We start from the raw sequence: 57,671 nt of genomic DNA, 5'->3' as shown, positions 1-57,671 counted from the left end.
CCGGAATTGTGCAAGCTCCGTTGAAGAGAATAGCGGCCGACGCGGCTAAGGGACAAAATGCCAGCTCGTCGATTTCGAGAGTGCAAACGCTTAGCGTCATTACTTTCATTATATTCATCGTCATTATTTGGATCATGCAAGATCCATGGACGAAGGTATAATCAACCCAACAACAAACTAAAGGAACCCTCGCTCACGGATAACGTGATCGAGGGTTTTTGCTTAGTTTTGTTACAAAATGGTGTGCTATAATTTGTTCTTTACTATTCTTTTTTCCGGATTGGACATGATGGATATGAACAAAATTCAAGCGTTAATCGCGAATTTGCTTGGCCGCTATGACAGCGGGATTTGGATTCGGGTGCTGGGCGCTGCGTTAACGACGATTACGGGTTTCATGATACGACCGTTTCTCGTCCTTTACCTGTACGATCAGATGGAAGGCTCGGTCATCCTGCCGATGATCATCGTCGGCCTTCAGCCCTTGTGCGGACTGTTCGTAAGCTGGTACGGAGGCGGATGGAGCGACAGGTACGGCCGCAAACCTTTAATCATAATGGCTTTGATTCTTCAAATGCTGTGCATGGTCGGGTACGTCTTCGCGGACCATGTCTGGCAATATGCCCTGATCTCGATCGTTAACGGAATTGGGTTCGCCTTGTATATGCCGGCGGCGAATGCCCAAATTACCGATATGGTAGCTCCGGAGAAAAGAGCGGAAGTGTTCGCCCTTATGCATACGGCGTTTAACGTCGGAGCGGCGGTTGGACCCGTACTTGGTCTACTGATGTTCAGTTGGAATCCTTCTGCCGTTTTCATGATATCAGCCGTGTCGTTCGTGTTATACGGTTTGATCGTCTGGTTTAAGTTGCCGGAGACGGCTCCGTTGATCTTGAATAAGGGAATAGCCGCGTCTACTGATAACCCGGCAAGCAAGAAACCGAAGTTTTCATGGACCCAGCATCGGACTTTGTTGTGGATGACGTTGCTTAGCTTACCCGTCGGATTGCTCTATGCGCAGGTCGAATCGACTTTTCCGCTGCATCTCCAAACGAACTTCGACAACTTCCGAACGGTGCTTGCGGCGATCCTTACTTTCAACGGAATAATGGTCATCACCTTGCAGATATGGATAGCCAAGCGCACGGAGCCGATGCCCTCGCATATCGTGATCGGCGTCTCGTATGTTCTGTTTGCAAGCGTTTCGCTAGGTTACGGCTTTTCCAGCATCGTGATATGGTTATTCGTTGCCGAGTTCGTATTCACCATTGGAGAGATGATCTTCGGTCCGCATATTCAGAAGGCCGTTTCCGTCATGGCTCCGGAAGACCAGCGAGGTTTTTATTTTTCAGTGTACGGAACTAGCCAACTGTTATCGAGAGGACTGGGTCCGATCTTAGGCGGGCTGATGCTCAGTTGGGCGAACGGACAAGCGTTGTTCGCAGCGATAGCCGTATTGCTTGTCGTTGCGGGCTACGCGCAATACCGAGTAATCAAGAAATACGCTCGGGACGAGCGCGTCGGAGTGTAGTATGATGGGATAAAAACGAATATTCAAAGGAGATAGCCATGTGCCGGAATATCAAAACCCTCTTTAATTTCGAGCCCCCAGCTACCGCGGAAGAAATACAAGCCGCCTCGTTGCAATTCGTAAGGAAGCTTTCCGGCTTCAACGAGCCTTCGAAAGCGAACGAAGCCGCGTTTAACCGCGCGATTCAAGAGGTAACGGAAGCTGCTCGCGTTTTACTGGAATCTCTTGTGACTAACGCCGATTCGCGCAATCGCGAAGTCGAGATTGCCAGAGCCCGCGCAAGATCGATCAAGAGATTCGGAACTAAAGATAGTCAAAGCGAGGTTTAAGCGGACCGCATCCTAGAATCCGAGTAAGTCTACGGGGAATACTGGCTCAGCAAGCATGGCGCAACATTGAATGGAATACTCCCTTCTATTTGGTTAAGAAGAGAAATAATGGGAGGTTCGATATGCGCTATATCATGATGATCATGATCGTCGGTATGGTCATGTTGGCGACAGGCTGCGGAAATATGCCTGGAAACGAGAATGGCCATGAAATCCTATTGAAGCGAAAAGGAGCATTTTCCGATGGAAAAGGGAAACGCGGCGCTGCTGCTCGTGGATGTCCAGAACGCGATGTTCTCATATGAAAGCAGCTTATATCGCGAGGATGAAGTAATGGATAACATTGTGGGTTTAGTGAGCAAAGCGAGGGCTTCTGAAGTTCCGGTCATCTATATTCAGCATACCGGTTACGACGACGGCGACGAGTTTCTGGAAGGCAGCCACACTTGGCAAATCGATCCGCGAATCCAACCGTTGGTAACGGAATCTGTCATTATGAAGACGACTTGCGATTCTTTTCATAAGACGGGACTTGAGGAAGAGCTACGCAAGAGAAACATCGAGAATCTTATCATTGCCGGGATGCAGACGGAGTTCTGCATCGATACGACAAGCAGACGGGCGTTCAGCATGGGGTATGGGGTTACCTTGGTCAAAGACGCCCATAGCACCTTCGATAGCGCGAATCTTACCGCGGCTCAAATCGTCGAGCATCATAACTATGTCCTGGGCGGGGCATTCGCCCGTCTGACGGCAACGAACGATATCGTTTTTTAAGAAAATAAGGGGTAGAAGATCAGAAGCGTTACTGATCTTCTACCCCTTATTTTAGGCTAACCATTCCTTCGATTGGCTTTCGACGTATCCTTTCATCCACAGACAAACCTCCCAAAGATCGGAAACGGGCTGGTTCGTGAACGGAAGAGTTTGAAGGTAGCCCGGAGGACCGAATTCCGGAACGATGATAAGAGATTTAGCGCCTTGATCGCGCCGGCTGCGGACAATGTCGCGCCACCACGCGGAGTGCGCGGCAAGAGCGGCGGCATGCTCGGGAGCGGCGGGATGATTGACTTGCGGGCCTTCCTGGTAACCGACGCGAGTATGTACGTGGATGGTTCTGTCGATAGCCAGCTTCATTCTCTCTCCTTGGTTTTCCAGCAAGGATTCGCAGACGACGCACCAATGGCTGAAATCCGCGCAAAGGCTTAAGCCCGGAATATCTTTAAGAAGCCGTTCAGTCGTCCAAGGCGTGTACATAGCACGCCCGCGGTGGGTTTCATGAGCGATGGGAATACCCGATGCCTGTTCGATATCCATGGAGAAACGGTAAAAGTCCAATTGGTCCTCGTAAGACATATCGTCTCGCGCGCTATGGGCGTTGATAAGCACGGGGGAGAAGGTAACGGCGCGTTCGACCTGCCGCTTGAACGATTCCTTGTGGTCGCCGTCGGTGAACACCATGGCCGAGAACTCTAAACCGTGCTTGGCAAGCAGTTGGCGGAATAATTGCTCGCTGGCTTGGTCGGGCATGCCGGATTCGATTCCCGAATATCCCGCATCGGAAATCATTTTGAATTGCTGCTCGAGCGGAAGATGTTCCATTCCCCAAAGGGCTTTGAATATTTTTAGCTTCAAGTCGGCCATTCTCCTCTTTGTTTTGAAGTTGATTATTCCTCTTCGGATAACTCGTCGATCGTTCTTTCGAAGCCGGGCGCCAGATGCTCAAGAAACCATTCCACCTCGGGCATATCTAGCTTTCTCAGCTTTTCTTCGCTTTGGCGGCGAGCGGTGGCGAACTCGCGATTGCCTGCCGACATTTCGGTAATGCATTTCAAGTAGGCGTCCAGCAAATCGGCAGCCTTCACTAATTTGTCGAGCTCGGGATTGGACGGCTTGCGTCCTAAGAGTGGCCGATAGCTTTCCTTCAGCTCTTCCGGCACGCTAGCTAACAATCGATCGGCGGCAAGCGATTCGATCTCGCGGAAATTCGCCAGAATTTGCGGGTTATGATGCTTGACGGGAGTAGGAATATCGCCGGTGAAAACCTCGGTGGCATCATGGAACAGCGCGTATGTGACCGCTTCGTCGGGATTGACGTCGCGCTTGAATATTTCCCGCGCAATACTGCCGAGCGAATGGGCGATCAAGGCTACGTGATAGGAATGTTCCGCTACGTTTTCCGGCGTCGTGCTTCTCATCAGACTCCAGCGTTCGATGTTTTGCAATCGGTATAAATAAGCCAAATAATGATTCGCCATGAACTTGACTCCTTTTTCCCACCTATTATCTATGTGCTATTATATAATGATTAAGGAACGACGAACAGAGAGGGGATTTTGCGATAATATGTCTATTTCTATCTTCGAACAAAGCATGTACCAACTTATCGTGGAAACGTCCACTAACCTTCCGGCCGACGTACGCCGTGCGATATCCGCTGCCCGCGAGGCGGAAGACCGCGCGACGCGCGCAGGCTTGTCTCTATCTACCATTGCCCAGAATATCGAGATGGCGGAAAGCAACGTTTCCCCCATCTGCCAAGATACCGGTATGCCGACATTCGTCGTACATACTCCCATAGGCGCCAATCAAATCGTCATGAAGCGAGAAATCAAGAACGCGATCGCCAGAGCGACCAAGGAAGGCAAGCTTCGCACGAATTCGGTAGATTCGCTGACCGGTTCGAATACGGGAGACAATCTCGGTCCTGGCACCCCGGTCATCCACTTCGAGCAATGGGAGCGCGACGAGGTCGACGTCCGCCTTATTCTGAAGGGCGGCGGCTGCGAGAATAAGAATATCCAGTATAGCCTGCCATGCGAAGTCGAAGGGTTAGGCAAAGCGGGACGCGACCTCGACGGCATTCGCAAATGCGTGCTTCACGCGGTGTATCAAGCGCAAGGGCAAGGCTGCAGCGCCGGCTTCATCGGCGTGGGCATCGGCGGCGACAGGACGACGGGGTACGAGCTTGCGAAGCAGCAATTGTTCCGTACGGTGGATGACGTGAACCCGATTCCCGAGCTTGCGCGGCTCGAAGAGTATATTCTGGACAAGTCGAACCAACTGGGAATCGGAACGATGGGCTTTGGCGGCAACGTAACGCTTCTCGGCTGCAAAGTCGGCGTCAACAATCGGTTGCCGGCGAGTTTCTTCGTTTCCGTCGCATACAATTGCTGGGCTTACAGACGTCAAGGCGTGCTGCTCGACGGATCCACTCACGAGATCAAGAGCTGGATTTACGAAGGCGGCTCATCGGTATCGATGACCGAACAGGATAACGCTGCGACTGACGAGGCAGCGGCAGCGGCGGAAGCTTCCAAACCTAAAGAAATCGTGCTGCAAATGCCCTTGTCGGAGGAAGACGTTCGCGGTTTGAAAGTAGGGGACGTCGTCATTCTGAACGGTGAAATGCATACGGGTAGAGACGCCTTGCACAAATATTTAATGGACCACGACGCGCCGATCGATTTAAACGGCGGGGTGATCTATCATTGCGGACCGGTTATGCTTAAAGACGACGAAGGATGGCACGTGAAAGGCGCCGGACCGACGACGAGCATCCGCGAGGAGCCGTATCAAGGCGATATCATGAAAAAATTCGGCTTGCGGGCCGTTATCGGGAAGGGCGGCATGGGACCGAAAACGCTGGCTGCCCTTCAAGAGCACGGAGGCGTTTATTTGAATGCCGTTGGCGGAGCCGCTCAATACTATGCCGAGTGCATTAAGCAAGTAAATGGAGTAGACTTCATGGAATTCGGCATACCCGAAGCGATGTGGCACCTGCAGGTCGAAGGCTTCGCGGCGATCGTCACGATGGATTCGAACGGGAATAGCTTGCACGCCGACGTGGACAAGGATTCCAAAGCCAAGCTCAGCCAGTTCAAAGATCCCGTATTCGTCTAACATCAAAGGAGCCTTAACCCGAACATGACTAAATTCCGTTTCAAATTGACCGGCTTATTCGTGATCATGATCGGCGTCTCGGTTTTGGCTGCCGGTTTATTGATGGGAAATTCCTATCAGAAAAATCATCAATCGGCTTTGCGCGATCATATGATTCGGGAATTGCACGTTCTGAACGCAGCGGTGCAATGGCCGGTCACGGGCAGCGAAGCGGAACGCAGCTCCTATTTGCAGGAGCAAGCTGCGCGTTTCAAGGAAATCGCGGGAATGCGGGTATCCTACATCCGCCTGGACGGGAAGGTCATGGGCGACTCCGACTCAGACCCGGCCACGATGGACAACCATCTCGGACGCAAAGAAGTCCGGCAAGCGCTGGCGGGAGGTACCGGGAGCAGCGTTCGTTACAGCGACACGCTGAAGCAGAATATGCTCTACGTGGCGATTCAGGTTAAAGACGAGAAGAACGGCATACCTCAGGGCATTATACGTCTTGCGATGAGTTTAGGAGACGTGGAGAAAAGTCTCAACAATATGTGGCTCGCGCTTATATTCGGGTTGCTGCTGCTGTTCGTCGTCGCCGGAATCGTGAGCTACCGCGTTGCGTTGAGCGTTACGCGTCCGATTGAACGAATGACGGCCGCGGCGCAACGAATGGCTAATATGGACTATGCGATACGCGTGCCCGAAGGCGGCCGGGACGAGGTCGGAGAGCTTGCTCGAGCGCTTAACGCGATGGCGGGAAGCCTTCAGGGTCAATTGGACGAAATCCGCCAGAACGGCTCGAGACTTCAGAGCGTGCTGGACAATATGACTAGCGGCGTCGTTATAGTCGCCCATGACGGGCGAATTACGCTATATAACCGCGAAGCCGAGGCGCTCCTCGGAAGTAACGTACGGGAGCGGGTAGGTCGCAGTTATACGGAGATCCGGCAACATTTTGAGCTGGTGGGTCTTATTCGCGAGAGTCTTAACAATCCGATGCCTTTACATGAAGAGTTGACTGTTTATTATCCGGAAGAGCGTTTGTTGGCAATAAATCTGGCTCCGATGACGATAAGCGGCGAAGAGGACCCGGGACTGCTGCTTGTGCTACAAGACGTTTCGGCGATTCGTCGCTTGGAGAGCATGCGCAGCGAATTCGTCGCCAACGTCTCCCACGAGCTGAAGACGCCGGTTGCCGCGGTGAAGGGATTCGCGGAGACGTTGCTTGCCGGCGCGATGAACGATCCGGAGACGGCGAGGTCGTTCCTTACGATCATTCAGGATGAGAGCGACAGGCTGAACCGATTAATCGGCGACATCCTGGAATTATCGAAGATCGAGTCGCGGCGCGCTCCTCTCCAGTTCTCGCCGATCGAATTGCCGGTCTTCCTGTCGAGAATGAACGAAATCCTAACCGCGGAAGCCGCCAAAAAGAATATCGTTCTGGACGTGCAAGCAGAGGAAGAACTGTTCTTGGAGGCGGACGAAGACAGATTAGGCCAAATCATAATGAATCTCATGCAGAACGGGATCAACTACACCCCGGAAGGCGGCAAAGTAAAGGTCAGGGCGGAGATCGTAGCCGCCGAGGACGGCGAAGAGGAGCGCGTACGGATTACCGTCTCGGATACGGGGATCGGAATTCCGAAGAAAGACATTCCGCGCATATTCGAAAGGTTCTACCGAGTGGATAAAGCCCGTTCGCGCAGTTCGGGCGGCACCGGATTAGGATTGTCCATCGTAAAACATTTAGCCGAGCTGCATCATGGGTCGATAAGGGTGGAAAGCACGGTGGGCGTGGGTTCGAAGTTTATTTTGGAGCTGCCGCTGTTACAGCCCTGATCTTCGTTTTACCTATTTTACTTTGCGATAACATTTGCATGATCTTGCGTTTACAGTGGTATGATAAAACTAACATGTAGAGCCAAATAGGCAGGATTGCCTGCTGGACCGGAGGAACGCATGTCGGACAAAGTGCTGATTATCGAAGATGAACCGACGCTTGCCCGTCTAGTGACTTATAACCTCTCTCAAGAGGGTTACGAAACGGAAGTCGTCGGCAACGGTGCAGAAGGTCTTCATAAAGCGATCCACGATCAATACGCGATTATTTTTCTCGATTTGATGCTTCCGGGCATGAACGGATTCGAAGTGCTTCAGAAGCTGCGTCAGAACGGCGTGAAGACGCCGGTCATTATTCTGACCGCGAGGAATGCGGAAGAAGAAGTCGTGCAGGGATTAAAGTTGGGCGCCGACGATTACATCACTAAGCCGTTCGGAGTGGCAGAGCTGCTGGCTCGAACATCGGCGGTGCTTAGGCGCTCCCGTAACGAGGAGAGCAAGCCATCTCAAGCGACCGGCGGGGACAAGGTGATCGCCTTAGGAGATCTGCAAATTTTCCCGGACAAGTACGAAGTATTCTCCAACGGTCAGTGGATCACGTTGCGTCCTAAGGAATTCGAGGTCTTGCTTTACCTAGCCGAGCGTCCGGGCATCGTCATCACGCGCGACGACCTCATGAACGTCGTTTGGGGCTTCGACTACATCGGCGGGCAGCGTACGGTCGACGTACACGTCAGCTCGCTTCGCAAGAAGCTGGAGTTAAATCAGCAAACCGTCCAGATCGACTCGATCCGCGGCGTTGGCTACAAACTATTCATCAACCGCAAAGCTTCCTCGTCCAGCCGTTAAGGCTGAGGGCGAGGATTTTTTTTGTCGGGAAAGCCGACAAAGAGTGTAGTCGAGCGCGGTCGTTGGCACGCCATAGTCGGAAAAACCGACTTTTGTAGGACTTGAGCGCAAACCTTGCCAAGGCACCCCCGCCATAGTCGGAGAAACCGACGATAAACGGAGCCAGCATGATCACCACACCGCCATAGTCGGAGGAACCGACGATGATCAGAACCGCTGTGAACACCACACCGCCATAGTCGGAGGAACCGACGATGATCAGAACCGCTGTGAACACCACACCGCCATAGTCGGAGAAACCGACGATAAACGGAACCGCGTATGATCACCACACCGCCATAGTCGGAGGAACCGACGATGATCAGAACCGCGGTGAACACCACACCGCCATCGTCGGAAAAACCGACGATAAACGGAGACGCGCATGATCACCACCCCGCCATAGTCGGAGAAACCGACGATAAACGGAGCCGCGCATGATCACCACCCCGCCATAGTCGGAAAAACCGACGATAAACGGAACCGCGTATGATCACTACCCCGCCATAGTCGGAAAAACCGACGATGATCAGAACCGCGATTGAAGACCACCCCGCCATAGTCTGAGAAACCGACTTTAGTTAATTTAACGGGTTATCCTAAAATCTAATAACAATGCTTTGTTTAACCTGTAGCTGCAGACGCGCTTGACGTTACTTCTCATGGGGAGTAGCAGTTCTTTTTCCACAAGGGATTTGATGTGTTTAAATACCGTAGTTCGATGTAAATTTAATGTTCGTGTAATGAAAATAGGCGTGATGGGGTCTGGCGTCGTTGATGCTAAATTGATGATAGCTTGTTCAGTCAGAGTAAGGTTGATTTGATTAATAGCTTGTTGAATGCCAAGCACTCCAAGTAGCTGGTGAATGATTTGCTGGCATACGCGAGGCTTCTCTAAGATATCGCGATATGAAAATCGGATAACGAACCAACCGTCGATAACCAGATGGTTTTGTCGCATTAAGTTGTCTGAAAACTTATCGTTATTAATATCACGCCAATGAGGACCAAAACCATCAATCTCTATACATATCTTGAAACCTTGAGTCACGTAAGTAAAGTCCAGGTATCTTCGACCGTCTTTGAAATCTTTGACTTCATGCTCCGCATGTAAGCATGTGAAGTGACCGAATGCAGGCCACCAAACTTGCGAGATAAACAACCTCTCCGCGTAATTATCCTCGCTTGATAACTTTCTCTTGCGCTCTCCTTTGCTTGCGGACCGAAGTCTCCCCATCCATTTTTCATAAGCATGCTCTAGTTCTTCCGACATTTGAATCGCATCGTTCAATCGTTCATCCCATTCGTTTAATAAAAAAACCGCCCACTCCGGAGTTCTCCGGATTGAGCGGCGTGTGCTTCACGACCGATATTTGTAGTGCCTACAGCGATTAAAATAACATGATTAATATCAAATTTCAACGTATATTTCGTCAATGCCGATACGTTGTGTGTAATTGTAAAATATGACGTGAAGCGAATTTCAAACTCCGATATTCGTCGCGTGGTTCCCCGTGCGAGTCGAGGCGTGACGGCCGGTGATGGCAGTCTACCTCAAGAGTTTCGACCCCAAGCAAGCATCTTACGTTGGAACTCCTTGGGCGAGCAGCCGTTGAACCGCTTGAACATTTTGTAGAAATGGGCCATGTTCGCCATGCCGATCTGGTCCCCGACCTCGCTGACGCTCATGTCTCGGGTGAGCAACAGCTGTTCGGCCCGTTTAATCTTGCGGAAGTTGACGTATTCGGTGAAGGAGAGGCCCATGTTCTTCTTGAAAAATTTCACGAAGTAATAATAACTCATATTAGCCAATCCGCAAGCGTCTTCGACGGAAATGCGATTGTCGATGTTCGCTTCGACGAAATCCAGAACCGGTTTAAGCCGAATGCGCTCGACGCGGTCTTGATCTGCTAACAGCCCCCGGCTGTCGTTGCGGATGAGGATGAGGAGCAGCTTCTTGATCAGCATATTGACGGCTAGCTCGTAACCGCTTTCTTTCCGGATGGCCTCTTGATGAATTTGTCGGATGCATTCCGCCGCGGCGTTGCGGGCTTCCGAATTCTCGCGGAAAATATAATTCATGGAGCTGAGCGGAACTTTAGTTTCATTAAAGTACTGCAAATAGGGAATCGTACTCTGATCGAAATAGGAATGAAGATCGAATTGAAGTACGATATATTCGACGACATCGCCGAGATTGCGATCGCGATGGAGCTGCGATTTGCCAAGGATCATGACGTCTCCCGCTAGTAACGAGCATGTTTCGTCGCTCAGATCGACCTCGAGACTTCCGCTTTGGATGAGAAACAGCTCGCATTCGGGGTGAAAATGCCAAGCGACGGATCCGACGTCATTGCGGGATGCTTGCCAGATTTTCAAGGAAAGCAACGGGTTCTCGTATTCAATGTTTTCTCGGTACGCTTGCACGGGTTCATCCCCTTATACGACAAAATCACATAAAATCCTCGCATCTGACCGGATAGGATTTCTAAGCATTTATGTTACACTAATTGTAGAATGAATACTGCAAACTCGCAAGGAGGACAAGCGTTTTGTCAAAAGTTAACGTTGGGATGATCGGATGCGGCGGAATCGCTATGGGGAAACATTTACCATCGCTCGCCAAAATCCCGGAAGCGCAAGTGGTTGCGTTCTTCGATGTCGCATGGGACAGGGCGAACGAAGCCAAGAACAAATTCGGTACTCACGACGCGCGGGTGTATAACGACGTGTACGAGCTACTGAGAGACAACGATGTTCACGTCGTGCACGTATGTACGCCGAACGACACGCATGCCGAAATTTCGATTGCGGCGCTCGAAGCGGGTAAACACGTCTTATGCGAGAAACCGATGGCCAAGACGGCGGACGATGCGAGGCGGATGCTGGAAACGTCGGAGCGTACGGGACGAAAGCTAAGCATCGCTTATCAGAACCGGTTCCGCGCGGATAGCCGCTGGTTGCATCAAGCTTGCCGTTCGGGAGACTTGGGCGAGATTTACGTTGCCAAAGCCCATGCGGTGCGTCGGCGCGCGGTTCCGACATGGGGCGTGTTCCTTGATTTGGAGAAGCAGGGCGGAGGCCCGTTGATCGATATCGGAACGCATGCTCTCGATTTGGCGCTCTGGATGATGGACAACTACGAGCCGAGGACGGTGTTAGGCTCCTCGTACCGCAAGCTTGCCGAGCAAGGAAGCCAAGCGAATATGTGGGGCAATTGGGATCCGTCCAAGTTTACGGTCGAAGATTCCGCGTTCGCGATGATTACGATGAAGAGCGGCGCTACGGTATGGCTGGAGTCCAGCTGGGCGCTGAACACGCTCGACGTGGACGAAGCGAAGGTGTCGCTCCACGGTACGAAAGCCGGAGCGGATATGAAGAAGGGCTTGCGCATTAACGGGGAACAACACGGGCGGCTATTCACGCAGGAAATTCAAATGTCCGGAGATTTCGGCGGGAATCCGCTTCCCGACGATGCGGCGGAACAGGAAGCGCGCGCATGGATCGATGCCATCATTCATGACAGGGAACCCGTGGTTACGGCCAAGCAAGCGCTGGTCGTTCAAGAAATTCTTGAAGCCGTATACGAATCCGCGAACAAAGGGCAAGCCGTCAGCTTCGTATAAGGATCCCATTCAAACCCAAAAACGTCACGATGCCATAATAAGCTTCGTGACGTTTTTAATTGCGTTTGCGGAATTTACCCGGAGAATTGCCGGCAAGCTTGCTGAACAGCAAGTTGAAATAGTTGGCGTTCGGATATCCGACTCGCATGGCGATATCCCGCACCGAATGATCCGTTTCCACGAGCAAGCGCTTTGCTTCGTCGATCCTGCACTTGATCAAATATTGGATGGGGGACATGCCGACTTCTTCTTTGAACACATGGGCCAGATGATAAGGACTTACGTACACGCGCTGGGCCAAGTCGCTTAAGGATAGCTCAAGGTGATAATTTTGTTCGATGTAACCCCTTACATTTTGCGCAAGGCTAATCATGGGCTCATTTGGCGCGAAGCGAACCGGTTCGGAAGAAGCGAGAGGCGTAAAAGCGGTATCGGGCTTACGCTGTTCGACGGATTCCATTTCCCTCAGGAAGTGAATGAGCAGCGATTGAAGCAGGGAAGAGATGACTTCCTGGCTCCCGAGCTGAGGATTGCGCGCTTCGAGCAGCAAATCTTCCAGCATCCGGCTGATGCGATGGTTGTCCGAGCCGATCGGAATGATGAAGGGGTGTTCGTGATGGGAAAGAAAACCTCTGGCGTAACCTTGTACTTGGAGGTTATTAACGTAGTACACGACGGCGCGTAACGGGAAATCGGCGTGCGGCCGAAGCGTCACCTCGGATCGAGGGGGGACGAACAGGCACGTTCCTTCCGTTACCGGTAGCCGGACATGAATGTCGCACGCGTCTCCGCTTCCGGATCTTAGCCATAGCACGCAAGACCGATCTCCCGCGATCAACGGCAACGGATCGATTCCGGTCCAATCGTACCAGCTTGCGAGTTGCGGTATTTCCAGAAGTAACGAGGGCTTGTTCATCGCAAAAAAACCTTCCCCCCTTTGAAACGAATTATGTATGATTAGGTAATAAAAAACAATACGGTACATCATACACCGCAAGAAAGTGAATCAATCCTTCCGATTACCGCAAGATCGTTCATTTTCCAGCGAACACCTATCTTCTACACTAAGAGTAGGGGCTTACCCGAAGGAGCGTGACTCCGTGCTGCTGCACATGCGAGGCATTTCTAAATCTTTCTACGGCGTTCAAGTGTTGGATAACATCGATTTCGAATTGCGTCCGGGAGAGGTTCACGCGTTGGTAGGAGAGAACGGCGCCGGAAAATCGACGCTTGCGAAGCTGATTTCCGGCGCGCATCGTCCGGATGACGGATATCTCGTCGTGAACGGGAAACCCGTGTCCTTGTATTCGCCGATAGAGTCGCAACGCATGGGCATTTCGATGATTTACCAGGAATCCTGCCTCGTTCCCGAAATGAGTATCGCGGAGAACGTCTTCCTCGGTACGGAGCCCAGATGGCTACGCATGTTCACGAATACGGTCAAGATGAAGCGCGAAACGAAGAGAATACTCCGGTCGCTGGGGATGCCGCTTCATCCGAATACGAAAGTCAAGGATCTTTCGATGAGCGAACGTCACGTCGTCGCGATCGCTAAGGCTTTGTCCCAGAAAGCGAACATTTTCGTCATGGACGAACCGACCGCTTCCTTGTCGGATGCGGAGCGTATCAGATTGTTCGCGATGATCCGGGGATTCAAAGCGGAAGGGTTTGGAATCGTTTACATTACACATCGGCTGAACGAAATTTTTGAAATATGCGACAGGGTGACAGTACTTCGGGACGGCAAGCGGGTAGTTACCTGCAAAGCAAACGAGCTTACCGAAAGGGAACTGGTCAGGCAGATGGTCGGCAGGGAGCTGACGCAGATTTTTCCGCCGCTATCATCGCCGACCGGCAACGAGCTTCTGAGAGTAGAGAACATGACGCGCAAGCCATGGTTCGAGAAAATCGATTTTCGGCTGCACGAAGGGGAGATTCTCGGTATAACCGGTTTGGTGGGCTCCGGAACGGAAGGGCTGGCCAAGGTGATCTTCGGCGAGATGAAGCCGGAATCCGGCAAAGTGTTCTGGCATAAGGAGCCGATCCAGTTCAAGACGCCGCGGCAAGCGATAGACCTTGGTTTCGGTTACGTCAACAGGGATCGCATCGAATCCGGGTTATTCATGGACATGAACGTTTATCGCAACCTTACGATAGCCAGCCTGAAGAAAATCCACCGTTTCCATATGGTTCAAGAATCTCAGGAGCACGACAAAGCTTTGGACGCGATTATTCAATTGGACATCAAGACCCGTGATCCCGAACAGGAAATCAAGTTTCTCAGCGGAGGCAATCAGCAGAAGGTCATGCTGGGAAAATGGCTGGTGGCGGAAAGCGACTTATATATTTTGGACGAGCCGACGCGGGGAATCGACGTCGCCTCCAAGAGCGAGCTGTACGTCCTATTGCACGAATTGGTCAACGAGGGAAAAGGGATGATCGTCATTTCCTCGGATATGTCGGAGCTTATCGGGCTGTGCAACCGGATATTGGTCATGCACGAGGGTCGTATCGTCGACGAGATGACGCACGGGGAGGCATCGCAGGAAAGGATATTGCAATCCGCTTCCGGAATCAGGGGATAATCGGGGGGAACCTATGCAGTTATCGAATATAAGGACCGAAAGGTTTCAAAGGTGGATTGCCGGCAACAAAATATTCATGACGTTGATCGTCCTCGTTTTCCTTGCTTCCGTCACGAGCGAGTATTTCTGGACTTGGAATAACATCATGAACGTGTTCCGCCAAGCATCCGTTATCGGCATGATCGCGTTGGGCGTTCATTTCGTGGTGTTGATCGGAATGCTCGATCTGTCCGTGGGCTCCATTCTCGTCTTCTCGGGAGCGGTCATCTTATGGGGACAGAACTTATTCGATCTGGATATTCCGGGTTCCTTTTTCCTGGGAGCGGCATCGGGCGTCGTGCTGGGCAGTCTGAACGGGTTGATCGTCACGTACGGAAGAGTTCCATCGTTCATTACGACGCTCGGCACGATGTTCATCTACCGCTACTTCATGATGTGGGTCGCCGACGCGGGCGCGGTGTCGGGGAATCGCATCAGCCACACGTTTCTCGGACACGGGTATTGGCTGGGCATTCCGGTAGTCGTATTCCCGCTCATCCTTGCCGCGGTTGCCGCCCACGTCGTGCTCTCCCGGACCTTGCTGGGGAGATACTTATACGCGGTCGGCCAGAATTCGCGTGCCGCGTTCAGCTCCGGCGCCAACGTCCGCGCCGTTACGATTGCCGCGTTCGCGATTAGCGGGATGGCTGCAGGCCTCGGCGCCGTGCTGGAGACGTCCAGGCTCAATTCGATATCGACGGCGAATTCGGGGGTTTATTACGAGTTGGACGCGATAGCCGCAGTCGTCTTAGGGGGAGCTTCTCTAAGGGGAGGCAAAGGAACGATTCTCGGCACGGTGTCGGGGGTACTCATGTTTTCCATTCTGAACAACTACATGAACTTGCAGAACGTGTCGACCTATTTGCAGGGCGTACTCAAGGGTTTGCTTATTTTCTTGGTGCTGTATCGCCAGAATCGCCTTCGGGAGGATTGATCTCCCGAAGGCTTTTTTGTAGCTTAACAGGTGTTCTGTTCGGACACTCCCGACATTACCTTTAGCAAGAAAGTGTAGTTTACATGCGCAAGTTAGTTGATTGTGGAAATTTCTAAATTTTTCTAGGATGGAATTGTAGAGCCGATTGGAATGGAGGTAGCGAATGATACTGGAGATGAAGGGAATCTCGAAAGCCTTTTACGGAGTGAAAGCGCTTCAGGACGTGGCGTTCGATTTGCGCAAAGGCGAAGTTCACGCGCTTGTCGGCGAGAACGGAGCGGGCAAGTCTACGCTCATGAAAATATTGGCGGGCATACACGCTCCGGATGAGGGGGAAATCGTCCTCGGAGGGAAACCGGTCGCGATCGGATCGCCGCACCAATCCCAAAAGCTCGGAATTTCGATTATCCATCAGGAACTGAATCTGATTCCCCATATGTCGGTCGCCGAGAATTTATTTCTGGGGCGGGAGCAAACGATCGCGGGACTATTCTCGAACAAGAAGGGAATGGTCAGCCAAACGAAGCATCTGTTGGACCAATTCGGCTTAAAGCTGAATCCCAACGAATTGATAGCTAGGCTGAGCATCGGAGAGAGGCAAATCGTCGAAATTGCGAAAGCGCTTTCCATGGATGCCGAAATTCTGATCATGGATGAGCCGACGGCGGTACTGGAGGAACGCGAGGCCAATCAGCTCTTCGAGCTGATCCGGCGCTTCAAGCGGCAAGGCGTATCTATCGTATATATCTCCCACAGGCTGCATGAACTGAAGGGAATATGCGATCGGATCACGATCCTGCGGGATGGCCGTCACGTAACGACGACGGAATTGGACGGACTGTCGGAAAGGGAAATCGCGAACTTGATGGTGGGCAGGGAATTGAAAGAAATGTACCCGGTACATAGCGGAGAGATCGGGGAGGAACTGCTTAAAGTAGAAGGGCTTACCCGTTCTCCCCATTTCGAGGATGTCGATTTTCACGTGAGACGGGGAGAGATCGTCGGTTTCGCCGGGCTGATCGGAGCGGGGAGAACGGAGCTCATGCGAACTTTATTCGGGGACTGGAAGGCGGAGAGAGGATCCGTGTACTGGAAAGGGGAAACCGTTCGCATTCGTAATCCCGAGGAAGCGGTGAAGCTCGGGTTGGGCTTCGCGACGGAAGACCGCAAAGGCACGGGATTGGTTATGGAAATGAATTTGACCCGCAACATGACGCTTGCCAATCCGGCCAAGATCAGCCGTTGGAACTTAATTAGAAGCCGTCACGAATCGCGAGTCGTGATGGAGAAAATTCAAGAAATGAACATCAAGGCGAGTTCTCCGGCCGCTCCGATCAAAAATCTGAGCGGGGGCAATCAGCAGAAGGTCGTCATCGCCAAATGGCTCGTTTCGGAAACGGAACTCTTCATTATGGATGAGCCTACCCGGGGAATCGACGTCGGCGCGAGAAGCGAGATTTACAATTTGATCGTTCGGTTCGCGGCGGAAGGAAAAGCGGTTATCGTCGTTTCCTCCGAGCTGCCGGAGCTGTTGGGACTCTGCGATCGGATCTACGTCATGCACCGCGGCCGGTTAAAGGGCGAGCTCAGCGGCGAGGAAGCGAACGAACAGAATATCATGGCCATGGCAACCGGCCTTTAAAAACAAAAGGGGGAAATACCCGATGTCCGCGGCAACGGAAACCGAATCGAAGAGCCCGTCAACCGGGATGCGTCTAGGCAAGGTTCTATGGGATCAGTATAGCGTCATCTTCGCTTTCGTCGTATTAGTGGCGCTAGCCGCCGTATTAAACGAACATTTTCTCGATATCGGCAATATCACCAACGTGCTTCGCCAAGTGTCCATCGTGGGCATCTTGTCTCTGGGAATGACCTTCGTCATCATTCTCGGGGGGATCGATCTATCGGTCGGCTCCGTGCTCGCTTTCTCGGGCACCGTGATCATGGCGGCGCAAGTGACATACGAGCTTCCGATCTGGTTATCTATCGTTCTAGGTCTAGTTGCGGGCGCATTGCTCGGAATCATCAATGGCTTCGTCATAACTTACGGCAAAATCACGGCATTCATCGCAACGCTTGCGATGATGACGATTGCAAGGTCGTTGGCGCTTTATTACGCGGACGCAGGAGCCATTTCCGGCTTCGACTCTTCCTATAGCAAGATAGGCAACGAATACATGGCTGGCATTCCGATACCGGTGCTTATTTTCGGGGGCATATTCATCCTGAGCTACGTCGTGCTCGAGAAAACGGTGTTCGGCCGTCATATTTACGCGGTTGGAGGAAATACGCAGGCGGCGAGATTGTCTGCGATCTCCGTGTTCAAAGTAACGATTTTGTCTTACGTCATTTGCGGGATAACCGCAGCGATCGGCGCCGTCATCGAAACGTCGCGACTGAATTCCATCAGTACGTCCAGCTCGGGCCATATGTACGAATTGGACGCGATCGCCGCTGTAATCATAGGTGGGACCAGCCTTTCCGGAGGGCGGGGTCGCATCGTCGGCACCTTGTTCGGGGTACTGATCCTCGGAGTACTGAGCAATATCATGAACCTGTTGAACATTTCACCATACTTGCAGGGGGTGGTCAAAGGCTTAATCATTATCGCGGCGGTATTGCTTCAGAAGCGCGATTAACGAGACAAAAGCCGTCGTAAGCAAACGCAATGAAACCAACAAATTTGGGAGGGTCATTCCGATATGAAGAGAAAGTCGTTTACGATGTTAGCAATCATAATGATATTGTCCGTCGCATTGGCAGCTTGTAACAGCAAGAACGAACAATCGAGTCCGAGCTCGAGCGAGCCCGCTACCGCTTCGGGGGAACAAGCGAATGCCGCCGGCGGCAACTACACCATCGGCATCTCGCTTCCCGCGGCGGATCATGGCTGGATGGGGGCTTTGATCAGCAATACAAAGACGGAAGCCGAGAAGCATAAGAACATCGAATCTATCGTCTATACGGCCAAGGATCCGGCCAAGCAAACTTCGGATATCGAGGACCTGATTACGAAGAAGGTAGACGCCATAGTGATGCTGCCGATCGAATCCGCGGCTTTGACGCCGGCGGCCGAGAAGGTGGCAAAGGCCGGCATTCCTCTTATCGTTATCGATCGCGCCGTCAACTCGGAGAGCTATCGCCTTTACATCGGCGGGGATAACTACGGCATCGGATACGGCGACGCCAAGTACCTGGTCGAAGATCTGATCAAGCGCAACGGCAAGGCGGAGGGTAAGGTCGTGGAAATTAGCGGCGTGCCTTCGTCCGTTACGGATCTGCGGTCCAAAGGATTCCGCGATTACATCAAGGATTATCCGGACGTTCAGATTATCGCGTCCCAGCCGGGAGATTTTACCCGCGAGAAAGCGTTAAAAGCGATGGAGAACATTTTGCAAGCGAACAAAGAAATCGATGCCGTGTATTCCCAAGACGACGATATGACCGTCGGGATCGTGCAAGCGATCAAGGACGCGAAGCGGGAAGACGAAATGTTCATCGTCAGCTCCGGCGGCATGCAGGAAATCTTCAAGATGATGAAGGAGAAAGCAAAGCCTGAGGTCGTCGTTTCCTTGACCTATTCGCCGACGATGGGCGGCTCGGCCGTAAGCCTGGCAACGTTGATCCTCGAAGGCAAAGGGATCCAAGGCTTATGGGAGAAGAGCGTCCCGCATCACATCGTGCTCGAGGCCACGCCGGTAACTCCCGACAACGTAGATAATTTCCTTGATCCCGATTCCAAATATTAATATAAAAAGAACAAAATCGGGAAGTGTAATAAAGGTTGAACTAAAGTAAACTGTATACGCCGGAAGTGGAGCTTCACGCGGCGAGTCGCTTTTTGCCGGCGGCTCGCTTTGCTTTTGCAAATTAAGGGTAGCGAACGGCAAGCGTTTTCAGGTAAAATATAGCTAGGCTTAGAATGAACACGCGTACATAGAATGTGCGAAGAATGACGATACGAACAAGAAAGGTTTGGTGGATAACCAGTGAAATCAGGAGTATTTATCGTACTTTTCGGCCAACAATCCTTCGAACAGGCGTTGGATACCGCTAAAGCCGCGGGGCTTCAATCCGTGGAAATCGGAACGGGAGCTTATCCCGGCACCTCTCACGTTAACGCGAAAGCTGTATTGAACGACGAAGCAGCCGTTCGCGCCATCCGCGATGCGGTCGATTCCCGCGGCCTGACGATCAGCGCTCTTAGCTGCCATGGCAATCCGCTGCACCCGGATGCCGCCATCGCCAAACCGCATCACGAAGATTTCGTAGCTACCGTCCAATTGGCGGAGAAGCTTGGCGTCGATACCGTAATCACGTTCTCGGGCTGCCCGGGCGATTCCGAAGGCTCCAAGTACCCGAACTGGGTTACGTGCCCTTGGCCGGAAGATTTCTTGACTATCCTTGAATGGCAATGGAAAGAGGTCGCCATTCCTTATTGGAAAGAACAATCGGAGTTGTGCCGCAAGCACGGCGTCAAAGTCGCGATCGAAGCGCATCCGGGCTTCCTCGTGTACAACACGGAGACGGCTCTTCGCCTTCGCCGCGAAGCAGGCGATAATATCGGAGTTAACTTCGATCCGTCGCACTTGTTCTGGCAAGGCATGGATCCGATCGAGTGCGTCAAGGCTCTCGGCGATTCCATTTACCACGTTCATGCCAAAGACACGAAAATCGACAAACGCAACGTCGCGCTTAACGGCGTTCTCGATACTAAGCATTACGGCGACATCCTGAATCGTTCCTTCGTGTTCCGCACGGTCGGGTACGGACACGACGACGAGTTCTGGAAAGACCTTGTCAGCGTGCTGCGCCTCGTCGGCTACGAAGGCACGATCAGCATCGAGCACGAAGACGGCATCATGAGCGTGAACGAAGGCTTCAACAAAGCCGCTAGCTTCCTCAACTCGCTTATTCTGAAAGAAAGCGCGGGTGAAATGTGGTGGGCGTAAACAAAAAGAAAATCAACGTAGGCATGGTGGGCTACAAGTTCATGGGCAAAGCCCACAGCCACGCTTACAAAGACGTAGGCATGTTCTTCGATACGGCGGCCGACGTCGTCATGAAAGCGATCTGCGGACGCGACGAGAACGGGGTTAAGGAAGCGGCCGACAAATTCGGCTGGGAATCCTACGAGACGGACTGGCGGAAAATGATTGCCCGCGAGGACATCGATTTCGTGGACATTAACGCCCCAAGCGACGCTCACAAGGAAATCACGCTTGCGGCCATCGCCGCCGGCAAGCACGTATTCTGCGAAAAGCCGCTTGCGCTTAACTTGGCCGACGGCCGCGAAATGCTGGCGGCGGCGGAGAAAGCGGGCGTGAAGCACGCAATCTGCTTCAACTACCGTTTTCTGCCCGCGGTTCAACTGGCGAAACAAATTATCGACGAAGGTCGCTTAGGCGAAATTCATCACTATCGCGCGACTTATCTACAGGATTGGCTCGTCGATCCTAATACGCCGTTGGCGTGGCGCTTGAAGAAGGAAGTCGCCGGCTCCGGAGCTCATGGCGACATCAACGCGCACAGCATCGATCTTGCTCGCTTCTTGATCGGCGAATTCGACCGCGTGGTCGGACATAACCGTACTTTCGTGAAAGAGCGTCCGCTCTTGACGGGTTCCGCCGGCGGTTTGTCCGGAGGCGGCGCTTCTACGGAGAAGGGCGAAGTCACGGTGGACGACGCTACCGGTTTCCTTGCGGACTTCAAGAACGGCGCGATGGGCATGTTCGTCGCTTCCCGCTTCGCGGCGGGCCGCAAAAATCATAATACGTTCGAAATCCACGGAAGCAAAGGAACGATCCGTTGGGATCTCGAGAAGCTGAACGAGCTGGAAGTGTACTTCCGCGAAGACGAGCCTAACCTGGCCGGTTTCCGCCGCATTCTGGCGACGGAGCCTTCGCACAAATACGCCGGCAACTGGTGGCCGACCGGTCACATTATCGGATACGAGCATGCATTCGTGCATATCGTCTATGAGTTCATCCAGCATATGACGACGGATTCTCCGTTCACTCCTACGTTCCTCGACGGCGTCAAATGCCAAGAGGTACTGGAAGCGGTAGATTTGTCGATCGAGCGCGGCGCTTGGGTAAGCGTCGACGAGGTGTAATCGACTAGTCGCATCATCGATAACGAATTTAGAACCGCCTTTCTCGTCTTAGACGCAGAGGCGGTTTTTTTCGCGATTATTTCATATGCGGTTTACATCCGCAAAACTTATTTTACATAAATATACATTTGTTCTCGATCTCCAATTACATTTTCCCTTTATGCTAATTTATGGATAATCTATTTTCTATTGAGGAGCGAGTTTATGGACAAGCAAATGGATCGTCGCACGTTTTTATCGTACCTGGGCACTGGCGCAACGGCGCTTGCGGCTGCAACGGCTGGATTAGGTTTGCTTGAAGGCAAAGCATCTGCGGCTTCCAAGACGGCCGATCACCTATTCGGATTCAATTCCAATAGGGTCAGCGGTCACTTCGATCCCATCGCTCCCTCGAACGAAGACAAGCTCGTTCTTCCTAAAGGCTACAGGTATGACGTAGTGGCCGCTTTCGACGACGTCATCAACCAAGCGGGCGACAAATTCGGCCAAGGATGCGATTACAACGCGTTCCTTCCCATCAATGGCGCAAACCATCGGGGACTTCTAGCGACCAATCACGAGTATACGAATATTTTTCTCCATGGTCCGTTGAAGGACGGCAAGATGAATGCGGATCAAATCAAGCAAGCCCTATATTATCAAGGCATGTCCGTCATCGAAGTATTCCGCGACACCGACGGCTCTTGGAAAATGGACAAGTCCTCCGCGAACGCCCGTCGCATTAACGGGTTCACGAAGTTCGAATTGACGGGTCCTGGGAAAGGCTCCGCGGCACTAGGCGGAAATACTTCCGTAACCGGTACGTTCGCCAATTGTTCGGGTGGGGTGACGTTGTGGAATACCGTTCTCTCCTGCGAAGAAAATTTCACGGATTTGGCTGCGGCGGCAAGCCTGCCATTAACCCATTACGGTTGGGTCGTGGAGATCGATCCGTTCGACGGTTCGTTCTTGCGCAAGCATACGGCGTTAGGCAGATTCAACCATGAGAACACGGCAATGGGACTTGCCAAGGATGGACGCGTCGTCGTGTACATGGGAGATGATAAGAAGGATGCTTGCATTTATAAGTTCGTAAGCAACGGCAAGTTCGACAAAGCGAAGGGCCGTAACAATTCCGAGCTGTTGGCGGATGGAACGCTTTATGTGGCAAGTTTAAAGAACGGATCATGGATCGCCCTTACGTACGATGCGGTGAAGAAAACGTTGGACAATCCAAGCTTCAAGACGCCGGCGGGACTTAAAGGAACGAAGGAGGACTTCCTTAAGCTGTTCCAGAACCAAGCGGATGTCGTGACGAACTGCCACGAGGCGGCTATTCTTCTCGGAGGCATGCCGACGGACCGTCCGGAGGATATCGAAATTTCGCCGTTCGACAACACCGTCTTTATCTGCCATACGAATAACGATCTGCACGGCAATATTCATGGTCACATCACCCGTATTTTCGAACAAGACGATGACCTGGGAGCGGCTTCGTTCGATTTCGAAATTTTCGCGGCGGGCGGCCGCCAATCCGGCTTTAGTTCCCCGGATAACCTGTCGTTCGACGGAAACGGCAATCTGTGGGTCGTGACGGATATCTCCTCGAGCAGCTTGAACAAAGGGATCTATTCTACATTCATGAACAATGGCCTGTTCGTCATTCCGACATCCGGTCCGAGCCAGGGAGACGCCTTCCAATTCGCTTCGGGGCCGAATGAATCCGAGATGACGGGGCCATACTTTACGCCAGATGAGAAAACGTTGTTCCTTTCCGTTCAACATCCGGGAGAGAATACGACGGATCTGAGTAAACCCACTAGCTTATGGCCGCATCGGTCGGGCGATAAAATTGCCCGTTGCGGCGTCGTTGCCATCAGCGGCTTCCAATTAGGTTGATTCAAGCTCGCGCAAGCGTATCTGACATGCATGACCACTATACTTAAGGAGATGAACCTATGCCATTCGGAAATATCGGTATCGGCGGCCTTATTCTAATTCTGATTATCGCGCTCATCATATTCGGTCCATCCAAGCTTCCCGAGCTTGGCCGTGCCTTCGGCCGAACGCTAAGCGAATTCAAGACGGCGACGCGCGAGATGGTCAACGGTTCCGACGACAAGGATAAGGACGCGAAAGATTCGGACAAGGGCGTTCTTCCGGCAAACGGAGAAGCCCCAGCCAAGTTATCCATCGTCGAGAAGTCGAACGGGTAAGGCGGGGTACGTATGGAAACCTCCACGTCTCTGCCGCAAGATAAGCTCGGCAAAAGCTTCGTAGGCCATTTGGACGAATTGCGAAGCAGGATTATCTTTACTCTTATCGCTTTCATCGTTTCCTTAAGCGGCGCGTTCGTGTATGTCAAAGACATGTATAGATGGCTTGTGAGGGATCTCGAGCAGAAGCTTGCGATACTTGCTCCTTCGGACGTGATATGGGTTTACTTCATGCTTGCGGGCGTCGTCGCGATCGCGGTGACGATACCAGTCGCCGGAATGCAGGTATGGCGTTTCGTTAAACCGGCATTGTCGGCGAAGGAACAGAAGACGACGCTTGCCTATATCCCGGCTCTTGCAATGCTGTTCATCCTCGGCCTATCGTTCGGTTACTTTATTATTTACCCCATGGTGATCGGATTCTTAGAGAAGATGGCGGATGATTTCGAAACGGTATATACGGCCCAGAAGTATTTCGCGTTTATGCTAAACATGACGGTACCGTTCGGTTTTATATTCGAAATGCCGGCGGTCGTCATGTTCCTTACTTCAATCGGGATTCTGAGTCCGAAGCGGCTAGCGAAAGCGAGGAAGCTTTCCTATTTCCTGCTTACGATCACCGCCGTTATGATTACGCCTCCGGATATCGTATCCGACTTACTTGTCGTTGCTCCGCTGTTGTTGCTTTACGAGATCAGCGTGACTCTCTCCAAGTGGGTTTTCCGTAAACGATTCAAGGATAGCGTTATGTAATCTTGCCCCCTTCCTACCGGAGGGGGTTTCTTCATTCCGCGTACATTGGAAAACTTTACCTTCTGTTAACAAAGTTCGAACAAACGCATGACATAAATTTGATAATTTTAATTCAAGGCAATATGGAAGGAAGCCGGATTCTCAATTGAAGAAACGAGGTGCTCGTTCACTTGATTAGTGCCCCAATGATGGCCAGAACAGGCGCCGAACCGCAGCAGGAGTCGAAAGCAACCGTTTCCGATTTTATGCGAAACGACGATCGCCTTACGGAAATCTTCCAACCGATCATCGTACGAGACTGGATGAAGGGATGTCCGGTCATATCGCCAAGCCAACAGAGCGATGCGCTAGTCAATATGTTCCGCAGGAAAAAGCAACTCGATTGCGTAGTCGTATGCGACGAAAGTCATCACCCGATAGGCTTGATCATGAGGGATCGGTTTTTTCGGCTGCTCGGTTCTTTATATGGAATGTCGTTGTTCGGGAATAGGCCGATCTCGGAGCTGATGGATCCGTTGCCGCTAGTCGCCGAATTGACCATAGAGCCGCAGGCGCTAATCGATCAGGCATTATCCCGGGACGAGGTCACCTTCTATGACGCGGTGTTATTAACGGACAAAGGTAAATTCGTCGGCATCCTAACGGTGAACGATTTGCTCAATCTGTCGCGCCTGCTTCAACGAGAAGCGGTCAGCAGGCAGATCCGAACGATTCGGGATTCGGAGTCCATGATCGCGAACATTTACGATTCGGTCGAGAACGTGACGGAAGCTGCGAACGATACCCAGGCGTGCAGCGATCGGATCGCGGAAATCACCGATCAAGGCAGAGACGAGCTGCACGGAATGCTTCAGCTGTTCAAGCTGTGGTCGAGCAATGCCGCCAAGCAGGAAAAGGCGGTAAATCTATTAACCGAAAGAACGAACGCAGCGGACGGAATCATCCGGCTTATCGCGGACCTGGCGGATCAATGCAATTTGCTTGCCGTGAACGCGACGATCGAAGCGGCGAGAGCGGGCGAGCATGGCAAAGGATTCGGAGTGGTGGCGAATGAAATCCGCACCTTGGCGGATCAAACCAAACGGTCGGCGGGTCAGATCACGACTTTGATCAAATCCATGTCCGAAGCGGTTCAAGGAGCGGCTAATTTGGTAGGAGAAGGCAAGAAAGGGGCGGATAACGGATTTGTCCAAGTGAAGAAGACGGAGGATACTTTCGCCCAGTTATGGAGCTCGTCAGAGCTCAATCACGAGGCAGCTTCCAAGCTTATGGTAGCCTCCCGCGAAGCGAAAGAAATATCTAACGAGGTTAGCAAGGAGTTCCACAAGCTCGTCGAGCAAATGAATTCATAAATTTAACAATTCGAATACGAATCCCGAACAGACGCTTTACAATTCGGGACTATACTCACACTAGTAAGTAAAATCTACCATAATCAGAAGGGTGATCAGAGTCGATGTTGCTAAAAAAAGCGTCAATTGTTTCTGTGTTAGCGTTAGCTGTAGGAGTATCCGCAGTGGGGGCGGCTTCAGCGGCAACCGTAACGAAAGCGAGCGCAGTGCAGGTTACGAATTCGACTTACACCGTAAACGGAATTGCGGTTAACCTTGCTACTTTCTTCGAAAAAGGTAGGACTTTGGTATCCCTTCGGGATCTGAGCACGAAACTCGGAGTTAAGCTTCAAGCGACCAAAGGCGTCATTACGGCTACGCTTAAAGGACATACGGTGGAACTGACGGCAAACAGCACCCTGATCAAAGTAGATGGAGCGGAGCAAAAGCTGACTGTACCCGTAAAAAGCGTTAAAGGCGTTACATACGTAGAATTGAAAACATTCGTTCAAGCATTGGGCGGACAATTCGCGAAGGATGCTTCCGGTACGATCTGGATCGATGCCGATTTGCTCGGAAACGTCGATCGTATCCAATGGGTAGATTCCGCTAAATTCATCGCTACGCAAGAAACGGAAACAGGTCGCCTCGATTACTTGGTCGACGCGCAAACGGCTAGTTACGAACAGCTTCGCATCCTGGAAGAAATTTCGGATTTCGTCATCGCGCCGAACGGAGCGAAAGCGGCTTACACGAACAACGCGGGCGAAGTATTCGTTATCGATTTCGCGACGAAGTTGTCGACCAAAGTGAGCGAAGACACTTCCATTAAACCGGAATTGGTCTGGTCCTCCGACAGCTCGATCATCTACTTCCTGCAAGGGGACAAAGGAAGCGTAGTCGCGAAGCTGGATCCGGCGACGGGCACGATTTCTAAAGTTCTCGAAGACAAAGTGGATTATAAAGCGAACCTGGACGTATCCGCAGACGGCAAAACGGTAACTTATACGGTAACGAAGCCGGGTGCCGTAGTCGCTGACGCCAATCTGCCCGTAGAGAGCGACGATGTCGCGATCGACATGAAAGGCACGGAGCCGCAAATCTTCGCATACACGGTCGACCCGTCCATCAAGGACAACAAACCCGCGCAATTGTCGACAACGGCCGATGACAAAGTGTTCATCCATGCTGCCGCAGACGGTTCAAGCGTAGGTTACGTAAGCGTAAGCAGCGAAGATGAAGTTAAATCGACGCTCGTAATCGTTAGCAATGATAAAACGTCAAAAACGTTGTTTACCGAAAAAGACGTGTACCAAGCGGTCGTATCCGGCGGTAAATGGTACTTGTTGACAGAAGGTAACGGATCGAATCAATTCGTTTACGAAGTCGACCCTGCTACCGGCGCAGCGAAGCAACTGTACACCCTGTCCGATACAGTAAGCGAGATCATCGTTAAATCCGGATCGCCGTTCGCCGTAGTGAATGAAGGACGCGTATTCCTGGATATCAACGGACAATGGAAACCAACAACTAAATAATCTATGAGTTAATCAAAGGAGAAATTATCAATGAAATTGTTCAAATCCTTATCCGTCGCCGCTATGGCGATCGCGCTTGTCGCTTCTTCCATCTCTTCTGTAGGCGCAGCAAGCTCCCTGAAAGGCAAAATCGTAATCAACGGCTCTTCCGCTCTTCTGCCGCTAACGCTGCAAGCAGCTAACGAGTTCAAGAAGCTGAACCCGAAGGTCAAAATCTCGGCTTCCGCTGCCGGCTCCATCACGGGTCCGCAATCCGTACGTAAAGGCATCGCGGACATCGGCGCGGTAGATTGGGACGCTTCCACCGACGTTCCCGGCTTCAAGAAGTTCGATGGACAAGTCGCGAACAAAGTAGCCGTTATCCCTTTCGCGGCGGTAGCGAACAAGAATGTCGGAGTCAGCAACCTGACTACGAAACAATTGCAAGACATTTTCTCCGGTAAAGTCACGAACTGGAAAGACGTCGGCGGTTCTGACGCCAGCATCATCGTCGTAAACCGCGCTTTCGGTTCCGGTACTCGCGTTAACTTCCAAATGAAAGCTTTGGCAGGCTCCGAGTTCCTGAGTAAGGGCAGTAACTATAAAGAAGTAAAATCAAGCGGAGACATGAAAACGGCTATCGAAACGACGCCGAACGCGATCGGTTATATCGATCTCGTATACGTAACGAGCAACATGAAAGCTCTGCAAATCAACGGAGTTGCTCCATCCGAAGCAAATGTCATCAACGGAACCTATAAAGTATGGGGCTTCGGATACTTCATGACTAAAGGCAAGCCGGAGGGTGCGGTTAAAGCATTCATCGAATACATTCAAAGCGTTAAGTTCCAAAACGGTTCCCTGAAAAAGCTTAAATTCATCCCGATCTCCGCGATTAAATAATTAAGCACTCCATAGCGATACAAATGGAAGAGGCCAGCATAGCGGACTTCACGCGACGCTGGTTTCTTCCCATTTCAGAGGAGGATATCATTCGTCATGCAACTGGATACTTCGGCTCCAAATCCGGTCATAAGCACGAACTCAAGCGAGCTCGGAGGCAGCATCAAAACCGGTTCCGGTAAATTATTTGATCGGAAAAACAGGCTTTTGTTCTACAACCGCGCATTCAAGATCGCCTGCATCGCAAGCGCGGCTTTCGTTTGTTTGATTTTGTTCAGCATCCTGTTCTTCATGTTCCGCACAGGGGTATTAACCTTCCGGGACGTTTCCCCGATGACCTTCTTTTTCTCCTCCGATTGGTCGCCGGAAAACGAAAGTTACGGGGCGTTCATCTTTATTTTCGGCACGTTCGCGCTTACGATTCTTACGTTGCTGATCTCGGTTCCGTTGTCCATCGTTATCGCGGTATTTTTAGCGGAGGTCGCACCGGGATGGATGAGAAATTTTCTTCGTCCGATTCTGGACTTGCTTGTCGGAATTCCATCGGTCGTGTACGGTTTCCTCGGATTAACGATCTTGATTCCATTGTTAAGGGATATCACGGGTACGAACATGGGTGACGGAATCTTGGCGGCGGCTATCGTGTTAACGATAATGGTGCTTCCGACCATCAGCCGGATAAGCGACGATGCGATTAGCGTTGTTCCAAAGAAATACAGAGACGCTTCGTATGCGCTGGGAGCGACAAGGTTCCAGACGATATTCAAAGTGACGATTCCCGCGGCTAGAAGCGGAATCATGTACGGTGTCATCCTAGGAATGGCTCGAGCAATCGGGGAAACGATGGCAGTCGTCATGGTCATCGGAAATACGCCGCAATTGGCGGATGCTTTATTCAAGCCGACTTCGGTCTTAACAAGCAATATCGTCATGCAAATCGCCAACGTGCCGTTCGATTCCACTTGGAATAACGCGCTGTATATGATGGGCTTCCTATTGCTCGTCATTTCCCTTCTGATGATCGTACTGGTTCGTTTGCTGCAGAGGAAAGGGGCGCACCAATGAAAACGGCAACTTCGGGAACGCGCGGAGCGTTCAGTTCCAACAGAGGGATCAACGATTTCAAAAATCGCATGTTTACCGTATTCGTATGGGGAATATCAGCCTGCATCGTTTTGTTCATCTTGGCTTTGTTGTATTTGATCTTGCAAAAAGGCCTTCCTAATTTGACTTGGGGGTTCATTATGGGCTTGCCAAGCGAAATGGAGGAGGGTGGGGGAATCGGACCGGCTTTGTTCAATTCTTTCTACATGCTGTTCATTTCATTGCTCATTGCCGTTCCTCTAGGCATGTCTGCTGGTATTTACTTGGCGGAATTCGCCCCTAACAATAAGTGGATCGGCTTCGTGAGAATTTGCGTCGAAGGTTTGGCGTCCGTGCCATCGATCATCTTCGGATTGTTCGGAATCGCCCTGTTCGTGGAGATGTTCCAAATCGGTCTTACCATTATCGGGGGAGCGATCAGTCTGGCGTTCCTTAACCTGCCCGTGATGACCCGGGTAACGGAAGAAGCGATCAGATCCGTTCCGAAGGAATTAAAGCAAGCATCCTTTGCCTTGGGTGCGACGCATCTGCAAACGATTCGCCGCGTATTGGTTCCGACTGCGATTAGCGGCATCGTAACCGGAATATGCTTAGTTGCCGGACGAGCGTTCGGGGAAAGCGCGGTTATCATTCTGACGGCCGGCGTAACGACCTCCGGCGAGATGTGGGATTTCAATCTTCTGTCACCGGGCGAGACACTCGCGGTTCACTTGTGGTACGTCCAGTCGGAGGCGATCGTCCCCGATGCGGTTTCGATCTCGGACAAAGCGGCGGCGGTTCTCGTGTTCGTCATTCTTATGTTCAATATCTTGTTCCGGATTCCGCTGTGGATCAAAGATCGTAGAAACAAGCATTAATCGGCGATCGCCTCAAGATTATTGAAATGCCGTTTCCACGATCCGTCTCAGAAGGGCGGGATTCCAGTAGTTGCCCTTCCAGCTTGCATGTATGCTCCATTCCGAGGATTGACCGGGTAGGTCCAAGGATGCTACTCGGTTGGCAGGGTCAGGAAGAACGCTTTTCGGCAAAATAGCGAGTCCAAGTCCGGCGTGAACGGCGCCGAATATCATTTCCACGGAATCGAATATCGCATCGACTTTCATCGTCCAATGCAACTGAGTCCTCCAGAAAGAGACCAGTTGGTGAATCGAGTGCTCCGTATGATCGACGAAGACGTATTTATAGAGATCGTGCGGAGCAAGATCCATCTTGCGGGTAAGATCGTCGTCGACGGGAACAATTAATTGAAGAGGAGATGTCGCAATCTTCTCGTGGAAGAACTCGGAAGAATCTGCAGGCGGTTGTCCGCAGAGAATCAGATCGAGCATTCCGGCTTGCAAGCGTTCAAAGAGCGATTGTTCGCTCCCAGATTCAATGGAAACTCGAATTTCATGTTGGAGTCCCAAGTTCCTTAACCAATTAGATCGAACAAGCGCCGTCATGGCGCAGTCGGTGCATCCGATCCGAAGAAGAGCTCGTTCGTTCTCCCGTAATTCCGTTATCGTCGATTCGGCTTCCGCATAAAGCGAGCTGATACGCGAAGCGTAGGGCAAGAGCATTTTACCCGCCGACGTCAGAAATATTTTCCCTACTTTGGCTTCAAACAACTTAACGCCCCATTCGGCCTCCATCTTTTTCATATGAAAGCTTATCGTTGGCTGTTTCATATGGAGCGCGTTAGCTACAGCGGTCACTTGTTTGTGCCGATCGATTAGGACTAACAGCTTCATTTTTAATAAACTGATGATAAAAACCTCATTTCGGAGAATCGATATACACTTTGTCTATAATATTACCACCATCATAGAAAAAATATATACATTTTTTTCACTGCGTTAACAAAACGAAAACATTAGACTAATGCCTACCTTCTACAATATGAACTGTAAGCAAAAACATATGAGTTGGAAGGGGAACTACAAGTAAATGAAGAAAACGGTAATGTTATTGATGTTGTTGACAGTGATGGTAGCCCTGGCTGCTTGCGGCCAAAATAATAATGGGAACAATGCAGCAAGCAGCAATGCAGGCAGCAGCGAGCCTGCTAGCAGCGAACCCGCAAGCAGCGAGCCAGCAACAAGCGATCTATCCGGATCCTTTCTAGCATCAGGATCTTCTGCTTTGCAACCTCTGGTCGATCAAGTTTCTAAGAAGTTCATGGATGCTAACAAAGGGGTTTCCATTCAAGTACAAGCCGGCGGAAGCGGCACGGGTTTAACTCAAGTGTCCGAAGGCCAATCCCAAATCGGTAACTCCGACGTATTCGCGGAAGAGAAGCTTGATGCGGACAAAGCGGCAGAATTGGTGGATCACCAAGTCGCGATCGTAGGTATGGCTGCGGTTGTAAATCCGGAAGTTACGGTTGACAACTTGACTAAACAACAACTAATCGATATTTTCACGGGTAAAGTAACGAACTGGAAAGACGTAGGCGGCAACGATCAAAAAATTCAAATCGTTAACCGTCCATCGAGCTCCGGTACTCGTGCAACATTCGAAAAATACGCATTGGGTCAAAAATCGGAAGATCTTCAAGGTTCGATCCAAGAAGACGCTTCGGGTACAGTTAAGAAGTTAGTCGGCGAAACGCCGGGCGCAATCGGCTACTTGGCGCTTTCCTACCTGGATGATTCCATTAAAACAGTGAAATACGAAGGTATTGAAGCAACAGTCGATAACATTGCTAACGGTACGTATCCAGTATGGGCTTACGAGCACATGTATACAAAAGGCGAGCCTGATGCGGCAGTTAAAGCTTTCCTTGATTACATGGTGAGCGACGAAGTTCAAAACGCCGACGTAGTAGAACTTGGCTACATTCCTGCAAGCAAAATGCAAGTTAAACGCGATGCAGCGGGTAACATCACGAAGTAATCGAAGTTCCATATCATGAGCCAATCAAGAGGCGAATATTATTTGCCTCTTGATTGTTCTATGTAAAGGGAGAGATTTATGGCTCAGTCGTTCGATCGACAAAAAGCGAAGCCGCATATCGCAGAGGAATGGGTTGGAAAAATAGTTACCCTACTTTGCATTGCGTTACTTATTATCACAATCTTTTCCATTGTCTATTTTGTCGCTTCAAAAGGATTAAGCACGTTCTTCAAAAATAATGTCAATCCGATCGACTTACTTACCGGACTTAAGTGGTCTCCCGAAGGAGAACCGCCATTTTTTGGAGCTCTACCTTTTATTTTCGGTTCATTCAGTACATCAATTCTTGCAGCGTTAATCGCAGCCCCGCTTGGTTTTTGCGCTTCGGTATTCATGGTTGAAATTTCTCCCAAATTCGGACGACGTTACTTACAACCGGTCATAGAATTGCTCGCGGGTATTCCCTCGGTCGTCTATGGTTTTGTCGGATTAAGCGTCATCGTTCCGTTTTTCCGCGACGTATTTCCCGGACAAGGGATCGGGATCGCGGCAGGAGCCCTCGTACTTTCGATAATGATTCTTCCTACAATAACAACGATAGCAACCGACGCGTTGGCCGCGCTGCCCAAAGGGCTGAAAGAAGGCTCCTATGCGCTTGGCTCGACGCGTTGGCAAACCATATATAGAATCGTTCTTCCTACTACGCTTCCGTCTTTGATGACGGGTATCGTTCTCGGCATCGCCAGAGCCTTCGGTGAAGCGCTCGCCGTGCAGATGGTTATCGGGAACGCGCCGCATATTCCACGTTCCTTGTTCGAGTCCGCTTCTACATTAACAAGCGCGATTACGCTTAGCATGGGCAATACGGCAATGGGATCGCTAGCCAATAATGCTCTATGGTCATTAGCTCTCATCTTGATGCTCATGACGTTCGTCTTCGTCTTCATCGTCCGCTTCCTGGAAGGGAGATCGAAATTATGAAAGCAAAAACAGCAGATAAAATCGCGACCGCAGTTATTATAGCCGTCTCGGGATTGATCGTCCTAGTGTTGGCCGGCTTGCTCGGTTACATTCTCATCCGGGGCGTCGGGCATATCAGCTTCGATTTCCTGACTTCGCCGCCCGAAACGATTCGCATAGGCGGAGGTATCGGACCTCAATTGTTCAACTCGATCTTCCTGCTTGTCCTGACTATGATCATAACGATACCGATCGGTTTAGGCGCGGGAATCTACATGAGCGAGTATGCTCCGGCTAATCGGATTACCAACTTTATTCGATTAATCGTAGAAGTACTTTCATCCGTGCCTTCCATTATCGTCGGTCTGTTCGGGCTTCTGGTTTTGGTCAATATGTTTAATTTCGGGTTTTCCTTGTTTTCCGGCGCGTTAGCGTTGACCGTCTTTAATCTTCCTCTGATGGTCCGGATTACGGAGCAAGGACTCAAGGGCGTTCCTCGCGAACAGAAGGAAGCAAGTCTTGCGCTGGGATTGACCAAGTGGAAAACGATTACCTCCGTTATGCTTCCGATCTCGATGCCCGTTGTTCTTACGGGTACGATTCTGGCGGCAGGCCGGGTGTTCGGAGAAGCGGCGGCGTTGCTATTCACTGCGGGCATGAGCTCGCCGCGCTTGGACTTCACGAATTGGAATCCGCTGAGTCCGTTCTCGCCGCTTAATCCTTTTAGACCGGCCGAAACGTTGGCGGTTCATATTTGGAAAATCAATTCCGAGGGCTTGGCGCCGGACGCGTCCCAAATTGCGGCAGGAGCTTCCGCCGTTCTAGTCATTACCGTCCTGTTGTTCAATTTCGGCGCACGTTGGCTTGGGCGCTATATGTACCGCAAATTTACCGCGATCAAATAAGGGGGTACCAGCGTGGAACATATCGGATTGACCGCTAAAGACTTAAGCGTTCATTACGGGGATAGGCCGGCAGTCAAGAAAGTCTCGCTCGATTTCGCCGCCAAGCAGGTCACGGCGCTTATCGGACCTTCCGGTTGCGGGAAATCGACGTTCCTGAGAAGCTTGAACCGGATGAACGACTTAATTCCTAACTGTAAGGTCACGGGAGAAATATGGATACGGGACAAGAATATCAACAGCCCGTCGACGGACGTCGTTTCTTTGCGGCAGAAAATCGGCATGGTCTGGCAGCGCCCGAACCCTTTTCATAAATCGATCTACGAGAACATCGCTTTCGGTCCGCGCTATCACGGCATTAAGAACAAGAAAGCGTTGGATGAAATCGTCGAGCAATCGCTGAAGAAAGCCGCTCTATGGGAAGAGACCAAAGACAGGCTCAACAACTCGGCGCTTGCGTTGTCAGGCGGTCAACAGCAACGGTTGTGTATTGCACGCTCGATAGCGGTCAAGCCGGACATCATTCTGATGGATGAGCCAGCATCGGCTTTGGATCCCGTCTCGACCTCTAAGATCGAGGAGCTCATCGCGGATCTGAAGCGCGATTATTGCATCGTTATCGTTACTCATAACATGCAACAAGCCGCCCGCGTATCCGACAAAACGGCGTTTTTCTTAACCGGAGAAGTGATGGAGTACGACTTGACCCAAAACATATTTACCAATCCGCAGCGACAAGAGACCAGCGATTACATCACGGGGCGGTTCGGATAAATAACACAAGCATTCCATCTGAAAAAGGAGATTGGCTATGAACTCCATTATCGAAATCAACGATTTGGACTTGTTTTATGGAGATTTTCACGCTTTGAAGCATGTCAACATGGAAATTCCGGAGAAGGCCATTACCGCGTTCATCGGACCTTCCGGTTGCGGAAAGTCCACGTTGCTGAGGACGTTCAACCGGATGAACGACATGATCGCCGGTACGCGGATCGAGGGTAAGGTCGAAATCGCGGGGACTGACATCTACTCCAACGAGGTCGACGTGGAGACGCTTCGCAAGCGCGTCGGTATGGTGTTTCAACAGCCGAATCCTTTTCCGAAGTCGATCTACGATAATGTCGCTTACGGCCCTCGATTGCACGGAATCTCCGATCGCAAGAAGTTGGACGAAATCGTGGAAACGAGCTTGCGCTCGGCCGCCTTATGGAATGAAGTGAAAGACCACCTGAAGCGCTCCGCGTACAGTATTTCCGGAGGTCAGCAGCAACGTCTGTGCATCGCCCGCGCTTTGGCCGTCGAGCCGGATATTTTACTTATGGACGAGGCCACATCGGCTTTGGATCCGATCTCCACGCTTAAGATCGAGGAATTGGCGCAGGAGCTTAAGGATCGCTATACAATCGTCATGGTCACGCATAACATGCACCAAGCCGCTCGCGTATCGCAACAAACCGTCTTCTTCCTTAACGGGGAAGTCGTAGAATATTCGGAGACGGAGCAATTGTTCTCCAATCCGACTGACCAGCGCACGGAAGATTATATTAGCGGACGGTTCGGTTGATCACGAGAGAGGATGGTTAAGGACGATGGTTAAACGGATGGAATTGGATCATGGATTGCAGGAAATGACGCAATTGTTGATCGATATGGGAAATCGCGTGGAGAAAGCGTTAGTCGAATCCATGGAAGCATTGAAGAACGGCGATGTCGAAACGAGCAAAAGAATCGTGAAATCCGATTCCGAGTTGAACCAGATCGAAGAGAAGATCAGCGAAATCGGCGCGAAATTGATCGCGACGCAGCAACCGGTCGCCAAGGACCTTCGCCGCATTCTGATCGCATTCAAAATTTCCTCCGACTTGGAACGGATGGGGGATCTATCCGTGGACGTTGCCAAGGTCGTCATTCGTCTCGACGGACAAACCTTGATCAAACCGTTGATCGACCTTCCTAGAATGGCCGAGCTTGTCGCTATCATGATTCAAGAATCCTTGCAATCCTACGTGGACGAGAACGTCGATCTTGCCTATAAGAGCGCGAAGGACGACGATCAGGTCGATGCGCTGTATTCGCAGATCATTCGCGAGCTGTTCGCTCTCATGGTCGAGAATCCGAAGACGGTCGGGCAAGCGATGCTGCTCAGCTTCGTCGGCCGCTACATCGAGCGGATCGCCGATCACGCGACCAACATCGCGGAAAGCGTCGTTTACTTGATGACGGGCAAACGCCCCGATTTGAATCAGTAACTAGTGGTTGAGAAGTATTGATTTATCTATTACAATATTTTCAAATAGCATAACGTTCAGCGAGTGAAGCACACCGCGTTTTTCCCGAGAGGGGAGAGCGCGGTGTTTTGTTTTCCGCGGCGGTATGGAGCATTCACAACGCTATTTGTACCACCTACGAGAGTTTCCGGGACTTTATCGGTAGATATAGGGTTCGGTAGCGTGAAGTCGGAAGAACCGACTATGGCGAGGTGCCGCGGAAGTTTGTGCCTGTAATGGTCGGAAAAACCGACTATGGCGAGGTGCCGCGGAAGTTTGTGCTCGATATGGTCGGGAAAGCCGACTATGGCGAGGTGCCGCGGAAGTTTGTGTTCGATATGGTCGGAAAAACCGACTATGGCGAGGTGCCGCGGAAGTTTGTGCCTGTAATGGTCGGAAAAACCGACTATGGCGAGGTGCCCAAGGTGATTCGATAACGTTATTCCGACGTTATGAAACGCTATTCGGAATTTTGTGAAGATGAGAAGATAACGTGCGGCGTTCGAAGAGGCGCATTTTTACAATGCGTTAACCAAATGCGTCAATAGCGATGACTCAACAGCGATACAGTGTAGAAAGCGGTATATACTTATCCGGATATCGATCCGGAATCAGCGGTCGGGGGCAACGATATATGACGAAGGCCAACGGATGGTTGAATCCTAACCTCATCTCCCAATGGATCGGCGAAAGGGAAGTAGGCAAGACTGCCACTTGTCACAAGAGCGGGTTGTTAATGATTCGATGGGAAGGCGGGCAACCGGCACAGCAGCAAGGTTTCGACATGGCGCCAATTCGCATTCGGAGACTGCTGCGGGTGATCGCTTTGCGTTTCGCGAAGCTGTCGGATTCCGTGAGAGGCTGGTCGTTGACCGGCACAGGTCTTATTGTGACCGCGTTCTTCGGGCCGGAAGATAACGAAGACGGCGCGAATGGAGAGATCGAGGCGGGCAGGCTGGCATTTATGTTACGAGACCTGGCCATTCGGGCGTTTACGGAGTTCCGATACGATCATCATTTGGAGCACGGGAGCAGTATACGTTACGGCTTTAGTTGGATTAACGTCAATGATGACCTAACAGGTTCGGTGAACTCCCCCTCCGATTGGGAGAATGCTCTTCTGCTAGCCTACGATACTGCGTGGCAGCGAATGTTTTTCTCCACAAGTCCGATTATCCGATTCCCGTTGCCCGACTATCCGGTCATCCCGAGCGAGTTCGATTTCAAAGTCAAATATTTACCGATCGTATCCCTATTGGATGGTTCGCTGTACGGGTTCGAAGCGATTCCCGTCAAAGAGCACAACAACTCCAGAATCAATCTTACCGATTTCTATCATAACGCGGATCAAGCAGGTTCGTTGTTCGAAGCCGACCGTCGGTTTCGCGAAGCGGCCATACGGGGATTTCCATCCCGCAACGGGGACGTGAAGCTGTTCCTTCCCGTGCCGGCGAAAATCATTTTCGACCCGAGATTATACCCGGGCAGCACATTGCGCCGAATAGAAGCGGCTAACTTAAGGGCGGAGCATGTCGTGCTCGTCATTATAGGGGGCGAGGAAGAGCCGGCTACCACGATCAAAGCCGCGCTTAGCCATTATCGGAATCAAGGATTCCGAATCGCTCTGAACGGCATATTGCCCAGCTTCACCTCTTTGCGGCGGATGGTGGACATGCACCCCGATTACGCGCAGATGAACGTGGGCTGGGTGAACGGCAAAGTGATGGATCCGGTTGAGGAGAGCTTCCTGCAGGGATTGATCTCCCTGACCCGCAAGGAACAAATCGTGTTGATAGCCAACGGACTAGACCAGGAAGGACTGCTCCCCGCTCTGGTCGCCAGCGGAATGAACTATGCTCAAGGCGAATGGTTGGATAGCGGAGTGAACGATTCCAATGTCTTGGTGCCGAGCATCTCGGCCACGATTCGAGCAGAAGTAAACAAACGCTATATGGGCGCGACCGGAACGTTATCCGAATTGGTCGTTCCCGTGAAGATGTTCAACCGAGATACGTTCGTATCGGAAATATCCCGTCACTTCGAGCTTCACCGGGAAAGCCAGGGAATCGTCATTGCGGACTCAGACAACAGGCCGATCGGTTTACTTATGAAAGAGAAGCTTCACCAGATGCTTTCCGGACAATTCGGGTTGCCGCTCTATTGGAATCGGGCCGTAGGCAAGATCATGGATACTCACCCCATGATAGTCGAGGAGTCCGTAACGGTAGATCAGGCTTCGCAGATGGCTATGGCACGCGAGCCGGACAAGCTGTACGATGCGGTTATCGTAACTCGCGGAGGGACGGTAACGGGAATCACTTTCGTACGTTCGATGCTCGAATGGGTAACCCAATCCCGGATGAACGATGCCCAGTGGGCAAATCCGTTGTCGGGATTGCCAGGCAACGAGCCGATCCGCCGCGAACTCGTGCGAAGGCTTGCGGAAGGACATCCGTTCGCGGTTCTGTACGCGGACTTGGATCATTTCAAATGGTTCAACGATCAATACGGCTTCCATAAGGGAGACGACGTCATCCGATATACCGGCGAGACGCTTCTCGCCGCGGTGAGAGCCCAGTCGAAGTGCGATTGCTTCGTAGGACACATCGGCGGCGACGACTTTATTGCGATATCTTCGGGATCGGATCCGGTTGAGCTAGCCCAGGATATCATCGCAAGGTTCGAACTGGGAATCGGAGCGTACGCGGGCAAGTTCGAAGGACCGATAATAGACCGCTCGGGCAGCCCCGTCGAAGCGACGGGCATAGCGATATCCTTGTCCTTGTTGAGTTTTCAAGCTACGGCGGGGTGGTCTCCGGAGACGATATCGGAAAGAGCCGCGCGTCTGAAGAAGCAAGCTAAGCAGGTGAGCGGGAACTCTTTGGTCTGGGAATCCATAGCGGAAAATGTCGAAAAAAGCGCTCTGACGGCGGATTTAACGGCTAATTAACAAAATTCAGGCATTGGGTTTACATTGTACTGGTAAATTTAGAGTCATCGAAGAATCTTTGGAAGATGGTGTTCAATCGAATGATGACGTCTTGGTTTGGCGTGGAGCGAATGCTCGAGCGGATCGAACATCATAACCATATCGGCTTGATCGGGATCGACCTATCGGAATGGAAAAGCGGCCTATTGTCGGAACTCCGTGAAGAAAGCTTCAATTGGACGGAATGGTTGATGCTTTCCATGGGAAGAGGCGATATTTGGTTCGGAGACGTCGTTTCCAACCATCTCTGGGTATACGCGGCGATGCCGGATGACCTGGGGGAAGAAGAAAGCGAGCATTTCCTGCGCGGATTGGCGAAACGCCTGAGGGAAGCGATGATCGCCGAAGCCGGGATGACCTCCAACGAGAGTCATCATTCTTCCCGCTTTCGGGAAAAAGGGATCGGATACGCCAGATTGCATAGTTGCAGCGAAGGAACGGCACGGGATATCGTCTATGAAGGCGTATTGAAGGCGACCGGACAAATCCGCGAGTCGATGGTCGAACAGAACGACTGGGAGCTGCGCCACGAGTTGGAGAGATTGCTCTCCGAGTGCAGCATCAAAAGCGTATATCAACCGATCATGCGGCTCGGGGACGGAAGAGTATTCGGCTACGAAGCGCTCACTAGGTGCCCCGAAGGGAGTTTGTTCGACGGTCCTTTGTCCCTTTTCCAATTCGCGGAGAAACATAACCATGCTTTCGCTTTGGACAGAATGGCAAGGGAGAAGGCGATACGCCATTGTCCTCCGCTGGGCGAAATGCAGAAAATATTCATTAACGTCACGATGGGAATCATTAACGACCCCCATTTCGTATCGGGTCAGACCGTCCATTGGTTGTCGGAGCAGGGATTATTTCCCGGACAGGTCGTATTCGAGCTGACGGAGCGAAGCTCGATCGACGACTTCGACGCCGCGAAGAAAATACTGGCGCATTACCGAAGCCAGGGTTACGAGATCGCCATCGACGATGCTGGCGCGGGATATTCTTCCTTGCAGTCGATCGTTGAATTAAGTCCGGATTACATTAAAGTAGATCGTTCGCTCGTGCGTATGGCGGATAAGGACGAGATGAAAAAACACATGCTTCGCACGTTCGTCAGATTCGCCAAAAAGATGAATATCCGCACCGTCGCGGAGGGAATAGAGAGACCGGAGGAGCTTCGTCTGCTCAGGTCTATGGGATTCGATTTCGCGCAAGGCTATTTGTTGGGCAGACCGCAAGAATACGTGCCTCTAGAGGTCGCAACGGCATCGAAGAGCGGGTTACCATCTTAAAGAACTTTTCATTTGTTGCGAATAACCGCAAAGAAGCGAAGGAAAGTATTTCCTAGCTTCTTTGCGGTTTTTTATCGATCCGTCGGTATCATGCGAGCGCTTGCACGGGGTGCGGCGATGACGCCTCTATGTTATGATTGGGAGAAGAAGAAATCAGGGTAAGACGATGAAGCGACGAGGTGGACGCGGGCGATGAGCAATCAAATGGACAAGTTGGTCTTAATCGACGGCAATAGCATTATTTTTCGGGCATTTTACGCGATACCGCCTTTGACGAGCAGCAGCGGCTTGCATACGAATGCCGTGCTTGGTTTTACGACGATGCTGCTAAGGGTGCTGGAGGAAGAGAAGCCCACCCATATACTCGTCGCTTTCGATGCAGGCAAAATGACCTTCCGCCATGAAGGATATGCCGAATACAAAGGCGGACGCCAGAAAACGCCTCCCGAGCTGTCGGAACAATTTCCGCTGCTGAAGGAACTGCTCAAGGCATTTTCGATTCCGCAATTCGAATTACCGGGTTACGAAGCGGACGATATTATCGGAACGATGGCGAAGCTTGCGGAAGAGCAAGGGAAGTCAGCGATCGTCGTTTCCGGAGACAAAGATATGCTGCAGTTGGCGACCGATCGCGTAAGCGTTCTAATTACCCGCAAAGGGGTAAGCGAGGTCGAGCGCTATACGCCCGAAGCCATAGGCGAGAAGTATGGCATCACTCCCGCTCAGATCATAGATTTGAAAGGTCTTATGGGAGATGCGAGCGATAATATTCCCGGCGTTCCGGGAGTCGGCGAGAAGACTGCGTTAAAGCTGTTGCAGGAATTCGGAACGGTAGAGAACGTACTGGAGAAAATCGAAGAGATCAAAGGCAAGCTACGCGAAAATATTGAGTCCCATATGGACGATGCCAGAATGAGCAAGAAGCTCGCGACAATCTTCCGCGAAGTGCCGCTCGATTATTCCCTAGAGGACGTCGTATGGAAGGGGTACGATTCCGCCGCTCTCGGAGTCGCTATGCGGAAGCTAGAGTTCAAGACTCTCGCGGAACGCTTGAATTTGGGGGCTGCCGACGAAGCGACGAAGGCGGAAAGCGCGGAATCTGCCACCCGATACGAGGTCGTCAGAGTCGAAACGTCGGGATGGGCGGGACTGAACGAAGTGCTTGCCGAAGCGGAGGCGGTATTGGTCGAATCGTACGGAGACAATCCGCATCAAGCGCAAGGAATAGGCATTGCCGTCGTATCCGGCGACAAGTGCCATGTCGTTGAGTATAAGCTATTGTCGTCGCCCGAAGCCTCCGTGCTTCGCGAATGGTTGGAAAACGGGGATAAGCCGAAGGTGAGCTACGATCTGCATCGCGTAGAGCTCGTGCTTGCGCGCTCCGGCATCAACTTGAAAGGTCAAGCTTTCGACGTGCAATTAGCCGCGTATTTGCTAGATCCTACGGAAGCGGACCCGTCGCTTAACGGATTGCTTCAGCGGTACAAGCTATCGTCGATACTCCCGGATGAAGCCGTATACGGCAAAGGGGCGAAATATCTCGTTCCCGAGGGCGAACAATTGGCCAAGCATCTCGCGGCGAAAGCGGACGCCGTTCGCAGGATGAAGCCGCTTCTTGCCGAACAAGTCGAGCAGCTCGGGATGAATCGGCTCTACTATGAGCTGGAACAGCCGCTGTCGAGCGTTCTCGCAGGCATGGAAAAGCAAGGGATCGCGGTAAACGGGGATGCTTTGAAGGATCTCGGGACGGAATTCCAGCGTCGCATCGAGGAGATTACGAAAGGCATCTACGAGTCCGCGGGGTTTGAATTCAATATCGGTTCGCCCAAGCAATTAGGCGAAGTGCTGTTCGATCGACTTGGACTTCCCGTGTACAAAAAAACGAAGACCGGATATTCGACCGACGCGGAAGTGCTGGAAAGACTGGAGCCTCATCACGAGATCGTCCGATTAATCTTGCATTATCGCCAGCTTACGAAGCTGCAATCGACCTATATCGAAGGCTTGCTTAAGGAAATACGGTCCGATTCCGGCAAAATCCATACGTTCTATCGCCAGACGATCGCGGCAACAGGCAGGTTGTCGAGCCAATTTCCGAACCTTCAGAATATCCCTATCCGTATGGAAGAGGGCCGTCAAATCCGCAAAGCTTTCGTGCCTTCGGAGCCGGGCTGGACGATTCTCGCTGCCGATTATTCCCAGATCGAATTGCGCGTGCTAGCTCATATTTCCGGCGACGAAGGGCTTAAGGAAGCGTTCCTTAACGATATGGACATTCATACGAAAACGGCGATGGACGTATTCGGCGTGCAAGCCGATCAAGTGGACGGCAATATGCGCCGTCAAGCGAAGGCGGTCAACTTCGGAATCGTCTACGGCATCAGCAGCTACGGTTTATCGCAGAACTTGGATATCTCTCGGGATCAGGCTACCGCGTTCATTGAGCAATATTTTCAAGCGTTCCCCGGCGTTCGTCGCTATATGGACACTATCGTAGAGCAAGCGAAAAGGGACGGTTACGTGACCACGTTGCTGGAACGTCGCCGCTACCTGCCGGAAATCCGCCACTCCAACTTCAATCTGCGCTCGTTCGCGGAACGGACGGCCATGAATACGCCGATACAAGGGACTGCCGCGGACATTATCAAGCTTGCGATGATGCGGATGAACGAAGCGCTTCTCGAACGCGGTCTGCGGAGCAGAATGCTGCTTCAAGTACACGATGAGCTCGTATTCGAAGTGCCGGAAGAGGAATTGGAACTGATGAGGAAACTCGTCCCGGAAGTCATGAGCAACGCACTGAAGCTAGACGTGCCGTTGCTGGCCGAGGTTAGCGACGGGAACAACTGGTACGAGGCGAAGTAAGGCATCATGAGAAAGGAGGATCGGCATGCCGGAATTACCGGAAGTGGAAACGGTCCGCCGGACCTTGAATCAACTGATAACGGGCAAGACGATAAGCCGCGTATCGGTCAATTTGCCGCGAATCCTGCAGAAGCCGGATGATCCGCCTTTGTTCGCAGCCATGCTGGAAGGCAGAACTTTCAGATCCGTTGAACGGCGCGGCAAATTTCTAAGATTAGTATTGGACGAATTAGTGCTGGTTTCCCATCTAAGGATGGAGGGACGTTACGGCTTATATAACGAGGACGATCCGACCGAGATTCACACTCACGTCATCTTTCATTTTACGGATGGAACGGAATTGCGGTATAAGGATGTGCGTCAATTCGGGACGATGCATTTGTTTTTCCCCGGAGAAGAATTACAAGCCCCTCCCCTGAATAAACTGGGGTTGGAGCCTTTGGAAGAGGGGTTCACGTTGGAAACTTTCCGGCGTGCGCTCGGCAAACGGCCGACGAAGATCAAGCCCTTGTTGCTCAATCAGGAAGTGATCGTCGGATTGGGCAACATCTACGTGGACGAAGCTTTGCATACCGCGGGCATTCACCCGGAGACGCCGGCCAACGAGCTGAAGCCGAAGGAGCAGGAGCTTCTTCATTCCGCGATCGTAGAGACGTTGTCGGCTGCTGTGGAAGCCGGAGGCTCCTCCATCAAATCCTACGTGAACGGGCAAGGCGAGATGGGATTGTTCCAGCATAGCTTGAAGGCTTACGGAAGAACGGGAGAACCGTGCCTTAATTGCGCGACACTAATCGAGAAATCGGTTGTCGGAGGACGGGGTACCCACATTTGTCCCAAATGCCAGAGGTTGCCTCGAAGCCGGCGATCCGCTCAAGGTTCAACGACCGTCAAGCAAAACCGCAATGCCGTCAAAAGAAGGTTGGACGGATCGTCCGACTAGGCATTCGCGTATAAAAGTTCGGCTGAACGGGGCATTCAAAGCCTTAACTGCATAGGATGAACAGAACCCGACGTCCGGCAACGGAAAATCGGGTAAGCATCCATGCAGGGGGAAATACGCTATGATGGCACCTGTCGCATCGCTCGTTTTGTTGTCTTTCGCCGTTAGCCTCGATGGGTTTGGAGTCGGCATTACTTACGGAGTCAGGAAAATAAAAATTCCGGTATCCTCGATTCTCATTATTTCGGCTTGTTCGGGACTCATTATCCTGTTATCGATGATGGTCGGCGTTACCTTGACGAATTGGATGTCGCCTCGCGGCGCGTCCACGGTAGGGGCAATTATTCTTATCGGAATCGGCTTGATGGCTCTTCTTCAATTCGTTAGAAGCGGGGAACGGGAAGCCGAGGCCGGGCGGCGAGTAAACGAAGACGGAAGCGGGACACTAGAAGGGAACGGGCAAGCGTTCCTCGACGCGCCTGTCCTTAAGATGGAACTCAAGGTGTTCGGCTTTATTATTCAAATTCTTCGCACCCCTTCGGCGGCCGATATGGACCGTTCGGGATCGATCAGCCCGGGAGAAGCGTTTCTTCTAGGGACGGCATTGTCTTTGGACGCGTTCGGCGCGGGCATCGGAGCCGCTTTGGTCGGTTTCCCGCCATTGCTCACTGCTGTTCTCATTGCAGCGGCTAGCGGACTGTTTCTCTGGTCAGGCACGAGGGTCGGCTTCTGGGCATCGGGCTGGCGATGGGTTAGGCAGCTATCCATGCTGCCGGGGATCATACTCATAGCAATGGGAATATTCAAGCTGTTCCTGTAAGGTAGATCAAAAGTCGACTTTTGATCACGAAGCAGAAGCGGGAAGCGGATTCGACGTCGAATCTTGAATTCAGCCGGGCCTTCCGGTGCCCACGTAGGTTTTGCCTACGCTCCGCTCCTCTGTCCCTAGCTTCATCCAACCTTCTCGGTGCTGAAAAGCCGACTTTTGAACTTGATTTTGATGAGGTAGTTCAAAAGTCGACTTTTGATCACGAAGCAGAAGCGGGAAGCGGATTCGGCATCGAATCTTGAATTCAGCCGGACGGAATATTGAACTTTTAATGTTAAGGAAGAGGTAATAATGAACATCGGTTTAACGGGTGGCATCGCCACAGGCAAAAGCACGGTCGCCAAGCTGCTCACGGAACGCGGCGCGATATTGATCGATCTGGACGGAATTGCCCGGGAAATCGTCGAACCCGGGCAACCTTCTTTAGTTGCGGTCTCCGAACGCTTCGGACAAGCCGTCATCCAAGAGGACGGAAGGCTCGATCGTAAGAAGCTGGGCTCGCTCGTGTTCGCGGATCCGGCCGAACGCAAAGCATTGGAAGCGATCCTTCATCCGGCCATCCGCGCGGTTATGAAGGAAAGAATGGCTTATCATGAGAAGAACTCTCCGGATCGGCTCGTCGTCGTGGACGTTCCTCTTCTCTTCGAGTCGGGGCTGGAGTCTTATTTTCAACGAATCATGGTCGTATACGTTTCTCGCGAGGAACAACTGAATCGTTTGATTGAACGGGACAAGATGACCGCACCGGAAGCGCTGAAGCGGCTTGAAGCCCAGATGGACATCGAAGATAAGAAACGGAAGGCCGATATTCTTATCGACAACGGCGGTAGCCTTGCGCGGACGGAAGAACAGATCGAACGCTTCTGGCGGGAAAAGGGGTTGGGATGAGAAAACGGTTAAAACGAAAAAGAGTGATCCTTCCCATCGTTCTTATCATTCTGGGGGCTTTATTCGTGCAATCGGATTGGCTCGGACGATGGATATATCCGATCTCGTTCACGGATGAAATCAAGCAAAGCGCTACCGAGTATCAATTGGATCCTTTGCTGATAGCGGCGATTATCCGAGTGGAATCGAATTACAAGCTGAATGCGGTATCGCCTAAAGGTGCCGTTGGAATCATGCAGATTATGCCGGAAACGGCTTCATGGATTCTGAAGCAGGACGAGTTCGGGAGTTTGTCGGTTAAAAAAGCGGGGAACGAAGCCTATGCGGGAATCACGCTCGGGTCTTGGTACGTGAAAGAGCTTAACCGGCAGTTCGATGGAAATTTAATCTTATCCTTGGCGGCATACAACGCGGGACCGGGAAAAGTACGGCAGTGGTTGGATACAGGGGTCTGGGATGGCGAAGAATCGACGATTCGGGATATTCCTTACGGAGAGACTAGACATTACGTGCAACGTGTGATGTATTATTATAAGAAGTATCAGAAAATATACGAAACGTTGTAATATTAAGTTGAATCGCAGGCAAAGAATCGGCTGAACGGGGAAGAGGAAGCCCTGAAGCCTATAACTCGCTTCAAAGCTTCCTCGGTATTAAGTGCCTTCAGTAGTTATTCATTATTTGCCGGCAAGTTGTTGCTCGGCGATTTGTACCAGGTGGCGAGTGATGTATCCACCGATAGAACCGTTGTCTTTAGTAGTCATGTTGCCTTGGTATCCATCTTGTGGAATGGCGATACCAAGCTCTTGTGCTACTTCGTACTTCAGTTGATTCAATCCCGCAGTTGCTTGGGGAACGAGCAATGTATTGCTGCTGCCGCTGTTGCTTTGTGCCATGTATGTTCACCTCCTTGCGGTTGGTAACTGTATTATGTGCTTTATTTTTCTGTTCATGTAAGGGAAGGTCTGGAAATCGAAATAAATTGGACAAGGGAGCGAAATCGACGCCATGAAGTGCCCATATTGCGACTATAGCGGAACTAAAGTATTGGATTCTCGGCCTGCCAACGACAATAAATCGATCCGCCGCCGCAGAGAGTGCGAGAAGTGTAGCCGTCGGTTTACCACGTTCGAGACGGTCGAGGAAACGCCGTTAATCGTCGTCAAAAAGGATGGAAGCCGCGAGGAGTTCAGTCGGGACAAGGTGTTGAGAGGATTGCTGAGAGCGTGCGAGAAGCGCCCCGTATCCGTCGGGCAGCTTGAAGTCATCGTCTCGGACGTCGAGAGGGAAATTCGCAATACCGCGCATGCGGAAGTCGAGAGCCGGATCATCGGCGAATTATTGATGGAACACATCTATTCGGTAGACGAAGTCGCTTATGTTCGCTTCGCTTCGGTATATCGCCAGTTCAAGGACATCAATATGTTCCTCAAAGAACTGAATACTTTGATGAGCAAGCACGGGATATAACCGGGAGTGGTCTACGAACGGAGATTGTAGGTCGTTTTTCGCGATAAGGTGATGCGTGATCGTTATTTGGCGTTTACGCGGTTAGTGGACGTGAATAAGGTGATGCGATAGCGCTATTCATTGGAATGTCGGCCAAAAACCACTTCGAGTAAGTTAATAAGGTGATGGGGCAACGTTAAAGCGATGGACATGCAATTATAATGGGAAATAAGATGATCCCGTAACCTTATTCATTAGAGGGGTTCGGCAGAATAAAAACTTGCCATAACCCGTTGACATCCCTTTGCCACCTGTGATAAACTCATTTTTGTCGCCAAATCACGGGCCCTTAGCTCAGCTGGGAGAGCGCTTCGCTGGCAGCGAAGAGGTCAGCGGTTCGATCCCGCTAGGGTCCACCAATAAATAATATGTACGCAGTCCAACTGGACTGCGTTTTTTAATTTATTGGGGACCTTTACGGAGATCGAACCAAACTGGGGCGTTCCGCACGGACGAAGCGAAGCGGAGGAGTACGGCATTGAAATTCACCGCTAAGATCGTCATCGTCGAAATTTCTTCGGTAGCAAGTTTAATCAGAATTTCAATATCCCGCTAGTGTCCACCATAACTTATCAAGAATACCCTCCGCTTGGAGGTTTTTTTTTATTTTTGGCGTGCCCAGAAGGACGCATCTTCTAGTCGGTGAAAGTCTGGTCGCGGGAGGGGCCAAGCCCCCGCGTAGCTAGGGTACTTACGTGTGGCGAAATCTGTGCGTAAAAGCGTATCGACAAAAGTACTTCTCAGAGACAAGGCGAGCAATCTGCCAGGTCAACGCTGCTGGCAGAGATGTAACTTACACTGGAAGTACTCTACGATACGATACATGCCAACCACGCCAATCCGGCGTGGTTTTTCGTTTTTCGTATGGCGGAAATCCAAGGGTGCAAGCTCATCGTCTGCGTACGTTATACGTTTAGAATGTGGTCGAGTCAATTTGCGTACGATATGTACAATTTCACATATAGTTTACCTAGCATTGTAAGGCATTTAACTATTAACTTGTAAAATAATTAAATGAGCCATTATTTTCATTTGATAATGAATCAATCCAAGGTGCGTTCACATGAAGAGAGGATACCTGAGTGAATGAAAAAGTATAAGTTTTGGGCACTATATATCATTTTATTTATTGCGGCAGCGATAATTGTAGGCTTTCTAACGACTACAAATAAGAATAACAACGCCGAAACCCTATTATATCCGGTCGAAGTAGATGGGGAATGGGGCTATATCGATAAAACGGGGAAGGTCGTCATTGACCCGTCCTACGCTTGGGCAGATGAATTTCATGATGGTGTTGCCATAGTTGAAATGATGGATAGCTCGGATGGAGGCAATGATAGGGAGAGCGCAGCCAGTGTAAGGTACGGTGCTATCGATCGTACCGGGAAAATGGTCGTCAGTCCGGATTATTCATATATAACCAAGTATAACGAAGGTGTATCCGGAGCGATTCAAGTAGATGAGATGACGTATGATCTTACCTATTTCATCTTGGATAGAAAGGGCAAGATTTTATACACGTTACCTTCCGAGAAGCAGATCGTTTCTATGCTGTTCAATGGAACGGGTTTGCAGACGCAAAGTGAAGGACTGATCTTAGTACAAGATGATAAATCCGAAATGTATGGGTATATGGATCGGTTTGGAAAAATGATTATTCCATATCAATATTATGAAGCTAGTAGCTTTTCGGATGGCTTAGCTTTAGTAAAGAATGACAAGCACTACCAGTATATCGACAAAACAGGAAAAGTGCAGATTGACGCTAGTCCATATATTTCCGGCAGTAGCTTCTCGGAAGGATTAGCAGCCGTAGCCGTGCAGGATAAGGAGCGGTCCACGGTTGCATACGGATATATCGATACAAAAGGCAATATGAAGATAGAACCTAAATATACGAGGGCCTATCGTTTTTCAGAAGGGCTTGCAAAGGTAGCGACAGGCGAAAGCATCAACGAATATTCGATCGGTTACATAGATGAATCCGGCGCCTATAAAATTGGCCCTACTTTGGATGACGGCTATGAGGAGACGCTGATTTCAGAAGGCTTAGTTCCAATTGCTGATGGGGCAGGCGGGTATATGAATACGGAAGGGAAACTCAGTATTGCTCCGGTTGTTGCGAAAGATGAGGACAATTATTTAATACACAATATGGCCGGAGAATTTAGAGATGGAATTGCAAAAGTAAGCTTGTCCGATGGAAGGATCGGATATATCGATAGAACCGGAAAATATATCTGGGACCTTCGTAAATAACTGGACATTAAAAAATTCTCATAGAAAATTTATTTCTGCAGAACTAGAAGCAGAAACAGAAACAGAAAAGGATGGGAATTATGGCGGGTTTTCGATGGCGTTTCTTTTTTTCGATTTTCATGATGCTGTTAATTCTGCTGTCATTTCAACACCGAGCGGATGCTCATGCCTACAGCGCGATCTATTCGACATTGGAATTTTATAAAACCAAGACGGAGCTTACCTATACACTCGATGACTTATCGGTCATAGAGCTTGTGGGGGGCGATATTAATGATGACGGAACGCTCGATTCAGAGGAATTCGCTGCAGTGGAGCAGAAGCTGCTGGCGATTCTGCAGAGCAACCTTGTTTTGAAAATGAACGGAGAAAGCACGGCGTGGCCCCCAAATGAGAGTCTCAGTATGCACGGCAAAAGGGCGATTCTGAAGGCCTCATTCCCGGCGGTAGCGGCATCCCAGTCGATCCTTCTGACCGATCAAATGTATTTGAATGACAAAGCGACCAATTACGTAAATCTGATGACGATTTATTCCGGATCACAGAGAAGCACGGCGGCAATCGCGGGCAACAACCGGACCTGGGAGCTGCAAATGACGGAAAATGACTTCGCCGGATTGCAGCCGGGCGATGCGTTGCCTGAGCAACAACAGCAACAGCCCGAGGAGGCAGCTACAACAAGCTCGACGGACGGTTGGCTGTCTTTTTTCGTGTTGGGGATGAATCATATTTTATCGGGATACGACCACCTTTTGTTCTTATTCTCCCTGCTCATCGCAAGGCAAACCTTCAAGCAGTATGCGGGGACGATCACAGCGTTCACGATTGCCCATAGTATTACCTTGGCCTTAACAGTCACGGGTGTGATCCATATCTCCTCCCGTTTTGTGGAGCCGGCCATTGCGCTGAGCATTTGTTACGTCGCTTTGGACAATTTGATTCGCAAGAAAGTCAGCTACCGGTGGGTATTGACCTTCTTCTTCGGGTTGATCCATGGGATGGGTTTTGCGGAAGTCTTGGCGGGAATGAACATTCCGAAGAGCGAATTGGCGGTGGATCTGATCAGTTTTAATGTCGGCATTGAAACCGTTCAGGTGATCATCGTTGCCCTGTTGTTACCCGTGTTAGCTCTTCTTTATCGCTGGAAGCACTCGAGACGCGTGGTTATTGCCTGCTCCGCCGTGGCCCTGATGCTAGGCGGACTGTGGCTTGTCGAACGGGTATTTTTCTACGTTTAGATTTTACGACAGCTCCAATATATAGGTTGAACGAAATCTATATTGGTATAGATGCTTTATCCGTACTTCACGTTTGTGAAAATATTAGCACGAATGAAACAGTCGGGGAGGCAGCTAGACAAAGAGGAGGTCATTTCGCCAACATGCTGGGTCTTCAGATACGTTCATTTCAAGCGAAGATTTTGCAATAAATAGATTATACGAGGAGTGAGGACATGAAAACTTGAAAAAACACTGTTAAGTATAGGACTGTCTTGTTTATTAGTAGTGAGCAGTATATTGCCAATACTACCGACAACAACAGTATCCGCGGCATTTAACGGCAGCAATTCTAGTGAAAATCCTCCGCAAAGTATTGCGGGGAAAACGGATATTGCATCCTGGAGCTATGGAAGTACCGGAGAAGTAACTGCTGCGGCAGGAACCGTTGCAGCAACAAGCGGTTATTACAAGAAAGCACCGGATACAACCAATTCAACATTGCAATTATTTAAAATAACACTCTGGTAACTACAGGAAAAGTTGGGCTGATTAGAATTTACCATTTATTAATAAAAAATTAGAAATTACTATAATATACGGAGGCACACCAAATGTTAAGATTCGTTAGCAAGAATAAAAAATGGTTTAGCCTTATGATGGTTGCAATTATGATAGTAACGATGATCTTGCCAAATAGTTGGATGTCAAAAGTAAATGCTGCACCGGCAAGTCACGTAGTAATCAGCGCTATTTATGGCGCAGGTGGAAATAGTGGAGCGCCTGTAAGCAATGACTATATCGAATTATATAACCCTACAGATAGTGAAGTAGATATGTCCAATTGGTCTATTCAATATGGGTCGGCCGGTTCGACTGCCGCTGCAACTACAATGCTTGCCTTAACAGGGAAGAAAATTGGGGCGCATAAATACTTTTTGCTAGGTGCAGGAACGATATCATCTTCTTTTACTGTAACACCGGATATAGTAGCTCCTTCACTAGCTATGGGTGCAGCTGCAGGAAAAGTTTTCTTGGTAAACGACGCAACGCCGATTGCCAACACTTCTAAAACAAGTCTCGACTCGAATACAAAGATCGTCGATTATGTTGGATTTGGAACAACTGCCGTTGCTTATGAGGGTTCTTCGTTTGCTCCCGCACCTTCCGCGACCACAGCTATTGTTCGTAAAAACAACAATGGAAATAGTCCAGTAACTGAAACAGGCAATGGTAATGGAAGTGATACTAACGATAATGCGAATGATTTTGTTGTTATTACTGCCCAGTATGGATCTATTCGCAATTCAGCTACGGCTGAAGAACCGGCTATTGGAGCGCCAACGCCCCCGGTTCAGTTCATTAACACTAGTGTACCTACCGGAACAGCAGTGCCGCTTAATTCCAAGGTGACGCTTGCATCTGAAACAGTAGGTGCGACTATATCATATAGCTTAAATGGCGGCTCCGTGACAAGCTCAGTTTATTCATCAGTTTCTGCACCGTCAATTGACGTTACCATTAACGATTTCCCTAGCGGAACGGCGACCATCGTCGCGACAGCGTCAGACGGCACCTATACAACGGCGCCTCAAACTTTTACCTATACACAAAGCCAGGTCGCTAACGTATCCGCAAGCCCAGGGAGTTCTGCAATTAATGCCGAAACACCTATCGCATTATCATCAGCTACGACGGGTTCAACGGTAACTTATTCTGTATATAAAAATTCCTTATCTTCCACAGACGGTACTCTGGTGGGGACAGCCAATCAAACCTATACGGCTCCTTTCCAATTGAATGCCGCTGATTTACCGGTAAGAATAGTTGCAAAGGCTACGCTTCAAAATTATTTGGATAGTGATCCTTCAACCTTCACGTATACTACCAAGAACCCAGCCGGCGGGGAAAAGAACTATTACGGATCGCTTCACGCGCATACGACGAACTCGGACGGTCAAGGAACTTTAGCAGAGGCGTACGCTTATGCAAGAGAACAGGGCAAGTTTGATTTCTTTATCGTAACCGACCACTCAAACTCTTACGATTCAGCAAAGTACGACGTCACCACGGATAAAAATATAAATAATTACAACAAAACCAACGGTCCTTGGCTTGCCGGTAAAAAGGCGGCGACGGACGCAGCCACCGATGCATACATAACCGACTACGGTTACGAGATGACATGGTCCGGCGGCCCCGGACACATGAATACGTATAACACGACAGGTTTCGTCAGCCGCAACAACACGGCGTTAAATAGCAAAACAAATGATGCCGGCCTACAAACCTATTATCAAATGCTTGAGAATACGCCGGGTTCCCTTTCGCAGTTGAATCATCCCGGAGCTACATTCGGCAACTTTGCGGATTTCGGATATCATGACAATGCGATTGACGACAAAGTTACGCTTGTTGAAGCAGGCAACGGCGAAGGCGCCATCGGCTCCGGCGGATACTTTCGGTCCGTCGACCAATTTATTTTGGCTTTAGATAAAGGCTGGCACGTAGCCCCGACAAATAACGGCGATAATCATAAAAAAGGTTGGGGAACATCGAATACCGCCGCGACGGTCGTTTACACGAACGATTTTACGTTGAGCGGAATTTATACGGCGTTGCACGACCGTTCGGTATGGGAGACGGAGAACAGGGATTTGGATGTCACCTATCACCTGACCGACGGGACGGATACGTACAGCATGGGCGCTATTTTGAATGCTCCCCCCGCGACTGCAAACATTACGGTAACGGCGACCAATAAAAACCCTGGCAAGACGACCAGTAATATTGCATCTGTCCAACTGATAACCACCGGCGGGAAAATCGTAGATAAGAAGACTTACCCTGTCGGAACCAGCAATGTCGAATACACCTACTCGATGACGGCGCCTTCCGCCGGTTATTACTTTGCAATCATCACGGACAATCAGGGCTTTGTAGCCGTCACCGCGCCGATCTGGCTCGGTTCAGCTCCGAAGGTCGGAATTAACTCGGTAAGCAACAGCGCTGTCATGCCCGTTACAACAGAGGCGTTGAAATTAACAACGAATTTCTTCAATAATGAAAGCACGCCCGTCACGCTTAAGTCTATCTCTTATACCGTAGACGGAGATTCCGGGGCCAACCAAACGTTTAATCCCGGCACGAGCATCGCGTCCTCCGGTGTCGCTAAGCATGAATTCAGCTATACGCCGACGACTCCCGGAACCAAAATAGTAACGATCAGCGCCGTAATGACGGTTAACGGCGAAGATAAAACTTATACGACGACCAGCACGATGAAGGTTGTAGGTATCGATTCCGTATTGTATGTCGGGCTTGACGCCTCGCACGGCAACGAGTATGTCAGCGGAGGAAGCTATCCGAATTCGATGGCCAATATGATGACTCTCGCGGGGCAAAACAGCGTGAGAGTCGTACAGTTGAATACGTCGGCGGAATTACTCGCCGCTACTAGCAATCCGAAATACAAAATGATCATTTTGAACGCTCCGTCAAGAAAAAACGTTAGCGCATGGCCGACTCCGGCCAACTACACGGCGGCGGAAGTCGCGGCGTTGCAAGCATTCTCGGAAAACGGGAATACGCTCGTCTTCGGAGTTGTCGCGGACTACGGGGAATCCAACAACGCGGATCCGGCTTCGCCGAAGAAGCATATGGCCGAGCTGCAGAACGACGTCCTGGCAGCCATCGGTTCCACGCTGCGCGAAGGCGACGACGAGGTGATGGACGATGATAAAAACGGAGGACAAGCCTACAGACTGTATCCGACAGAGTTCAATATGGCGAATCCGTTGCTGCAAGGCGTCGTTGACGGACAGACCTACAGCCAATACTCCGGCTCGACCATTTACGCCGTAGACCCGACGACCGGAGAGAGAACCTCAACGCTGCCGGCAACGGTCAGCCCGCTTGTCTTTGGCTTCCCAACCACGTATTCGTCCGAAAACGACAATGACAACTTTGGATATGGAACGACCAAGCCGACTTTTCCTTTCGTCACCGTTGGATCGTATAAAACGGATAAGGGAGTCAGCAGTTCACAGCTTTACATCCCGAAATATGTCAACCCGAATAGCAAGGTTGATACCAACCCGGAAGAAAAACTACTGGCGGCTTCCGAAACGGTCACGCATTCGAACGGTAAAACGTCTCTTGTCGTCGTGGCCGGCGGATCGTTCATGAGTAACTTCGAAATACAAGTGACTCAAGACAATGCGGGGACATTGCCTTATGCCAACTACAATTTAATGGATAATCTTTATAAAGTCGTCAATCCTGTAACGATTACAAGTATTGCCGATGCCAAGAAATTGCCGGATGGTACTGATGTGATCATTGAAGGAACATCGACGAGCGAAGTAAATACTCAAAGCACCAACCCGGATACAAACAAAGGGTTCTTCGACGCTATTTATGCGCAGGACGCGACGGGCGGTATCAATCTATTCCCGGTTGCCTCGGGCATCCAGGAAGGACAAAAAGCAAGGTTTGAAGGTACGATCACGCATTATCAAGGCGAAGTCGAGTTGACGGTCAGCAAAATGACGGTTTTGGATCCAAGTATCCAAAAACTCGCGCCGACTACTCTTACGACAGCTGCTTCAATGTCATCCGCGAATACCGGGCTATTGGTGAAAACGCAGGGCACCGTGTCGAATGTTTTCAAAGACCCTGACGGAACGATTAACCAATTTACGATTAATGATGGGTCCGCCCCGGCAATCGTAGTCATTAACGGATACATTACGAAGGGAACGGCGCTACCGTTCGTTACGGACGGAGCCATTGTTTCCGTAGCCGGTTTGGCTTCTATCGGCGAGGTTTCCAACGATTCGGATATGCACCCGAGAATCAGAGTCAGAGACCGCTCTGAAATCGTGAATATCCCGAACACGGGTACAGGCAATACTGGTGGCGGAATGGGTGGCAGCACAACGCCGACCAACGTCGTGAAGGTCAATGTAGGCAACGGTTCGGAAATCACGTTGCCGCTGACAGTGAACAAGAATAGCAAAAGCGCGACCGTGGACATCGGAGCAGACAACAGCCTTATGTCTGCTGGGAAAACCACCGTTATCACTGTTCCGTCAGTTCCTGATGTCGATACTTATATCTTGGGTATTGCTGTTCCAAGTCTGTCAAAGCCTGAGGGACAGGGCACCCTGGCTTTCAATACCGATAAAGGCAGCGTGACCGTTCCTTCGAATATGCTGTTAGGCGTTTCAGGAATAAGCGGAAGCAAGGCCGAAATCTCTATCGGCCAGGCAGATAAATCCGGTTTGCCGGGGGATGTCAAAGCAGCTATAGGTGACAGGCCGATGGTAGAGCTCACGCTAACTATAGACGGCAAACAGACTAACTGGAGCAACTCTAACGCACCAGTGACGGTCACCATACCGTATACCCCGACAGAGGCGGAACTTGTTAATCCGGAGAGTATCGTCGTGTGGTACATCGACGGCAGCGGCAATGTTGTCAGCGTTCCTAACGGGCATTATGATCTTGCTGCCGGCAATGTCACGTTTGAAACCATCCATTTCAGCCATTATGCAGTAGCTTATAATAAGGTGAGCTTCAACGACGTGGCGGCGAGTGCATGGTTCAGCAAAGCCGTAGGCTTCATCGCAGCAAGAGGAATAACAGATGGTACCGACAACGGCATTTTCAGCCCGGCAGCCAAGCTTACACGCGGCGAATTCATCGTTCTGTTGATGAAAGCCTACGGTATAGCCCCGGATACAAGCCCAACAGTTAACTTTGCAGACGCGGGCAATACCTATTACACTGGATACCTGGCGGCGGCAAAACGCCTCGGCATAACCACTGGGGTAGGCAACGATTTGTATGCACCTGGCAAGGAGATCACCCGTCAAGAGTTGTTCACCCTGCTATACAACGCGCTGAAGACTATCGGTCAGCTCCCGCAGAGTGATTCCGGCAAGACGATCTCCGACTTTACCGACGCTGGACAGGTAAACGCATGGGCGAAGGATGCCATGACGTTGCTGGTCAAAACCGGAATTATCGGCGGCAGCAACGGAAAGCTCACTCCGGCCAGTTCGACCAGCAGGGCGGAAATGGCTCAAGTGCTGTACAGTTTGTTGGGGAAATAAGAAACTTAAGAATTATACAATTGTAAAGCAGGTTTAACGTATGTGATTCCGATCATTGTACGCAAATTAACATTGAGAATAGGCCACGATTTTTTGAGGCCACTGAAGAACTAACTGTTTTAATTTAAGCCTTAAGATGAGCGAAGAAAAAGACGACTTCTACTCCCTAAAATTGGGATATAAGTCGTCT

51 protein-coding genes, 1 tRNA gene and 1 pseudogene (1 of these 53 running past the window's edge) are annotated in these 57,671 nt (G+C 50.9%); 45 read left to right on the top strand and 8 right to left on the bottom strand.

The annotated features are described in order from the left end of the window. The 4 genes from DFP95_RS19640 to DFP95_RS19625 all read left to right on the top strand — a co-directional run. Positions 1–161, top strand: partial view of a DUF2269 family protein gene (locus DFP95_RS19640; RefSeq protein WP_115994389.1) — the 3' portion only. It extends 277 nt beyond the left edge of the window; the window shows 161 of its 438 coding nt (coding positions 278–438); its start codon lies off the left edge, out of view; the stop codon is at positions 159–161. Positions 162–295: 134 nt separating this feature from the next. Beyond that, positions 296–1,531 (top strand): MDR family MFS transporter, encoded by a 1,236-nt coding sequence (locus DFP95_RS19635; RefSeq protein WP_115994450.1) that lies wholly within the window; start codon positions 296–298, stop codon positions 1,529–1,531. A gap of 38 nt (positions 1,532–1,569) precedes the next feature. Then, positions 1,570–1,860 carry a DUF2277 domain-containing protein gene (locus tag DFP95_RS19630; protein ID WP_115994388.1) on the top strand — a complete coding sequence of 97 codons (291 nt, stop codon included), beginning with the start codon at positions 1,570–1,572 and terminating at the stop codon, positions 1,858–1,860. Between the two features lie 243 nt (positions 1,861–2,103). Continuing rightward, positions 2,104–2,637 carry a cysteine hydrolase family protein gene (locus tag DFP95_RS19625; protein WP_115994387.1) on the top strand — a complete coding sequence of 178 codons (534 nt, stop codon included), beginning with the start codon at positions 2,104–2,106 and terminating at the stop codon, positions 2,635–2,637. 51 nt (positions 2,638–2,688) lie between these two features. Here DFP95_RS19625 and DFP95_RS19620 read toward each other — a convergent pair whose 3' ends face one another. Together DFP95_RS19620 and yfbR are read right to left on the bottom strand one after the other, a co-directional pair. Then, positions 2,689–3,495, bottom strand: a complete 807-nt coding sequence (locus DFP95_RS19620; protein ID WP_115994449.1) for a sugar phosphate isomerase/epimerase family protein — start codon at positions 3,493–3,495, stop codon at positions 2,689–2,691. A gap of 32 nt (positions 3,496–3,527) precedes the next feature. Then, positions 3,528–4,118, bottom strand: coding sequence for a 5'-deoxynucleotidase (gene yfbR / locus DFP95_RS19615; RefSeq protein WP_115994386.1), 591 nt, complete (start codon positions 4,116–4,118; stop codon positions 3,528–3,530). Positions 4,119–4,212: 94 nt separating this feature from the next. On the opposite strand from yfbR, the gene DFP95_RS19610 reads away from it, so the two are divergent. The 3 genes from DFP95_RS19610 to DFP95_RS19600 all read left to right on the top strand — a co-directional run bounded on the left by DFP95_RS19610 (position 4,213) and on the right by DFP95_RS19600 (position 8,436). After that, positions 4,213–5,763 carry a fumarate hydratase gene (locus DFP95_RS19610; RefSeq protein ID WP_115994448.1) on the top strand — a complete coding sequence of 517 codons (1,551 nt, stop codon included), beginning with the start codon at positions 4,213–4,215 and terminating at the stop codon, positions 5,761–5,763. A 24-nt stretch (positions 5,764–5,787) separates the two neighbouring features. After that, positions 5,788–7,587, top strand: a complete 1,800-nt coding sequence (gene pnpS / locus DFP95_RS19605; RefSeq protein ID WP_115994385.1) for a two-component system histidine kinase PnpS — start codon at positions 5,788–5,790, stop codon at positions 7,585–7,587. 120 nt (positions 7,588–7,707) lie between these two features. Further along, positions 7,708–8,436: a response regulator transcription factor gene (locus DFP95_RS19600; RefSeq protein WP_115994384.1), complete on the top strand. Its 729-nt coding sequence runs from the start codon at positions 7,708–7,710 to the stop codon at positions 8,434–8,436. On the opposite strand, the gene DFP95_RS28685 is transcribed toward DFP95_RS19600, so the two are convergent. Then, entirely contained in the window at positions 8,405–8,713 is a 309-nt protein-coding gene (locus tag DFP95_RS28685) for a hypothetical protein (RefSeq protein WP_147304191.1), read from the bottom strand. The two genes, DFP95_RS19600 and DFP95_RS28685, sit on opposite strands and share 32 nt — an antisense overlap. Positions 8,714–8,793: 80 nt before the next feature. Here DFP95_RS28685 and DFP95_RS29645 point away from each other — a divergent pair, with 80 nt between their 5' ends. Next, a complete protein-coding gene (locus tag DFP95_RS29645; protein ID WP_281273432.1) occupies positions 8,794–8,916 on the top strand; it encodes a hypothetical protein in 123 nt (40 codons plus the stop codon). 145 nt (positions 8,917–9,061) lie between these two features. On the opposite strand, the gene DFP95_RS19595 is transcribed toward DFP95_RS29645, so the two are convergent. After that, complete coding sequence (locus DFP95_RS19595; RefSeq protein WP_245987745.1) at positions 9,062–9,766, bottom strand: DNA-binding response regulator; 705 nt, start codon at positions 9,764–9,766, stop codon at positions 9,062–9,064. Between the two features lie 263 nt (positions 9,767–10,029). After that, the gene (locus DFP95_RS19590) at positions 10,030–10,902 is read right to left on the bottom strand and encodes a helix-turn-helix domain-containing protein (RefSeq protein WP_115994383.1); all 873 of its coding nucleotides are present in this window, start codon (positions 10,900–10,902) and stop codon (positions 10,030–10,032) included. Between the two features lie 125 nt (positions 10,903–11,027). Here DFP95_RS19590 and DFP95_RS19585 point away from each other — a divergent pair, with 125 nt between their 5' ends. After that, positions 11,028–12,101 carry a Gfo/Idh/MocA family protein gene (locus DFP95_RS19585; protein WP_181907529.1) on the top strand — a complete coding sequence of 358 codons (1,074 nt, stop codon included), beginning with the start codon at positions 11,028–11,030 and terminating at the stop codon, positions 12,099–12,101. Between the two features lie 55 nt (positions 12,102–12,156). Here the strand turns inward: DFP95_RS19585 and DFP95_RS19580 are convergent, their stop codons facing one another. Continuing rightward, positions 12,157–13,017: a helix-turn-helix transcriptional regulator gene (locus DFP95_RS19580; RefSeq protein ID WP_181907528.1), complete on the bottom strand. Its 861-nt coding sequence runs from the start codon at positions 13,015–13,017 to the stop codon at positions 12,157–12,159. A 184-nt stretch (positions 13,018–13,201) separates the two neighbouring features. On the opposite strand from DFP95_RS19580, the gene DFP95_RS19575 reads away from it, so the two are divergent. The 15 genes from DFP95_RS19575 (at position 13,202) to pstA (DFP95_RS19505) (ending at position 30,434) form a co-directional block, all read left to right on the top strand. After that, on the top strand, positions 13,202–14,686 hold the full coding sequence (locus tag DFP95_RS19575; protein WP_115994380.1) for a sugar ABC transporter ATP-binding protein: 1,485 nt from the start codon (positions 13,202–13,204) through the stop codon (positions 14,684–14,686). A gap of 13 nt (positions 14,687–14,699) precedes the next feature. Further along, the gene (locus tag DFP95_RS19570; RefSeq protein ID WP_115994379.1) at positions 14,700–15,659 is read left to right on the top strand and encodes an ABC transporter permease; all 960 of its coding nucleotides are present in this window, start codon (positions 14,700–14,702) and stop codon (positions 15,657–15,659) included. A gap of 163 nt (positions 15,660–15,822) precedes the next feature. Beyond that, the gene (locus DFP95_RS19565) at positions 15,823–17,301 is read left to right on the top strand and encodes a sugar ABC transporter ATP-binding protein (protein ID WP_115994378.1); all 1,479 of its coding nucleotides are present in this window, start codon (positions 15,823–15,825) and stop codon (positions 17,299–17,301) included. Positions 17,302–17,323: 22 nt separating this feature from the next. Further along, the gene (locus tag DFP95_RS19560; protein WP_115994377.1) at positions 17,324–18,298 is read left to right on the top strand and encodes an ABC transporter permease; all 975 of its coding nucleotides are present in this window, start codon (positions 17,324–17,326) and stop codon (positions 18,296–18,298) included. A 63-nt stretch (positions 18,299–18,361) separates the two neighbouring features. Further along, a complete protein-coding gene (locus DFP95_RS19555; RefSeq protein WP_115994376.1) occupies positions 18,362–19,408 on the top strand; it encodes a substrate-binding domain-containing protein in 1,047 nt (348 codons plus the stop codon). Positions 19,409–19,648: 240 nt separating this feature from the next. Further along, a complete protein-coding gene (locus DFP95_RS19550; RefSeq protein ID WP_115994375.1) occupies positions 19,649–20,611 on the top strand; it encodes a sugar phosphate isomerase/epimerase family protein in 963 nt (320 codons plus the stop codon). A gap of 23 nt (positions 20,612–20,634) precedes the next feature. Continuing rightward, positions 20,635–21,774, top strand: coding sequence for a Gfo/Idh/MocA family protein (locus DFP95_RS19545; RefSeq protein WP_115994446.1), 1,140 nt, complete (start codon positions 20,635–20,637; stop codon positions 21,772–21,774). A gap of 204 nt (positions 21,775–21,978) precedes the next feature. After that, the gene (locus DFP95_RS19540) at positions 21,979–23,652 is read left to right on the top strand and encodes a PhoX family protein (protein ID WP_181907527.1); all 1,674 of its coding nucleotides are present in this window, start codon (positions 21,979–21,981) and stop codon (positions 23,650–23,652) included. A 59-nt stretch (positions 23,653–23,711) separates the two neighbouring features. Further along, positions 23,712–23,969, top strand: coding sequence for a twin-arginine translocase TatA/TatE family subunit (gene tatA, locus DFP95_RS19535; protein ID WP_115994374.1), 258 nt, complete (start codon positions 23,712–23,714; stop codon positions 23,967–23,969). A gap of 12 nt (positions 23,970–23,981) precedes the next feature. Next, positions 23,982–24,722, top strand: coding sequence for a twin-arginine translocase subunit TatC (tatC, locus tag DFP95_RS19530; RefSeq protein WP_115994373.1), 741 nt, complete (start codon positions 23,982–23,984; stop codon positions 24,720–24,722). A 170-nt stretch (positions 24,723–24,892) separates the two neighbouring features. Then, entirely contained in the window at positions 24,893–26,074 is a 1,182-nt protein-coding gene (locus DFP95_RS19525) for a methyl-accepting chemotaxis protein (protein WP_147304189.1), read from the top strand. 164 nt (positions 26,075–26,238) lie between these two features. Then, positions 26,239–27,591: a stalk domain-containing protein gene (locus DFP95_RS19520; RefSeq protein WP_181907526.1), complete on the top strand. Its 1,353-nt coding sequence runs from the start codon at positions 26,239–26,241 to the stop codon at positions 27,589–27,591. A gap of 30 nt (positions 27,592–27,621) precedes the next feature. Then, positions 27,622–28,473 (top strand): phosphate ABC transporter substrate-binding protein, encoded by an 852-nt coding sequence (locus DFP95_RS19515; protein WP_115994370.1) that lies wholly within the window; start codon positions 27,622–27,624, stop codon positions 28,471–28,473. A 96-nt stretch (positions 28,474–28,569) separates the two neighbouring features. Then, positions 28,570–29,538: a phosphate ABC transporter permease subunit PstC gene (pstC, locus tag DFP95_RS19510; protein ID WP_115994369.1), complete on the top strand. Its 969-nt coding sequence runs from the start codon at positions 28,570–28,572 to the stop codon at positions 29,536–29,538. Then, positions 29,535–30,434 carry a phosphate ABC transporter permease PstA gene (gene pstA / locus DFP95_RS19505; protein WP_115994368.1) on the top strand — a complete coding sequence of 300 codons (900 nt, stop codon included), beginning with the start codon at positions 29,535–29,537 and terminating at the stop codon, positions 30,432–30,434. Before pstC (DFP95_RS19510) ends, pstA (DFP95_RS19505) begins: the two co-directional genes overlap by 4 nt. An 18-nt stretch (positions 30,435–30,452) precedes the next feature. Here the strand turns inward: pstA (DFP95_RS19505) and DFP95_RS19500 are convergent, their stop codons facing one another. After that, positions 30,453–31,307, bottom strand: coding sequence for a LysR family transcriptional regulator (locus tag DFP95_RS19500; protein ID WP_115994367.1), 855 nt, complete (start codon positions 31,305–31,307; stop codon positions 30,453–30,455). 196 nt (positions 31,308–31,503) lie between these two features. Between DFP95_RS19500 and DFP95_RS19495 the strand changes: the two genes are divergently transcribed. The 14 genes from DFP95_RS19495 to DFP95_RS19430 all read left to right on the top strand — a co-directional run bounded on the left by DFP95_RS19495 (position 31,504) and on the right by DFP95_RS19430 (position 46,940). Continuing rightward, positions 31,504–32,451 (top strand): phosphate ABC transporter substrate-binding protein, encoded by a 948-nt coding sequence (locus tag DFP95_RS19495; protein ID WP_115994366.1) that lies wholly within the window; start codon positions 31,504–31,506, stop codon positions 32,449–32,451. Positions 32,452–32,529: 78 nt separating this feature from the next. Continuing rightward, complete coding sequence (pstC, locus tag DFP95_RS19490) at positions 32,530–33,432, top strand: phosphate ABC transporter permease subunit PstC (protein WP_115994365.1); 903 nt, start codon at positions 32,530–32,532, stop codon at positions 33,430–33,432. Further along, positions 33,429–34,316, top strand: a complete 888-nt coding sequence (gene pstA / locus DFP95_RS19485) for a phosphate ABC transporter permease PstA (protein ID WP_115994364.1) — start codon at positions 33,429–33,431, stop codon at positions 34,314–34,316. Before pstC (DFP95_RS19490) ends, pstA (DFP95_RS19485) begins: the two co-directional genes overlap by 4 nt. 12 nt (positions 34,317–34,328) lie before the next feature. Next, positions 34,329–35,087 carry a phosphate ABC transporter ATP-binding protein PstB gene (gene pstB / locus DFP95_RS19480; RefSeq protein ID WP_115994363.1) on the top strand — a complete coding sequence of 253 codons (759 nt, stop codon included), beginning with the start codon at positions 34,329–34,331 and terminating at the stop codon, positions 35,085–35,087. Between the two features lie 37 nt (positions 35,088–35,124). After that, positions 35,125–35,880, top strand: coding sequence for a phosphate ABC transporter ATP-binding protein PstB (pstB, locus tag DFP95_RS19475; protein ID WP_115994362.1), 756 nt, complete (start codon positions 35,125–35,127; stop codon positions 35,878–35,880). Between the two features lie 25 nt (positions 35,881–35,905). Beyond that, the gene (gene phoU, locus DFP95_RS19470; protein ID WP_115994361.1) at positions 35,906–36,565 is read left to right on the top strand and encodes a phosphate signaling complex protein PhoU; all 660 of its coding nucleotides are present in this window, start codon (positions 35,906–35,908) and stop codon (positions 36,563–36,565) included. A 254-nt stretch (positions 36,566–36,819) separates the two neighbouring features. Beyond that, positions 36,820–37,020, top strand: a complete 201-nt coding sequence (locus DFP95_RS19465) for a hypothetical protein (protein WP_115994360.1) — start codon at positions 36,820–36,822, stop codon at positions 37,018–37,020. 197 nt (positions 37,021–37,217) lie between these two features. Further along, the gene (locus DFP95_RS19460) at positions 37,218–39,533 is read left to right on the top strand and encodes a GGDEF domain-containing protein (RefSeq protein WP_181907525.1); all 2,316 of its coding nucleotides are present in this window, start codon (positions 37,218–37,220) and stop codon (positions 39,531–39,533) included. An 80-nt stretch (positions 39,534–39,613) separates the two neighbouring features. After that, the gene (locus tag DFP95_RS19455; RefSeq protein ID WP_181907524.1) at positions 39,614–40,852 is read left to right on the top strand and encodes an EAL domain-containing protein; all 1,239 of its coding nucleotides are present in this window, start codon (positions 39,614–39,616) and stop codon (positions 40,850–40,852) included. Between the two features lie 204 nt (positions 40,853–41,056). Continuing rightward, the gene (gene polA / locus DFP95_RS19450; protein WP_115994444.1) at positions 41,057–43,717 is read left to right on the top strand and encodes a DNA polymerase I; all 2,661 of its coding nucleotides are present in this window, start codon (positions 41,057–41,059) and stop codon (positions 43,715–43,717) included. Positions 43,718–43,742: 25 nt separating this feature from the next. After that, positions 43,743–44,657 carry a DNA-formamidopyrimidine glycosylase gene (gene mutM, locus DFP95_RS19445; RefSeq protein ID WP_115994357.1) on the top strand — a complete coding sequence of 305 codons (915 nt, stop codon included), beginning with the start codon at positions 43,743–43,745 and terminating at the stop codon, positions 44,655–44,657. Positions 44,658–44,778: 121 nt separating this feature from the next. Continuing rightward, positions 44,779–45,477: a sporulation membrane protein YtaF gene (ytaF, locus tag DFP95_RS19440; protein ID WP_425453305.1), complete on the top strand. Its 699-nt coding sequence runs from the start codon at positions 44,779–44,781 to the stop codon at positions 45,475–45,477. Between the two features lie 300 nt (positions 45,478–45,777). Next, positions 45,778–46,374, top strand: a complete 597-nt coding sequence (coaE, locus tag DFP95_RS19435) for a dephospho-CoA kinase (RefSeq protein ID WP_115994356.1) — start codon at positions 45,778–45,780, stop codon at positions 46,372–46,374. Then, entirely contained in the window at positions 46,371–46,940 is a 570-nt protein-coding gene (locus tag DFP95_RS19430; protein ID WP_115994355.1) for a lytic transglycosylase domain-containing protein, read from the top strand. The genes coaE and DFP95_RS19430 overlap by 4 nt, the downstream gene beginning before the upstream one ends. Before the next feature lie 111 nt (positions 46,941–47,051). Here the strand turns inward: DFP95_RS19430 and DFP95_RS19425 are convergent, their stop codons facing one another. Continuing rightward, positions 47,052–47,270 carry an alpha/beta-type small acid-soluble spore protein gene (locus DFP95_RS19425; RefSeq protein WP_115994354.1) on the bottom strand — a complete coding sequence of 73 codons (219 nt, stop codon included), beginning with the start codon at positions 47,268–47,270 and terminating at the stop codon, positions 47,052–47,054. 112 nt (positions 47,271–47,382) lie between these two features. Between DFP95_RS19425 and nrdR the strand changes: the two genes are divergently transcribed. The 7 genes and pseudogenes from nrdR to DFP95_RS19400 all read left to right on the top strand — a co-directional run bounded on the left by nrdR (position 47,383) and on the right by DFP95_RS19400 (position 57,481). Next, positions 47,383–47,844 carry a transcriptional regulator NrdR gene (gene nrdR, locus DFP95_RS19420; protein WP_115994353.1) on the top strand — a complete coding sequence of 154 codons (462 nt, stop codon included), beginning with the start codon at positions 47,383–47,385 and terminating at the stop codon, positions 47,842–47,844. 322 nt (positions 47,845–48,166) lie between these two features. Continuing rightward, positions 48,167–48,242: transfer RNA gene (locus tag DFP95_RS19415), tRNA-Ala, on the top strand. Positions 48,243–48,969: 727 nt separating this feature from the next. Next, positions 48,970–50,145, top strand: a complete 1,176-nt coding sequence (locus DFP95_RS19410; protein WP_115994352.1) for a WG repeat-containing protein — start codon at positions 48,970–48,972, stop codon at positions 50,143–50,145. A gap of 80 nt (positions 50,146–50,225) precedes the next feature. Continuing rightward, entirely contained in the window at positions 50,226–51,383 is a 1,158-nt protein-coding gene (locus DFP95_RS19405) for a HupE/UreJ family protein (RefSeq protein WP_245987743.1), read from the top strand. 279 nt (positions 51,384–51,662) lie between these two features. Further along, positions 51,663–51,893, top strand: a complete 231-nt coding sequence (locus DFP95_RS28985) for a hypothetical protein (RefSeq protein ID WP_181907523.1) — start codon at positions 51,663–51,665, stop codon at positions 51,891–51,893. Positions 51,894–51,976: 83 nt separating this feature from the next. After that, positions 51,977–52,468, top strand: a pseudogene (locus DFP95_RS29840) (lamin tail domain-containing protein); the annotation flags it as partial. Between the two features lie 651 nt (positions 52,469–53,119). Beyond that, a complete protein-coding gene (locus DFP95_RS19400; RefSeq protein ID WP_245987741.1) occupies positions 53,120–57,481 on the top strand; it encodes an S-layer homology domain-containing protein in 4,362 nt (1,453 codons plus the stop codon). Positions 57,482–57,671 lie beyond the last annotated feature (190 nt).

Origin of the sequence: Cohnella lupini (assembly GCF_003386205.1) — a bacterium.
GTDB classification, from domain to species: Bacteria; Bacillota; Bacilli; order Paenibacillales; family Paenibacillaceae; genus Cohnella; species Cohnella lupini.
Note: the sequence above shows the minus strand (reverse complement) of the source record. Positions and strands in the feature narration are given on the sequence as shown.

Bases quoted from the DNA above. Each gene is read 5' to 3' on its own strand.
- DFP95_RS19635 (WP_115994450.1), top strand. From the start codon at position 296: ATGAACAAAATTCAAGCGTTAATCGCGAATTTGCTTGGCCGCTATGAC.
- DFP95_RS19630 (WP_115994388.1), top strand. From the start codon at position 1,570: ATGTGCCGGAATATCAAAACCCTCTTTAATTTCGAGCCCCCAGCTACC.
- DFP95_RS19625 (WP_115994387.1), top strand. From the start codon at position 2,104: ATGGAAAAGGGAAACGCGGCGCTGCTGCTCGTGGATGTCCAGAACGCG.
- yfbR (WP_115994386.1), bottom strand. From the start codon at position 4,118: ATGGCGAATCATTATTTGGCTTATTTATACCGATTGCAAAACATCGAA.
- pnpS (WP_115994385.1), top strand. From the start codon at position 5,788: ATGACTAAATTCCGTTTCAAATTGACCGGCTTATTCGTGATCATGATC.
- DFP95_RS19600 (WP_115994384.1), top strand. From the start codon at position 7,708: ATGTCGGACAAAGTGCTGATTATCGAAGATGAACCGACGCTTGCCCGT.
- DFP95_RS29645 (WP_281273432.1), top strand. From the start codon at position 8,794: ATGATCAGAACCGCGGTGAACACCACACCGCCATCGTCGGAAAAACCG.
- DFP95_RS19580 (WP_181907528.1), bottom strand. From the start codon at position 13,017: ATGAACAAGCCCTCGTTACTTCTGGAAATACCGCAACTCGCAAGCTGG.
- DFP95_RS19570 (WP_115994379.1), top strand. From the start codon at position 14,700: ATGCAGTTATCGAATATAAGGACCGAAAGGTTTCAAAGGTGGATTGCC.
- DFP95_RS19565 (WP_115994378.1), top strand. From the start codon at position 15,823: ATGATACTGGAGATGAAGGGAATCTCGAAAGCCTTTTACGGAGTGAAA.
- DFP95_RS19560 (WP_115994377.1), top strand. From the start codon at position 17,324: ATGTCCGCGGCAACGGAAACCGAATCGAAGAGCCCGTCAACCGGGATG.
- DFP95_RS19555 (WP_115994376.1), top strand. From the start codon at position 18,362: ATGAAGAGAAAGTCGTTTACGATGTTAGCAATCATAATGATATTGTCC.
- DFP95_RS19545 (WP_115994446.1), top strand. From the start codon at position 20,635: ATGGTGGGCTACAAGTTCATGGGCAAAGCCCACAGCCACGCTTACAAA.
- DFP95_RS19540 (WP_181907527.1), top strand. From the start codon at position 21,979: ATGGACAAGCAAATGGATCGTCGCACGTTTTTATCGTACCTGGGCACT.
- tatA (WP_115994374.1), top strand. From the start codon at position 23,712: ATGCCATTCGGAAATATCGGTATCGGCGGCCTTATTCTAATTCTGATT.
- tatC (WP_115994373.1), top strand. From the start codon at position 23,982: ATGGAAACCTCCACGTCTCTGCCGCAAGATAAGCTCGGCAAAAGCTTC.
- DFP95_RS19515 (WP_115994370.1), top strand. From the start codon at position 27,622: ATGAAATTGTTCAAATCCTTATCCGTCGCCGCTATGGCGATCGCGCTT.
- pstC (WP_115994369.1), top strand. From the start codon at position 28,570: ATGCAACTGGATACTTCGGCTCCAAATCCGGTCATAAGCACGAACTCA.
- pstA (WP_115994368.1), top strand. From the start codon at position 29,535: ATGAAAACGGCAACTTCGGGAACGCGCGGAGCGTTCAGTTCCAACAGA.
- DFP95_RS19500 (WP_115994367.1), bottom strand. From the start codon at position 31,307: ATGAAGCTGTTAGTCCTAATCGATCGGCACAAACAAGTGACCGCTGTA.
- DFP95_RS19495 (WP_115994366.1), top strand. From the start codon at position 31,504: ATGAAGAAAACGGTAATGTTATTGATGTTGTTGACAGTGATGGTAGCC.
- pstC (WP_115994365.1), top strand. From the start codon at position 32,530: ATGGCTCAGTCGTTCGATCGACAAAAAGCGAAGCCGCATATCGCAGAG.
- pstA (WP_115994364.1), top strand. From the start codon at position 33,429: ATGAAAGCAAAAACAGCAGATAAAATCGCGACCGCAGTTATTATAGCC.
- pstB (WP_115994362.1), top strand. From the start codon at position 35,125: ATGAACTCCATTATCGAAATCAACGATTTGGACTTGTTTTATGGAGAT.
- phoU (WP_115994361.1), top strand. From the start codon at position 35,906: ATGGTTAAACGGATGGAATTGGATCATGGATTGCAGGAAATGACGCAA.
- DFP95_RS19465 (WP_115994360.1), top strand. From the start codon at position 36,820: ATGGTCGGAAAAACCGACTATGGCGAGGTGCCGCGGAAGTTTGTGCTC.
- DFP95_RS19460 (WP_181907525.1), top strand. From the start codon at position 37,218: ATGACGAAGGCCAACGGATGGTTGAATCCTAACCTCATCTCCCAATGG.
- DFP95_RS19455 (WP_181907524.1), top strand. From the start codon at position 39,614: ATGATGACGTCTTGGTTTGGCGTGGAGCGAATGCTCGAGCGGATCGAA.
- polA (WP_115994444.1), top strand. From the start codon at position 41,057: ATGGACAAGTTGGTCTTAATCGACGGCAATAGCATTATTTTTCGGGCA.
- mutM (WP_115994357.1), top strand. From the start codon at position 43,743: ATGCCGGAATTACCGGAAGTGGAAACGGTCCGCCGGACCTTGAATCAA.
- ytaF (WP_425453305.1), top strand. From the start codon at position 44,779: ATGATGGCACCTGTCGCATCGCTCGTTTTGTTGTCTTTCGCCGTTAGC.
- coaE (WP_115994356.1), top strand. From the start codon at position 45,778: ATGAACATCGGTTTAACGGGTGGCATCGCCACAGGCAAAAGCACGGTC.
- DFP95_RS19430 (WP_115994355.1), top strand. From the start codon at position 46,371: ATGAGAAAACGGTTAAAACGAAAAAGAGTGATCCTTCCCATCGTTCTT.
- DFP95_RS19425 (WP_115994354.1), bottom strand. From the start codon at position 47,270: ATGGCACAAAGCAACAGCGGCAGCAGCAATACATTGCTCGTTCCCCAA.
- nrdR (WP_115994353.1), top strand. From the start codon at position 47,383: ATGAAGTGCCCATATTGCGACTATAGCGGAACTAAAGTATTGGATTCT.
- DFP95_RS19410 (WP_115994352.1), top strand. From the start codon at position 48,970: ATGAAAAAGTATAAGTTTTGGGCACTATATATCATTTTATTTATTGCG.
- DFP95_RS19405 (WP_245987743.1), top strand. From the start codon at position 50,226: ATGGCGGGTTTTCGATGGCGTTTCTTTTTTTCGATTTTCATGATGCTG.